Source organism: Virgibacillus halodenitrificans JCM 12304 (assembly GCF_001310895.1).
GTDB lineage: Bacteria > Bacillota > Bacilli > Bacillales > Amphibacillaceae > Virgibacillus_Q > Virgibacillus_Q halodenitrificans.
This window is the reverse complement of sequence record NZ_BAZS01000002.1, coordinates 57672-115342: the sequence shown is the minus strand read 5'-3', so window position 1 is coordinate 115342 and position 57671 is coordinate 57672. Positions and strand designations below refer to the sequence as shown.

The 57671-nt window shown below is 36.3% G+C and carries 56 protein-coding genes, 1 other RNA gene, 3 pseudogenes and 3 other annotated features (1 of these 63 only partly in view); of the genes and pseudogenes, 6 read left to right on the top strand and 54 right to left on the bottom strand.

Going from position 1 to position 57671, the window contains the following annotated elements; all coding sequences use genetic code 11:
- The 14 genes and pseudogenes from udk to cymR form a co-directional block, all read right to left on the bottom strand.
- Positions 1–89, bottom strand: the 5' portion of a protein-coding gene (gene udk / locus JCM12304_RS01775) for a uridine kinase (RefSeq protein WP_060678375.1). 547 nt of this gene lie to the left of the window's left edge; the window shows 89 of its 636 coding nt (coding positions 1–89); its start codon is at positions 87–89; its stop codon lies off the left edge, out of view.
- Positions 82–741: an O-methyltransferase gene (locus JCM12304_RS01770; protein ID WP_019377859.1), complete on the bottom strand. Its 660-nt coding sequence runs from the start codon at positions 739–741 to the stop codon at positions 82–84. The genes udk and JCM12304_RS01770 overlap by 8 nt, the downstream gene beginning before the upstream one ends.
- Before the next feature lie 112 nt (positions 742–853).
- A complete protein-coding gene (gene mltG / locus JCM12304_RS01765; RefSeq protein ID WP_060678374.1) occupies positions 854–1972 on the bottom strand; it encodes an endolytic transglycosylase MltG in 1119 nt (372 codons plus the stop codon).
- 242 nt (positions 1973–2214) lie between these two features.
- A complete protein-coding gene (locus JCM12304_RS01760; RefSeq protein WP_060678373.1) occupies positions 2215–2505 on the bottom strand; it encodes a DUF1292 domain-containing protein in 291 nt (96 codons plus the stop codon).
- Positions 2506–2517: 12 nt separating this feature from the next.
- On the bottom strand, positions 2518–2931 hold the full coding sequence (gene ruvX, locus JCM12304_RS01755; RefSeq protein ID WP_019377856.1) for a Holliday junction resolvase RuvX: 414 nt from the start codon (positions 2929–2931) through the stop codon (positions 2518–2520).
- The gene (locus tag JCM12304_RS01750; RefSeq protein ID WP_019377855.1) at positions 2932–3198 is read right to left on the bottom strand and encodes an IreB family regulatory phosphoprotein; all 267 of its coding nucleotides are present in this window, start codon (positions 3196–3198) and stop codon (positions 2932–2934) included. It lies immediately after the preceding gene.
- Between the two features lie 161 nt (positions 3199–3359).
- Positions 3360–5998 (bottom strand): annotated as a pseudogene (gene alaS / locus JCM12304_RS01745) (alanine--tRNA ligase).
- Between the two features lie 53 nt (positions 5999–6051).
- Positions 6052–6261: a binding site (T-box leader), on the bottom strand.
- 42 nt (positions 6262–6303) lie between these two features.
- Positions 6304–7371 carry an AI-2E family transporter gene (locus JCM12304_RS01740; protein WP_060678372.1) on the bottom strand — a complete coding sequence of 356 codons (1068 nt, stop codon included), beginning with the start codon at positions 7369–7371 and terminating at the stop codon, positions 6304–6306.
- A gap of 48 nt (positions 7372–7419) precedes the next feature.
- Positions 7420–7608, bottom strand: coding sequence for a YrzR-like zinc ribbon domain (locus JCM12304_RS01735; protein ID WP_019377852.1), 189 nt, complete (start codon positions 7606–7608; stop codon positions 7420–7422).
- 73 nt (positions 7609–7681) lie between these two features.
- Complete coding sequence (gene recD2, locus JCM12304_RS01730; protein ID WP_077357931.1) at positions 7682–9994, bottom strand: SF1B family DNA helicase RecD2; 2313 nt, start codon at positions 9992–9994, stop codon at positions 7682–7684.
- Positions 9995–10013: 19 nt separating this feature from the next.
- Positions 10014–10676 carry a tetratricopeptide repeat protein gene (locus tag JCM12304_RS01725; protein ID WP_060678371.1) on the bottom strand — a complete coding sequence of 221 codons (663 nt, stop codon included), beginning with the start codon at positions 10674–10676 and terminating at the stop codon, positions 10014–10016.
- 15 nt (positions 10677–10691) lie between these two features.
- Positions 10692–11807, bottom strand: coding sequence for a tRNA 2-thiouridine(34) synthase MnmA (mnmA, locus tag JCM12304_RS01720; RefSeq protein WP_060678370.1), 1116 nt, complete (start codon positions 11805–11807; stop codon positions 10692–10694).
- Positions 11808–11823: 16 nt separating this feature from the next.
- Complete coding sequence (locus JCM12304_RS01715; protein WP_060678369.1) at positions 11824–12966, bottom strand: cysteine desulfurase family protein; 1143 nt, start codon at positions 12964–12966, stop codon at positions 11824–11826.
- A 105-nt stretch (positions 12967–13071) separates the two neighbouring features.
- Positions 13072–13491 (bottom strand): cysteine metabolism transcriptional regulator CymR, encoded by a 420-nt coding sequence (cymR, locus tag JCM12304_RS01710; protein ID WP_019377847.1) that lies wholly within the window; start codon positions 13489–13491, stop codon positions 13072–13074.
- A 142-nt stretch (positions 13492–13633) separates the two neighbouring features.
- Between cymR and JCM12304_RS01705 the strand changes: the two genes are divergently transcribed.
- Positions 13634–14911: a replication-associated recombination protein A gene (locus JCM12304_RS01705; RefSeq protein WP_060678368.1), complete on the top strand. Its 1278-nt coding sequence runs from the start codon at positions 13634–13636 to the stop codon at positions 14909–14911.
- An 85-nt stretch (positions 14912–14996) separates the two neighbouring features.
- Positions 14997–15659 (top strand): RsfA family transcriptional regulator, encoded by a 663-nt coding sequence (locus JCM12304_RS01700; RefSeq protein ID WP_019377845.1) that lies wholly within the window; start codon positions 14997–14999, stop codon positions 15657–15659.
- Positions 15660–15755: 96 nt separating this feature from the next.
- Here the strand turns inward: JCM12304_RS01700 and ssrS are convergent.
- The 4 genes from ssrS to JCM12304_RS19465 form a co-directional block, all read right to left on the bottom strand.
- Positions 15756–15947, bottom strand: a non-coding RNA gene (gene ssrS, locus JCM12304_RS01695) — 6S RNA.
- Positions 15948–16059: 112 nt separating this feature from the next.
- Entirely contained in the window at positions 16060–17829 is a 1770-nt protein-coding gene (gene aspS, locus JCM12304_RS01690) for an aspartate--tRNA ligase (RefSeq protein ID WP_060678367.1), read from the bottom strand.
- An 11-nt stretch (positions 17830–17840) separates the two neighbouring features.
- Positions 17841–19109, bottom strand: coding sequence for a histidine--tRNA ligase (gene hisS, locus JCM12304_RS01685; RefSeq protein ID WP_060678366.1), 1269 nt, complete (start codon positions 19107–19109; stop codon positions 17841–17843).
- Positions 19110–19158: 49 nt separating this feature from the next.
- Positions 19159–19376 (bottom strand) — a binding site (T-box leader).
- 59 nt (positions 19377–19435) lie between these two features.
- Positions 19436–19609, bottom strand: coding sequence for a hypothetical protein (locus JCM12304_RS19465; protein ID WP_019377842.1), 174 nt, complete (start codon positions 19607–19609; stop codon positions 19436–19438).
- Positions 19610–19732: 123 nt separating this feature from the next.
- Here JCM12304_RS19465 and JCM12304_RS01680 point away from each other — a divergent pair, with 123 nt between their 5' ends.
- Positions 19733–20752 (top strand): N-acetylmuramoyl-L-alanine amidase family protein, encoded by a 1020-nt coding sequence (locus JCM12304_RS01680; RefSeq protein ID WP_060678365.1) that lies wholly within the window; start codon positions 19733–19735, stop codon positions 20750–20752.
- A gap of 166 nt (positions 20753–20918) precedes the next feature.
- Here JCM12304_RS01680 and dtd read toward each other — a convergent pair whose 3' ends face one another.
- The 8 genes from dtd to JCM12304_RS01645 all read right to left on the bottom strand — a co-directional run bounded on the left by dtd (position 20919) and on the right by JCM12304_RS01645 (position 30033).
- Positions 20919–21365, bottom strand: coding sequence for a D-aminoacyl-tRNA deacylase (gene dtd, locus JCM12304_RS01675; RefSeq protein WP_060678364.1), 447 nt, complete (start codon positions 21363–21365; stop codon positions 20919–20921).
- Positions 21366–21394: 29 nt separating this feature from the next.
- Positions 21395–23599, bottom strand: a complete 2205-nt coding sequence (locus JCM12304_RS01670) for a RelA/SpoT family protein (protein WP_019377839.1) — start codon at positions 23597–23599, stop codon at positions 21395–21397.
- Between the two features lie 292 nt (positions 23600–23891).
- Positions 23892–24404, bottom strand: coding sequence for an adenine phosphoribosyltransferase (locus JCM12304_RS01665; protein WP_019377838.1), 513 nt, complete (start codon positions 24402–24404; stop codon positions 23892–23894).
- Entirely contained in the window at positions 24394–26376 is a 1983-nt protein-coding gene (gene recJ, locus JCM12304_RS01660; RefSeq protein WP_369813127.1) for a single-stranded-DNA-specific exonuclease RecJ, read from the bottom strand. The genes JCM12304_RS01665 and recJ overlap by 11 nt, the downstream gene beginning before the upstream one ends.
- A complete protein-coding gene (locus tag JCM12304_RS20250; protein ID WP_369813124.1) occupies positions 26322–26717 on the bottom strand; it encodes a hypothetical protein in 396 nt (131 codons plus the stop codon). The genes recJ and JCM12304_RS20250 overlap by 55 nt, the downstream gene beginning before the upstream one ends.
- Before the next feature lie 56 nt (positions 26718–26773).
- Positions 26774–27100 carry a LapA family protein gene (locus JCM12304_RS01655; protein WP_060678363.1) on the bottom strand — a complete coding sequence of 109 codons (327 nt, stop codon included), beginning with the start codon at positions 27098–27100 and terminating at the stop codon, positions 26774–26776.
- 335 nt (positions 27101–27435) lie between these two features.
- A complete protein-coding gene (gene secDF / locus JCM12304_RS01650) occupies positions 27436–29688 on the bottom strand; it encodes a protein translocase subunit SecDF (protein WP_060678362.1) in 2253 nt (750 codons plus the stop codon).
- A 57-nt stretch (positions 29689–29745) separates the two neighbouring features.
- A complete protein-coding gene (locus tag JCM12304_RS01645; protein WP_019377834.1) occupies positions 29746–30033 on the bottom strand; it encodes a post-transcriptional regulator in 288 nt (95 codons plus the stop codon).
- A gap of 117 nt (positions 30034–30150) precedes the next feature.
- Between JCM12304_RS01645 and spoVB the strand changes: the two genes are divergently transcribed.
- A complete protein-coding gene (gene spoVB / locus JCM12304_RS01640; protein WP_060678361.1) occupies positions 30151–31701 on the top strand; it encodes a stage V sporulation protein B in 1551 nt (516 codons plus the stop codon).
- A gap of 835 nt (positions 31702–32536) precedes the next feature.
- Here the strand turns inward: spoVB and JCM12304_RS01635 are convergent.
- A complete protein-coding gene (locus tag JCM12304_RS01635; protein ID WP_019376830.1) occupies positions 32537–33826 on the bottom strand; it encodes an ArsB/NhaD family transporter in 1290 nt (429 codons plus the stop codon).
- Positions 33827–33954: 128 nt separating this feature from the next.
- On the opposite strand from JCM12304_RS01635, the gene JCM12304_RS01630 reads away from it, so the two are divergent.
- The gene (locus JCM12304_RS01630; RefSeq protein ID WP_019376829.1) at positions 33955–34332 is read left to right on the top strand and encodes a TIGR04086 family membrane protein; all 378 of its coding nucleotides are present in this window, start codon (positions 33955–33957) and stop codon (positions 34330–34332) included.
- Positions 34333–34399: 67 nt separating this feature from the next.
- Here JCM12304_RS01630 and yajC read toward each other — a convergent pair whose 3' ends face one another.
- The 24 genes from yajC to JCM12304_RS01510 all read right to left on the bottom strand — a co-directional run bounded on the left by yajC (position 34400) and on the right by JCM12304_RS01510 (position 53451).
- Entirely contained in the window at positions 34400–34657 is a 258-nt protein-coding gene (gene yajC, locus JCM12304_RS01625; protein ID WP_019376828.1) for a preprotein translocase subunit YajC, read from the bottom strand.
- Positions 34658–34693: 36 nt separating this feature from the next.
- Positions 34694–35833 carry a tRNA guanosine(34) transglycosylase Tgt gene (tgt, locus tag JCM12304_RS01620; protein WP_060678360.1) on the bottom strand — a complete coding sequence of 380 codons (1140 nt, stop codon included), beginning with the start codon at positions 35831–35833 and terminating at the stop codon, positions 34694–34696.
- Between the two features lie 18 nt (positions 35834–35851).
- Entirely contained in the window at positions 35852–36880 is a 1029-nt protein-coding gene (gene queA / locus JCM12304_RS01615; RefSeq protein ID WP_060678359.1) for a tRNA preQ1(34) S-adenosylmethionine ribosyltransferase-isomerase QueA, read from the bottom strand.
- A 20-nt stretch (positions 36881–36900) separates the two neighbouring features.
- A complete protein-coding gene (locus JCM12304_RS01610) occupies positions 36901–37104 on the bottom strand; it encodes a DUF2905 family protein (protein WP_019376825.1) in 204 nt (67 codons plus the stop codon).
- Entirely contained in the window at positions 37094–38095 is a 1002-nt protein-coding gene (gene ruvB / locus JCM12304_RS01605) for a Holliday junction branch migration DNA helicase RuvB (protein ID WP_019376824.1), read from the bottom strand. The genes JCM12304_RS01610 and ruvB overlap by 11 nt, the downstream gene beginning before the upstream one ends.
- Positions 38096–38112: 17 nt before the next feature.
- The gene (gene ruvA, locus JCM12304_RS01600) at positions 38113–38727 is read right to left on the bottom strand and encodes a Holliday junction branch migration protein RuvA (protein ID WP_019376823.1); all 615 of its coding nucleotides are present in this window, start codon (positions 38725–38727) and stop codon (positions 38113–38115) included.
- A 289-nt stretch (positions 38728–39016) separates the two neighbouring features.
- Positions 39017–39748: a YebC/PmpR family DNA-binding transcriptional regulator gene (locus JCM12304_RS01595; protein ID WP_019376822.1), complete on the bottom strand. Its 732-nt coding sequence runs from the start codon at positions 39746–39748 to the stop codon at positions 39017–39019.
- A gap of 84 nt (positions 39749–39832) precedes the next feature.
- Positions 39833–40396 carry a YhcN/YlaJ family sporulation lipoprotein gene (locus JCM12304_RS01590; RefSeq protein WP_019376821.1) on the bottom strand — a complete coding sequence of 188 codons (564 nt, stop codon included), beginning with the start codon at positions 40394–40396 and terminating at the stop codon, positions 39833–39835.
- Positions 40397–40462: 66 nt separating this feature from the next.
- Positions 40463–41206 (bottom strand): NAD(+) synthase, encoded by a 744-nt coding sequence (gene nadE / locus JCM12304_RS01585; RefSeq protein ID WP_019376820.1) that lies wholly within the window; start codon positions 41204–41206, stop codon positions 40463–40465.
- A gap of 31 nt (positions 41207–41237) precedes the next feature.
- Positions 41238–42191 carry a hypothetical protein gene (locus tag JCM12304_RS01580; RefSeq protein ID WP_060678358.1) on the bottom strand — a complete coding sequence of 318 codons (954 nt, stop codon included), beginning with the start codon at positions 42189–42191 and terminating at the stop codon, positions 41238–41240.
- Positions 42184–43092: a SafA/ExsA family spore coat assembly protein gene (gene safA, locus JCM12304_RS01575; protein ID WP_060678357.1), complete on the bottom strand. Its 909-nt coding sequence runs from the start codon at positions 43090–43092 to the stop codon at positions 42184–42186. The genes JCM12304_RS01580 and safA overlap by 8 nt, the downstream gene beginning before the upstream one ends.
- 146 nt (positions 43093–43238) lie before the next feature.
- Positions 43239–44093: a prephenate dehydratase gene (gene pheA / locus JCM12304_RS01570; protein ID WP_019376817.1), complete on the bottom strand. Its 855-nt coding sequence runs from the start codon at positions 44091–44093 to the stop codon at positions 43239–43241.
- A gap of 41 nt (positions 44094–44134) precedes the next feature.
- Entirely contained in the window at positions 44135–45415 is a 1281-nt protein-coding gene (gene obgE, locus JCM12304_RS01565) for a GTPase ObgE (protein WP_019376816.1), read from the bottom strand.
- 19 nt (positions 45416–45434) lie between these two features.
- Positions 45435–45962 carry a Spo0B domain-containing protein gene (locus JCM12304_RS01560; protein ID WP_060678356.1) on the bottom strand — a complete coding sequence of 176 codons (528 nt, stop codon included), beginning with the start codon at positions 45960–45962 and terminating at the stop codon, positions 45435–45437.
- A gap of 584 nt (positions 45963–46546) precedes the next feature.
- On the bottom strand, positions 46547–46837 hold the full coding sequence (gene rpmA, locus JCM12304_RS01555) for a 50S ribosomal protein L27 (RefSeq protein WP_019376814.1): 291 nt from the start codon (positions 46835–46837) through the stop codon (positions 46547–46549).
- A 14-nt stretch (positions 46838–46851) separates the two neighbouring features.
- The gene (locus JCM12304_RS01550; protein ID WP_019376813.1) at positions 46852–47181 is read right to left on the bottom strand and encodes a ribosomal-processing cysteine protease Prp; all 330 of its coding nucleotides are present in this window, start codon (positions 47179–47181) and stop codon (positions 46852–46854) included.
- 14 nt (positions 47182–47195) lie between these two features.
- Positions 47196–47504 (bottom strand): 50S ribosomal protein L21, encoded by a 309-nt coding sequence (gene rplU, locus JCM12304_RS01545; RefSeq protein WP_019376812.1) that lies wholly within the window; start codon positions 47502–47504, stop codon positions 47196–47198.
- A gap of 13 nt (positions 47505–47517) precedes the next feature.
- Positions 47518–47589: a sequence feature (ribosomal protein L21 leader region), on the bottom strand.
- Positions 47590–47660: 71 nt separating this feature from the next.
- The gene (locus JCM12304_RS01540; protein ID WP_019376811.1) at positions 47661–48518 is read right to left on the bottom strand and encodes a site-2 protease family protein; all 858 of its coding nucleotides are present in this window, start codon (positions 48516–48518) and stop codon (positions 47661–47663) included.
- A complete protein-coding gene (locus JCM12304_RS01535; RefSeq protein WP_019376810.1) occupies positions 48511–49281 on the bottom strand; it encodes a M23 family metallopeptidase in 771 nt (256 codons plus the stop codon). The genes JCM12304_RS01540 and JCM12304_RS01535 overlap by 8 nt, the downstream gene beginning before the upstream one ends.
- A gap of 192 nt (positions 49282–49473) precedes the next feature.
- The gene (gene minD, locus JCM12304_RS01530) at positions 49474–50271 is read right to left on the bottom strand and encodes a septum site-determining protein MinD (protein WP_019376809.1); all 798 of its coding nucleotides are present in this window, start codon (positions 50269–50271) and stop codon (positions 49474–49476) included.
- On the bottom strand, positions 50264–50950 hold the full coding sequence (gene minC, locus JCM12304_RS01525) for a septum site-determining protein MinC (protein ID WP_019376808.1): 687 nt from the start codon (positions 50948–50950) through the stop codon (positions 50264–50266). The genes minD and minC overlap by 8 nt, the downstream gene beginning before the upstream one ends.
- Positions 50951–50971: 21 nt before the next feature.
- A complete protein-coding gene (gene mreD, locus JCM12304_RS01520; protein ID WP_172675239.1) occupies positions 50972–51511 on the bottom strand; it encodes a rod shape-determining protein MreD in 540 nt (179 codons plus the stop codon).
- Positions 51511–52398, bottom strand: a complete 888-nt coding sequence (gene mreC, locus JCM12304_RS01515; RefSeq protein WP_019376806.1) for a rod shape-determining protein MreC — start codon at positions 52396–52398, stop codon at positions 51511–51513. The genes mreD and mreC overlap by 1 nt, the downstream gene beginning before the upstream one ends.
- 12 nt (positions 52399–52410) lie before the next feature.
- Positions 52411–53451 (bottom strand): rod shape-determining protein, encoded by a 1041-nt coding sequence (locus JCM12304_RS01510; protein WP_019376805.1) that lies wholly within the window; start codon positions 53449–53451, stop codon positions 52411–52413.
- 383 nt (positions 53452–53834) lie between these two features.
- On the opposite strand from JCM12304_RS01510, the gene JCM12304_RS01505 reads away from it, so the two are divergent.
- A complete protein-coding gene (locus JCM12304_RS01505) occupies positions 53835–54077 on the top strand; it encodes a hypothetical protein (protein WP_019376804.1) in 243 nt (80 codons plus the stop codon).
- A gap of 206 nt (positions 54078–54283) precedes the next feature.
- On the opposite strand, the pseudogene JCM12304_RS01500 reads toward JCM12304_RS01505, so the two are convergent.
- From JCM12304_RS01500 to radC, 3 genes and pseudogenes are all read right to left on the bottom strand, one after another.
- Positions 54284–54424: pseudogene (locus JCM12304_RS01500) on the bottom strand (JAB domain-containing protein); the annotation flags it as partial.
- A gap of 79 nt (positions 54425–54503) precedes the next feature.
- Positions 54504–56386: pseudogene (locus JCM12304_RS01495) on the bottom strand (reverse transcriptase/maturase family protein).
- Positions 56387–56936: 550 nt separating this feature from the next.
- Complete coding sequence (gene radC / locus JCM12304_RS01490; protein ID WP_060678442.1) at positions 56937–57500, bottom strand: RadC family protein; 564 nt, start codon at positions 57498–57500, stop codon at positions 56937–56939.
- Positions 57501–57671 lie beyond the last annotated feature (171 nt).

Genomic DNA, 57671 nt, shown 5'->3' with positions numbered 1-57671 from the left:
GAAAATCGATTACAGATCGATCTGGTTACAGAAGTTTTACCACTTCCGCTTCCACCAGCAACACCGATCACTACTGGTTTTTTATTCATGAAGGTAATTCCCCTTTTTATTGTTTTTCAAACTGATGGCTACTCCGTCCCCAATAGGTACAATGGATGTTGAAAAATTGGTATGTTTGAAAAGCCACTCATTGTACACTCTTATTTTTTCAACCATTTTTTCATGCCGTCGATGTGCTTCTTCTGGTTTAGCTACATAACCTCTAAATAATACATTATCTGAAATAATTAATCCATCGTTGACTAAAAGTCCTTCAGAAAGGATAAAAAAGTCCCTATACTTCCCTTTTGCGGCATCAATAAAAATGAAGTCGAAAGAATTATCTTCTAATCCCTTTAGTTTCTCCAAAGCATCGCCTAACAAAACCCTTATACGATCTTCTTTATTATTGGCTTTTATATTATTAAGTGCTTGTTGATATCTTACTTCATCTTTTTCAATCGTAACAACTTTAGACTCCGGAGAAGCTTCTACCATTCTTAAAGCAGAATATCCGATCGCTGTGCCTATTTCTAAGATTCGTTTTGGTTTTTTTATTCTAATTAACTGCATTACAAAATTCATACTAACCCGATCCATGATAGGTACATGGTTCTCCTTAGCTTCACCTTCTAATTTTTTCGCCCAATCTGGTGAGGTTGGTAAAATTTCATTTAAATAACTTTTTACGTGCTCATTCACATTAATCCCTCAATTCCTTAAAACCCTGATTATATCCAGGCAACGCATGATTTGGCAAATAGAAATAAAATAGAAAATGTGAAAGTCGCTTCACACCTTCTATTTATCCTGTCTAATCAATATACTTTTTCCTATATTGCTTGTGCTCATCCAATGTTTTTGAATAGTATATATTCCCCTCGCCATCGTGAAGGAAGTATAAGTATTCCGATTCAATCGGGTTGATAACAGCCTTTAGTGAGCTTTCAGAAAAATTACCAATAGGACCAACTGGTAAACCGCTTATATGGTAAGTGTTATATGGAGATTCAACTTTCAGATCCTCAAAAAGCACTCTGTCTTTATGTTTTCCTAATGCATATAACACAGTGGGATCAGTTTGAAGCTTCATCCCTTCTTTTAGACGATTAACAAAAACACTTGCAATTTCTTTCCGTTGTTCTTTAGTACTTGCTTCTTTTTCAACTAACGAAGCAAAAGTTAGTGTTTCATGTACGGTATAATCTGACGCTGTAATTTCATCCAAATACTTACTTAAAATAGATTCTGTCTTTTTTAACATATTTTCGATCACCACTTCTACTTTTGGATCTTTTTCATAGAAGTCGTAAGTTGCCGCGAACAGATACCCCTCGAGCGGTGTACGAATTTCAGGATCTAGGATGTCTTTTTTTAGAACAGATGGATATTTGTTCATTAACTCTTCAATATAGTCAGTATTATTTACCTTCTCCATAAATTCTTTTTTAGTAAAAGGTAATTTTTCAGAGTAAATTACGGCCATTTCTTCAATAGTTTTGCCTTCTGGTATAGTAACTGTGTATAAAGGATCTGCCATAACTTTACCTTTTTTCAGAGATTTAATAATCTCATCTATCGACATAGCAGGTGAAAATGTATAATCTCCAGCCTGAAAATCAGCTTCATTTTTAAATTTTATGTAAAAGCGAAACACTCGACTATCCTTTATAATTCCCTTATCTTCAAGAATGGAAGCAATTGTGGAAGTAGAAGAGCCAATTGGGATTTCGACTTCAATATTTTTATCGCTCTCAGGATTCACCGGTTCTAAAGCAGATTTTATGAATAGATAACCTGATACTCCCCCAATTATAATAATAAGTAGAAGTGAAATAATTATAATTGCTACAATTTTTCTAACTGTTCTTGCCTCTTCACTTCTTACTGCGAGATTTTCTTTAAAATCACCTTGCTTTTCCTTATCGGACATAAAACGCCCCCCTCTCACCCGCTATATTATACTAAAAATCGATAATATATTCCATTAAAATCCTTATATTGTTTAGGAAATGAATCTAAATAAGATATTCTATACAAATACTGCCATACAAACGTTAGTTTAAAGTTAATCTACTTTGTGAGTCAATGGATAATCTCCCCATAAGTTATAGCGGTAATCCACATTAAAAACAATAGCTGATGTCGGTAATGACATCAGCTATTTATATATGCTTAGTTATTCTCTTCTTCTTCATCTGCCAATGTGTTTAGCATTTCTTCAACCATATTCCACTCTTCTTCAGAATCAATAGGGAATAGTGACAAGTCATTATCGTCATTATCTTGCTCTTCGTAGCGGAAAGCATATACTTCCACTTCTTCGTCCTCTGTTTGTTCTACAGGCACCACCGCAATGTAGGATTGGTTTGTTTCATCCACATCAAAAGTAAATAAAACTTCAAATAGATGTTCTTCCCCATTTTCATCTGGGATAATTATTCTTTCTTTCTCTTCTAATGCCATGTTGACACTCCTTTACTTTTGATCAAGGTAACCTTGTAAAATCATTACCGCTGCCATTTTATCAATTACTTTTTTTCGTTTTTTCCTACTCATGTCAGCTTCCAATAAAACACGTTCAGCTGCCATTGTAGTCAATCTCTCATCCCACAGTACAGTTGGAATACCATGTACCTCTTCCATATGTTTTGCAAAAACCTGGGATGCTTCTCCTCTTTCACCTATTGTACCATTCATGTTTTTAGGTAAGCCAATAATAGCTTTCCCTATTTCATGTTCGATTATAATGCTTTTTAGCTCTTCGTCTGCGGAGGTTATATTATTCTCATCCCATTTTATCGTTTTCACACCTTGGGCTGTCCACCCTAAAGCGTCACTTACAGCGACTCCAATTGTTTTGGAACCGACATCTAATCCGATCAATTTCATTTAACTTTCCCTTTGTTTTTCCAGATAGAATTTAACTAATTCCTCAATAACTTCATCCCGTTCAACCTTACGAATCAAATTACGAGCATCCTGATGTCTAGGAATGTAGGCAGGATCTCCTGATAATAAATAACCCACGATTTGATTAATTGGATTATAACCTTTTTCTTTTAATGCTTCATGTACAGTGAAGAGGATTTGTTTAATATCCTGATCAAAAGGTTCTTCTGAGAAATTAAATTTCATTGTTTTATCAAACGAACTCATCGCGCCACCTCATTTTTAGGAATTCTAGGCTATCATTCTGATGATGGAACCAGTGATCTACCATATTTACTAGTCTTTCATAGTTATACTTGTAATTCAAATTATTGCCTTGTTATTCTAATCTTCATTATATCGTTTTGTGCAAAAGTATACAAGCTCGACTACTTTACATTGTCGCTTATATATTGCTTAGCAGATGCTAGAGCATCCTGAATTTTAGCTGGTTCCTTCCCACCAGCTTGGGCCATATCAGGGCGTCCACCACCCCCGCCGCCACATACTTGGGCAGCCTGTTTAATTAATTGACCGGCATGCATGCTTTATCCATAAGATCTTTGGACACACCAGCAGCTAGTTGAACCTTTTTATCATTTTCTGCAGCAAGAAGAATTACTCCTGTTCCCATTTTTTGTTTTAACTCATCAACCATATTTCTTAGTTGGTTCATATCCTTCACGTTTACCTTTTGAGTTAGCAAAGGAATGTCCTTAATCGTTTCTACTTTATCAAGTAAGCTAGATGCTTCCACATTTGATAATTTTGCACTTAGAGAGTCATTCTCTTTTTGCAAGACCTTCATTTCTTGGAAGAATCCCTCTATTTTTTCAGGTAGCTGTTCTTCATTCGTTTTCATAAGTTGTGCTGAAGTCTTTAGAATATGGAGACGATGATTCAGATATTCATAAGCTTGTTTGCTTGTTACTGCTTCGATCCTTCTAACACCAGCTCCAATACCACTCTCCGACATTATTTTAAATAATCCAATATCAGAAGTGTTTTTCACATGACAGCCGCCACATAGTTCTATACTATAATCTCCTATTTGCACTACTCTGACGATATCGCCATATTTTTCACCAAATAAGGCCATTGCACCCATTTCTTTTGCTTCATCAATCTTTCTATAATTAATGTCGAGCGGATACGACGCCCATATTTTTTCATTGACAATTTGTTCTATCTGCTTAATTTCTTCCTCTGTAACAGAGTTGAAATGAGAAAAATCAAACCGCAAACGCTCAGGTGTTACAAGGGATCCAGCCTGATTCACATGAGTCCCTAATACATCCTTAAGAGCTTGATGGAGTAAATGGGTAGCTGTATGATTTTTCACTACACCCTCTCGGAATGTACCTTCAACCATAACCGTGACTTCATCACCAACATGAAATTCGCCATTTTTAACACGTATACGGTGAATATGCTGTCCTTTTGGTGATTTTTGAACATCCTCAACATATGCTGAAGCATTATCAGAGTAAATCCACCCCTTATCTGCTACTTGTCCCCCACTTTCCGCATAGAATGGTGTCTTATTTAAAAACACAAATACTTCTTCATCCTTTTCAGCGACCTGTACTGTTTTCTGCTCGTGAATCATAGTAGCAATTATCGCTTTTTCTTCGAGCTGATCATATCCAGTAAATTCACTCTCTACTTCAATTTCACTTAAAATACCATCTTGTACTTGCATAGAATCAACTTTTTGTCTTGCATTTCGAGCTCGTTCGCGTTGCTTATGCATTTCCTCATTGAAGCCTTCTTCATCAATAGTAAACCCTTGTTCGTCTACATATTCTTCAGTTAATTCTTTAGGGAACCCATATGTGTCATATAGGCGAAAAACTTCAGAACCAGGAAAAACAGTACTCCCTTTTTCTTTTTCCTTTTTCATAATAGAGGATAGAATATCAAGTCCATCCTGTAGTGTTTCGTGAAAACGTTCTTCCTCTACTTTAATTATGTTCTTGATAAAGTCTTTTTTCTTTAAAACCTCTGGATAGAAGTCTTCCATAATACTTCCTACAGTTTCTACTAACTCATACATGAATGGCTTCTCAATTCCAACTTCTTTAGCAAAGCGTACTGCTCTTCGAAGTAATCTGCGTAATACATAACCTCTTCCTTCATTTGAAGGCACTGCACCATCACCTATTGCAAAACTCACTGTACGAATATGATCAGCAATCACCTTAAAAGCAGTATCTGCAGCTTGGGTTTTACCATATGAAGTATTTGCAAATGTTTCGGCCTTTTTTATAATTGGCATAAATAAGTCGGTTTCAAAGTTAGTAGATGTATCCTGTATAACACAAACCATTCTTTCCAAACCCATACCTGTATCAATATTCTTTTTAGGTAACGGTGTATACGTATCATCAGGGTTGTGGTTAAATTGTGAAAAAACTAAATTCCATATTTCCAGATAACGTTCATTTTCTCCACCTGGGTACAGCTCCGGATCATTTGGATCATTGCCGTATTTCTCGCCACGGTCATAAAAGATCTCCGTATTTGGACCACTTGGACCTTCTCCAATATCCCAAAAATTTTCTTCCAAACGAATTATCCGCTCTTTCGGAAGTCCAATAACGTTCAACCATAGATCGAAGGCTTCGTCATCTTCAGGATGGACCGTTACTGACAATAGCTGAGGATCAAACCCAATCCATTTGTCGCTTGTCAAAAACTCCCAAGCCCATTCGATTGCTTCTTTCTTGAAATATTCACCGATTGAAAAATTACCAAGCATTTCGAAAAACGTATGGTGTCTAGCAGTAAAACCTACATTCTCAATATCGTTAGTTCGTATGGATTTCTGTGCATTTACAATACGCGGATTTTCTGGAATAACTCGACCATCAAAATACTTTTTTAATGTAGCAACTCCACTATTTATCCATAGAAGAGTGGGGTCATCCTTTGGTACTAGTGAAGCACTTGGTTCAACACGGTGATTCTTTTCTTTGAAAAAGTCCAAAAACATTTGTCTGACTTCTGCTGATGTTAAATGTTTCATTTCCATACCTCCATTAAATAATTTATGAAATAAAAAAATCCCCTCTCTGCATATGCAGGGACGAGATTCTATCGCGGTACCACCCTAATTACAAACAAAAATTTCTGTTTGTCACTTCATCATGGTAACGGTATGAAACCGGCGGGAATTGGCCGCACTCCAGTTTAGCTTTCCATGATTCTTGCTTAGGATTTTTTTCAGCCTATTGAAAATCCCTCTCTTTAAACCGATCATCATGTACTTATAACTTTCAACGTGTTTCATATACTAGTTTAGCGATATTATAATTAACTTTAGCTTTATTGTCAATTATAACTTTTAAATGCGCGTAAATGTGTGACAACTACTTTAATAATTGTCAAAGTTGGTACTGCAACAATCATCCCGACCACACCAAATAACTGGCCTCCTAATAGTAAAACAAAAATGATTACTACAGGATGAATCTGAATGCTTTTACCTACTATAAAAGGTGCCAAAAGATTGCTTTCAATTAGCTGAATGATAAACACCCCTATAATAACGTAAATAACAAGTTTCCCCGAAAGAGTGAAGCCGACCATTGCAGCAGGTACAGCACCTATGATGGGCCCAAAGTAAGGAATTAGATTAGTTATACCCATAATGATTGACAATAATAGAGCATATTTTAAATTTAGTAGTTGAAATAGAATAAATGAAGCTATACTTACAAATAAGCAGACAATTAACTGACCTCTTATATAATTCCCTAAATTTTCATCAATCGCATCAGCCATCTTACCTGTCTGATACCGATATTTTTCTGGCACTAATCGCTTACAATATGCCTTGATTTTGGTATAATCTTTTAAAAAATAAAATACTAAAACAGGAATTACCATTAAAAAAATAATTGTATCAATTATCTTGGTAAATCCACCAACTAACCTAGTTAATATCTTATCAATAGATTTTTCAGCTCGAAGAATTAGTTCATCGATTTTATCATGTACAGTTTCAGGTAGAAATGAGGTATATTCATATAACTTATAAATTAACTCCTCATATAATTTGATAAACTGTGGTAATTGCTCATTTAAATCCCGTAATTGCAAGATAATCAAAGGATAAACTCGATAAATTAAGTAGGTAATACCTCCAAAGAACAGGAAATAAATAAGTAAAATTGCTATGCCCCTATGTATGTTGTATTGTTGCAGTTTGTTAACAATAGGATAGAGCAAATAGGCTATTAAACATGCAACAATAAAAGGCGCTAATAGACGCCAAATAAAAGAAAGTACGGTTCCATACATCGGGAACAATTTAATAAATAGATAACAGAACAAAAATAAAAAGATGCCAATTAACAGCCAATATAAATATGCAAGCTCTCTTCTGTCTTTCCACAATGGTAATCTCCCCTTAGCCAAAATCAATTATATTTATAGATAAGAAGGCTACCATTGCAGTTTTCTTTCATCCTTTGAAAACAAATCATCAAGCGAACTTAATGATCCGTCTACTTCCACTTGGTGAATTGCCAGTTCATTATTAATTACTGATAGCTCAATGAAACACGTCCAACAGTAATATTGTTGCATACCAATCTTTCCTAGGTCTTTTCCGTTACAGTTTGGGCATCGCATACATATAAAGCTCCTTTAATTATACTTTATTATGTTATGCTAACCCGTTTTTTGTATATATATACCTCTTTTCTCACATAAAATCATACGGAGAAATGTCATCTTCTGCTACCGGTTCCTCTAACTGAGTTTTTTGAGTTTGTACTCTTTCCAATAATTGTTCTTTTAATGTTGTATACCGTTTATTCGTATCCATTGTTTGCACTCCTTTCAGGAATGCGTCTTGTTCACCACATATAATAAGTGATTGTTTACTTCTGGTAATTGCGGTGTAAAGTAAGTTCTTTCTTAACATACGGCGATATGCAGAAACTACGGGCATAATTACGATAGGGAATTCACTTCCTTGAGATTTATGAATCGATATACAATATGCATGCATAATATTAACATAATCTTTACGCTCATAAACTACTTCTTTTTCATCAAATAGAACTACTAGTTGCTCCACATTATCCGTATTTTCATCTTCTCTAAAAATAGCTACAACTTCCCCGATATCTCCGTTAAATACATTGTCTTCTGGTTGATTTACAAGCTGGATCACCTTATCTCCTTTTCGGAATATAGTATCAGCAATCTTTACTTCTCTTTTTCTCTTGTCTCTAGGATTAATTAATTGTTGGAGTTCTCTATTAATCGTGGTAATTCCAGCAAGAGAGCGATACATTGGCGCAAGGACTTGAATATCTTTAACATCAATCCCTTTGGAGACAGCCTTGGAAATAATCTTAGTAACGACTTCAATCATTTGATTTTCGTAACAAGGGATATAACTAAAGTCTTTATCATTTTCTAGTTGAATTAGCGCATTATTCTTAATCTGATGTGCAAGCTGAATAATCTTCGAACCTTCTTTTTGTCGATATACATCCGTCAATTTCACATATGGTAGCACGTCACTTGCTAACAAATCTGTTAACACTTGACCAGGACCTACAGAAGGCAATTGATCCTCATCACCAACTATTAATACTTGCATGTCTTCAGGAATTGCTTTAAATAAATGATTAGCGAGCCAGATATCTACCATAGAAAACTCATCAATGATTAAAAATCTGCCACTTAATTGCTCGTTCTCTGTCTTATTAAATCCACTTTTCCCATCCCATCCCAGTAATCTGTGTATTGTTACTGCAGGTAGGCCGGTTGATTCTGTAAGTCTTTTGGCAGCACGACCGGTAGGGGCTGTCAGTATAAATGGAAATTCAGACTTATCTTTATAATCCTGTGGATCAAGAGAAAGATTATGGATAGTGGAAAAAGCCTTAATTATCCCTTTAATAACCGTTGTTTTCCCCGTCCCTGGCCCACCTGTAAGTATTAACACTTTTGAATGAACAGCCTGGTTTATAGCTGAAAACTGTTCCTTCCCATAGCTTAAAATTTCTGTTTCCTCTATATCACCGATAATTTTCATCAATTCAGCAAGAGGTGTTTCATCTTCAATAGATTTACTTATAATTCGATTCAGCTGGGAAGCAAACCCATCTTCAGCGTAATATAGAGAAGGTAAGTAAACTCGGTCCTCTAGAATAATAACAGATTTAGTTGTATTTAATTCTTTTAACCTTTCTGTAATAATATCGCTAGAAAGGGAATGAGCAGATAACAGATCAAAAACTCTCTCAACACAGACAGATAAGGGTAAAAACACATGACCATCCTGCACACTTTTTTGTAATGTATATATACAACCAGCACCGATACGATTTGGATGAGTAGGTGAAAGTCCTCTTTGACCTGCTATTTGATCTGCAGTTTGAAATCCAAATCCCTCTATATCGAAAACATATTGGTAAGGATCTTCCTCAAGAATGGTTATCGCATCCTCTTTATATTCTTGATAGATTTTTTGTGCCATCTTTAATCCAATATTATATTTTGCCAAATATACAACAATATGCTCAAAGCCTTGATTTTCCTGAAGGCTCTGAGCAAGTGAATCTGCAGTGTCTTTATTTAATCCTGGCACACCAGTTAAAACATTACGGTCATTCAAGATCTTCGAAACTGCATTCTCTCCTAAATGCTGAACGATTTTACCAGCAGTTTTCTTTCCGATACCGTAAAATAGATCACTCGATAAATAAGCAATTAAACCTTCTGTTGTGTCCGGAATATACGTTTTATAAGACGTGACCCGGTACTGAAGCCCGAATTTAGGATGATTTTCAAAAAGACCATAGAAAAGATAAGCTGTTTGCTCCTGTAGATTTGAAAAATACCCTTTGGCTATTATTTCTTTTTCTTTTAAGTCTTCATTTGTTTCAATCACTTTAATTTTAGCAATTGAGAAATGCTCTGCTTCGTTATGAAAAATTGTATGCAAAAGTTCGCCTTTCACATAACCTTGCTCAGCTATCGATTGTTTTTCCATATCCATTTCCAACAACCCCAATTGCTTATTGTTCGCTTAGAAAACTCTCCACATTCTTTTTTCCGTTTGCAGCAAGCACATGCTCCGGTTGAATGGATAAAGCTTTTTCAAAATGTTTTAATGCTTCGTTAGCTTCTTCACGGTAGAGAGAAATGACCCCTAAATTGTAGTAGGCATCACTATGATCTTTGTTTATATTTAAAACGTTTTTAAATACTTTTTCTGCATCTTCAATATGATTGCTTTGGGCTAAAGTAAGCCCATATTGAAATAAAATTTCTTCATCTGTTGTGGCAAGCTCTGTAGCGCGAAGCAAAAAAGGGATGGCTAGCGTGTAATGCTCCTGATGTCGAAAACTCATTCCTAGCATATAGTAAACATCTGCTTCTTCCAAGCCAAGATCAATAGCTTTTTGAAAGTTTTCCTGTGCTTTTGAATAAATGGATTTCTCAAAATACGTATTTCCCAGTCCGTAATATGCGGTAGCTGCAGCTTCATCCAATGTGATAGCTTTTTCAAAAAAACGCTCGGCTCGTGTATAGTCTTGCATGTGTACCAACAGATTACCAAAATTGATATAACCTACTGGATCATCCTGGTTTTCTTCAATATAGGATGTAAGTAAAGCCGCAGCTTCCTCCAGTTTATTGTCTTTCATTAATTGAATAGCTTCTTTATTTTTATCCACAAGTAAAACTCCTTCTTAACCTACATAGTCAAGTGCTTCGCCATTTTTAATAATTTCATCTATTGTGCCACCACCCAGGCACACCTCTCCATTGTAAAAAACTACAGCTTGTCCTGGTGTAACAGCACGTTCTCGTTCTTCTGTAAAAACCACTTCTACTTTATTATCAGGCAGTATGTTCACTTTTACTTCACTATCTTTTTGGCGATAACGAAATTTTGCAGTACATGTAAAATTATCTTGCACCTTATCGGGTGTTATCCAATTTACATCTGTAGCAATTAAGGCATCAGAGTATAGTTTTTCATTGGAATATCCCTGTTCCACATATAGAATGTTGTCTTTAAGATTTTTGCCAACAACAAACCAAGGATCACCAGCTCCACCTATTCCAAGTCCTTGACGTTGTCCAATTGTATAATACATTAATCCATCATGTTGACCCTTTTCTTCTCCATCTAATGTTGTCATTTTGCCAGGCTGTGCAGGCAGATATTCACTTAAAAATTCCTTGAAATTACGTTCACCAATAAAACAAATGCCTGTACTATCTTTTTTTGTAGCTGTTGCTAAATCATTCTCTTTGGCAATTTCACGAACTTGAGATTTAGGCATACCACCTAATGGAAACATTACTTTTTCTAGTACATCCTCTGTCAATTGATTGAGAAAATAAGTCTGATCTTTATTATCATCTACTCCGCGTAACATTTCATAGCGTCCATTATTCTCTCTAACCTGCGCATAGTGACCTGTAGCTAAATAATCTGCCCCCAATGACATTGCATGATCTAAAAAAGCTTTAAATTTAATCTCCTTATTACACATTACATCAGGATTTGGCGTCCTTCCTGCTCGATACTCATCAAGAAAATAAGTGAAAACTTTATCCCAATACTGCTTTTCAAAATTAACAGCATAATAAGGAATGCCAATTTGATTACAAACTCGTACAACGTCCTCATAATCTTCTGTGGCAGTACAGACGCCAAATTCATCTGTATCGTCCCAATTTTTCATAAATATCCCCACAACATCATATCCTTGTTGCTTTAATAGAAGAGCAGCAACTGAAGAATCTACTCCTCCACTCATTCCTACAACTACGCGTATATCTTTATTATTTTTCATTTTATATCAAATCCTTTTAAGAAGTTAAGCGATGGACGATTTTCGTTACTCGTTCCGCAGCCTCTATCACATTTTCTTTTGTATTATGGGCCCCAAAACTAAATCGGATAGAATTTACCGTTCGGTCATTATTGACCCCATACATAGCAGATAATACATGAGATGGTTCCACCGAACCTGCTGTACAAGCACTTCCGCTTGAAGCAGCAATTCCACTTAAATCAAAATTAGTTAGCAATGCTTCTACATTAGTTCCCGGAAAGCTTATATTAACAATAGATGGAATTGTAGACTCATACTCCCCATTTATTCTAAAGTTAATATTATTGTTTCTTAATTTCTCTAAAAATAAATCTTTATAGGATTGATATAGGTTCTTTCTATCTTCACGATAGTCCATAGCCAATTCTACTGCTTTTTGGAAACCTACAACACTAACTACATTTTCTGTTCCCGGGCGGCGTTTCCGTTCTTGCTCTCCACCAAACTGAAGGGGATCAATTTTCACATTTTCTCCGATATATATAAAACCGATTCCTTTTGGGCCATTAATTTTGTGAGAAGAAACAGTCAACAAATCAATTCCCATTTCATGGACGTTCAATTCCATTAAACCAAATAACTGAACAGCATCTGTATGAAAATAGGCAGGATGATCTCTTAGTAAATCTCCAATTTCTTTCACTGGTTGAATAACCCCTGTTTCATTATTAGCAGCCATAATAGATACTAAAAATGTATCTGGACGAAGTGAATTTTCCAGATCTTCCATACTTATTTTCCCATTTTCGTACACAGGTAAATAAGTAACATCATACCCTTCCTTTTCTAGTTTTTGTGCAGTATGAAGAATAGCATGATGTTCTTGCACCGAAGTTATAATATGCTTTCCACTATTATTAGTGTATTTGGCCGTACCTATCATTGCCATATTATCAGCTTCTGTGCCCCCACTTGTAAAAACGATCTCCCTTTCATTAGCATGTATACTTTTGGCCATTATCCTTCTTGCCTGATCAACAAAAAATCTTGCTTTTCGTCCAAATGAATGAATACTTGATGGGTTACCAAACACTTCCTTGTACACAGGATACATAGTATCAATGACCTCTTGATCCAATGGGGTAGTAGCTGCATGATCTAAATATATGGGTTCCATAATTTATCTATCCTTCCATAGTTCTCGTCTTTTGTCTACTGAGTATATATTGCTAGTCTCGACAACACCAATTGGAAGAGAATGCATACTTTCATTTTTGACTTATTAAATGTAAAACATATAGGCTTCCTTTGGTCCTTCATCTTCATAGTTAATTAAATCTTCCAATGTTGTTGTATCTAGGACATCTTTTACCGCATCACGGATTCTAATCCATAGAGCTTGCTTTGCAGGTTCTTCGTTTTCAATTCCTTCTACCGGCGTAATAGGACCTTCCAGTACCCTAATAATATCCCCTGCCTTAATTTCTTTCGGGTCTTTTGCTAACACATATCCCCCGTAAGCGCCGCGAATGCTCTTTATTAAACCTGCATTCCGTAGTGGGGATGCAAGCTGTTCTAAATAATGCTCGGATAAGTCATTATCCTTTGCAATTGATTTTAAGGAGGTTGGTCCATTACCATGCTTTTTTGCAAGGTCTATCATAATTGTTAAACCGTATCTGCCTTTTGTTGAAATCTTCATTTAGTACACCTCTATCTAGTATTACGTTGCTATACGTACCTAATAATACATGATATTATAGCATGAATGGTGCTTTTCTTGCATTTGAACGATACTTAGAACGCTGAATTACCTATTAATATGAAGAAAAAGGAAGATAAATATGTCAAACAAACCACTAGCTTATCGTATGAGGCCTAATTCCATAAGTGAAATTATTGGGCAAGAACATTTGGTAGCCGAAGGAAAAATAATAAATCGAATGGTTAAAGCAGAACGTTTAGCATCTATGATTCTTTTCGGGCCCCCAGGCACAGGGAAAACGTCAATGGCAACTGCTATTGCTAAAAGCTTGGGGTTACGGCATAAATTACTCAATGCTGTCACTGATAAAAAGAAAGATATGGAAATTGTTGTGGAAGAAGCAAAGATGACAGGGAAAATGGTGCTAATACTTGATGAAGTACATCGCCTGGATAAAGGAAAGCAAGATTTCCTTTTACCCCATCTCGAGAGCAATCTTATTACGTTGATTGGTTGTACCACAAGTAACCCATACCACGCTATTAATCCTGCTATTAGAAGTCGTTGTCACCTTTTTGAATTGTATGCTCTTACCAAAGACCATATCAAACTGGCAATTCAAAGGGCAGCAAAGGACACTACAAATGGATTGGGTGAGCAAAATATCGTAATGAGTGAAGAAGCATTGGAACATTTCGCCTTTAGTGCAAATGGAGATATGCGTGCAGCACTAAATGGTCTTGAATTAGCCGTTTCTTCCACTCCTGTTGATGCCCTTAACCAAATAAACATTAATCTAGAAATTGCTGAAGAATGTATGCAAAAAAAGAGCTTCTCTCATGATAAGAATGGAGATGCCCATTATGATGTGTTATCCGCTTTTCAAAAATCCATTCGTGGTAGTGATGTAGATGCTGCCCTTCATTATCTGGGTAGATTAATTGAAGCTGGTGATTTAGACAGTATTGCCAGAAGAATGATTGTCACCGCCTACGAAGACATTGGGGTGGCTAATCCACAAGCTGGCCCCCGTGCAGTTGCTGCAGTCCAGGCAGCTGAAAGATTAGGTTTTCCAGAAGCAAGGATACCCCTATCAGTAGTTATTGTAGAATTGTGCCTATCGCCAAAATCCAATACGGCATACAAGGCACTGGATGCAGCTTTAACTGATATTCGCAATGGTAAATCAGGAGAAATTCCTCAGCATCTGAAGGATTCTCATTATTCAGGAGCTGCATCTCTTGGAAGAGGTAATGAATATAAATATCCGCATAATTCCGAGAATAATTGGGTTAACCAGCAATATCTACCAGATTCTATTAAAAACAAACACTATTACCAACCAAAAAATACAGGCAAATTTGAACAAGCTATGAAACAAGTTTATGAAAGAATTCAAGCTGATAAACAAAAATAAGGTATAAAACTCCATAATAAGGTAAGACTATGAGATAAAATATGAAATCTATTTAAAGTTGTTACTAAAAAGGAGTTGGAACACAATGGTCAAGGTTAGACAAGATGCTTGGTCCCACGAGGATGATCTATTATTAGCAGAAACGGTGCTACGCCATATTAGAGAAGGAAGCACGCAATTAAATGCCTTTGAAGAAGTTGGTGATAAGCTGAATAGAACTTCAGCTGCATGCGGCTTCCGTTGGAATGCAGAGGTGCGTTCAAAATATGAGAATGCTATTGATCTTGCAAAACGACAACGTAAAGAGAAAAAACGGGCAATTGCTGCAGCAGGACAAAAATTAAGTAAACCTGTTATTGAATTACCACAGACTGAAGAGGGCCAGTTGGAAAGTATAATTGAAGAAAGTGAAAAAACAAATGGTACTGGTACATTAACAATTGACACAGTTATACGATTTCTTAAAGAACTGAAAAGAGACTATTATGCTTCTAATCAATCAAAAAATACATTGGAGCAATATAAAAAAAATAACTTAAAATTACATGAACAAGTTAACCAGTTAGAGAAGCAATTGGCCCAAACAGAAGCCCAATTATCTACTATTCAAGAAGATTATCAAGTCTTTATTCAAATTATGGATCGGGCAAGAAAGATGACTGTTTTAGATGATCAGGGCAGCATGCCATCTCCTGCATTCCGAATGGACAAAAATGGTAATCTACAACAATTAGCGCAAGGAAATTAATTATAGTCTTTTCGTTTAACCACAATCTCCCAAATCAAATTATATAATACAAGAAAACACCTGTATAGACAGGTGTTTTTCTTGTTATGTACGTTATCAAGTCCCGATTGTGCCGTCTAATTGTAAGTTTTGATCCCGCTCATGGCAGGTGGGTGCTCTGTTCTATATTTATTATGCTTCCTCACGTCCAATGGACAAGGCATGCACGCAATATAGAAACCAATTCGAGCTCCCATTTTTAATGTTGTTCGGTCAAACACTTTTAATAGACGAACACATCAGGAATGATAACTTTATTAATTATGTTGTATTTATATACTACCATACGAAAAAATGCATTTCAATTATTTTTCTTAAAAATGTACATAATATTTGGTAAACTATCTAACAATCATTAGAGTTAGTCATTTTTCTTTTGTACTTGAATAGATAACTCTCCAAGTTGATCATTACTTACAGTACTAGGCGCATCTGTTAACAAATCTGTAGCTGAAGCGGTTTTTGGGAACAAAATTGTATCCCTTAGATTTGTTCTGCCTGCCAATAACATAATAATACGGTCTAATCCTAAAGCGACGCCACCGTGTGGAGGAGCTCCATATTCCAAGGCCTCAAGCAGGAAGCCAAACTGTGCTTGTGCTTCTTCTTCAGAAAATCCTAACACATTAAACATTTGATCCTGCAATTCCTTTTTATAGATTCTGATTGAACCTCCACCTAATTCATAACCATTTAAGACTAAATCGTATGCATTTGCTCTAACAGTTCCCGGCTCAATACTTAATTTTTCTATATCCTCTTCAACAGGAGAAGTAAATGGATGATGTGCTGCAAAATATCGTTGAGCATTCTCATCATATTCCAACAGCGGCCAATCTGTAACCCAAAGGAAATTAAATTTGTTTTGATCGATTAATTCAAGTTCTTTCCCTAATTTCAAACGAAGGGCTCCTAGGCTGTCATATACAATGGAAGTTTTATCAGAGCCAAATAATAGAAGATCTCCATCTTCGGCAGAAGCAGTATCTTTCAGCCCCTGGATTTCCTTCTCTGTTAAGAATTTAGCAATAGGCCCTTTTAATTCATCGCCTTCTACTTTAAGCCAAGCAAGCCCTTTTGCGCCATATACTTTAACATATTCTGTTAGTTTATCGATATCTTTTCTGGAGAAGTTAGTGGCCTCCCCCTTTACATTTAATAAACTAACGATACCTCCTGCCTCAATTGCTTGATGAAATACCTTAAAGCTGGAGTCTCTGAGCACTTCTGTAACATGAATAAGTTCCATCCCAAAACGAGTATCGGGTTTATCAGAGCCATATCTACTCATGGCTTCATCATAAGGCATTCTAGGTAAAGGTAGTGTAATGTCTATGTTTTTTACTTCCTTCATGATCTGTTCCATCATTTTTTCTGTCATATCCATAATATCATCACTGGACATAAATGAAGTCTCAATATCAATCTGCGTAAATTCTGGCTGTCGATCCGCTCTTAAATCTTCATCTCGGAAACAACGTGCAATTTGATAATATTTCTCAAAACCACCCATCATGATCAATTGCTTAAATAATTGTGGTGATTGTGGTAGCGCGTAGAACTCTCCAGGATGCACACGGCTTGGCACTAAATAATCACGCGCCCCTTCTGGTGTACTCTTAGTAAGCATTGGTGTTTCCATTTCCAGAAACCCATTCTCATTTAAAAAATTTCTCACTGTCTGTGTTGTTTGATGACGTAATTTAAATGTTTCCTGCAGACCATTTCTGCGCATATCCATATAGCGGTATTTTAAACGTATATCCTCCGCTACATCAATGTCATCTTGGATTGGGAATGGAGGAGTCTTGGATTTATTTAATATTTTAATTTCCTTTGCAATTACTTCTATCTCGCCCGTGTCCATCAGTTTGTTTACGGTAGATTCATCTCTTTTTACTACATTTCCAATTACTTCAACAACATATTCACTTCTAATAGCTTCAGCAATTTTAAGTGCTTCTTCAGAATGATCAGGATTAAAAACTACTTGCACTACTCCTGATCTGTCTCGAAGATCTATAAAAATTAATCCACCCAAATCCCGACGTTTTTGCACCCATCCTTTAAGTAAAACTGAGTAATCAACGTCTTTGTTTCCAAGCTGTCCTGCCATTTGCCTTCCACTCATGTTATTTCCTCCTACAATTTTTCTTTAATAGATTCTGCCAGGTGTGCTAGTGGTACCTCTATTTGTTCACCTGTTTCCATTGTTTTCACATTAATAACTTGTTTTTCCAGCTCTGACTCGCCAAGCACTAAAACAAATTTTGCTTTTAGTCTGTCTGCTGCTTTAAATTGGCCTTTTGGCTTACGTCCTTGATAATCCTTGTCTACCTGAATACCAGATTGGCGAAGGTTATGGGTAATTCGAACAGCTTCTTTTTCAACATTTTCACCAAAAGCTACAATATAACAGTCCAACTCATTATTGACAGGAATATCTATGTTTTCTGCTTCTAATGCCATTAAAAGTCTTTCCACACCCATCCCAAATCCGATTCCTGGTGTTGCTGGCCCCCCTAGTTCCTCTACAAGTCCGTTATATCTGCCACCACCAGCTAAGGTAGTAATTGCACCAAACCCTTCAGCTTCACTCATAATTTCAAATGCAGTATGGTTATAATAGTCCAAACCACGAACCAATTTCGGATCAATTGTGTATTCGATATTCATTGCTGTTAAATAGTCTTTCACCTGTTCAAAATAATCTTTTGATTCTTCATTTAAATAATCCAAAATAGATGGTGCTGTTTTCATAGCAGGATGATCACGGTCTGTTTTACAATCAAGTATTCTCAAAGGATTCTGTTGAAGACGGGATTGACAATCTTTACATAATTCGTCTTTATGAGGAGTAAAATGTTCTATTAAAGCTTGACGATGATTATTTCGGCTTTCGTGATCACCTAGTGAATTAATAACTAGTTTTAATGATTTTAGCCCTAACTCTTTATAAACAGTCATTGCCAGATCAATAACTTCTGCATCTACAGCTGAATTAGCACTGCCGAGAACCTCCACTCCAAACTGATTTAATTGCCGCATCCTGCCCTTTTGTGGACGTTCATAACGGAACATAGAAGCAAAATAGTACAGCTTAGTCGGCTGATTCGGGTCTCCAAATAACTTATTTTCAACAAAAGCCCTGACTACAGGAGCGGTTCCTTCCGGACGAAGAGTTAAACTTCTTCCGCCTCTGTCTTCAAACGTATACATTTCTTTTTGCACGATATCTGTCGTATCGCCTACCCCTCTTTGAAACACCTCTGTATGTTCAAAAAGTGGTGTACGAATCTCCTCAAAGTGAAATCGATGACAGATATTTTTAATTATTTCTTCCACAAATCGCCATTTCTTAGAGTCCTTTGGCAAAAGATCTACTGTACCCCTTGGTGCTTTAAAACTCATTTTAATACCTCCCGTTTTTTTCCATACAAAAACTCTCGTCCCTTATAATAAAAGGGACGAGAGTTAACCCGCGTTGCCACCCTAGTTGATGCATATTGCATCCGCTCTTCACAGTTAACGCCTGCAAAACGTTTATACCTACTCTGCTTTCGATATAAATCCTCCAGAATGTCTTTCATCAGTTCAATATGCAAGAATGCTTTCAGCCAATGGCATTCTCTCTCTTTTCATTTGAAATCTGACTACTTTTTCTATCGTCGGTTTAGTCTATAGTATAACATTGTACTATTGAATGACTATTATAATAATCTTTACAGAGACTAATGTCAAGAGCGAGTAATCTTTTTCTTCAGCGTCTTTACTTCACCTAGGGTAATCCCTAATTCTTGAGCGATTTCCATATGACTACTATCTGCCTCAATTTCTACGAATCGGTGAAGGTTTACTCCGAAGATTTCCTTGTTATTCCCAGCATTCCATTGTTTATCATTTGTACGCAACTTTATCCCTCCTCCACATCACCCACATCACAAGCGGATAACAAAGGTTATTTATCTAGTTTTGCCAAAGGAATTTTATTTTATTATACTTAAAGGAAAGTTTTATTTAACGGGGGTGTTTTATTGCAGTCATTAAGAAGTTTTCTTACTCTTATAGTTGTTTTGCTTATACTTTTATTTCCTTTTTCCATTGGTGCTGAGGATGCATTAATTAAGACAAATTATTTAAATGTAAGAAGTGGTCCCGAGGAAAGCCATTCTACAATAGATCAAGTACATAAAGGAGAAATTTATCCCATACTGGAAAAACAGAATAAATGGGTAAAAATCAAGTTAGAAAAAAAGAGTGGATGGGTCTCTCTGGATTACATCGATATGCAAAATCAGCCAGAAGCCGGAAAGCAGTTAAAAATTGTTTATGATCAAGTTCATTTGAGAGAAGGTCCATCCACAGACCATTCAATTACTTCTTTTGCTAAGAAGGGGGAAGTCTTTAAGATAATATCTTATAACAATGGATGGTATGAAGTGAAAAGCGGGCAAACTAGAGGTTATATACATGAACGTATTGCTCTTGAAGAGAAAAGATCTTCATGTACAGATGTAAAAAATAAAACTATCGTTATTGATGCTGGTCACGGAGGGCGAGATGTTGGAGCAATCGGTATAACAGGAGTACAAGAAAAGCACCTTACACACAAAACTGCCGAGCTTTTAAGAGATAAACTTATCTTGCTTGGAGCAAATGTCACTCTTACAAGGCCAAATGATGAATTTATTTCACTTGCAAGCAGAACAAGCGTAGCAAATATTGCTAATGCGGATGCATTTCTCAGCCTGCATTATAACAGTGTTTCAGATTTACCAGGAGTTTCAGGAATACAATCCTATTATTTTTTGAATAACAGCAAGGAAATGGCTCAAACACTTCAATCATCATTAATTAATATAAGTGAGGCAAATGACCGGGGAGTACACAAGGAAGACTTTTTTGTAATGAGACAAAATAGAAATGAGGCAGTTCTTTTAGAGTTAGGTTTTATATCTAATAAAGAGAGTGAACAACTTTTAGCCACACAAGCTTACCAAGAAAAACTAGTTGCTGGTATTATAAATGGATTGAACAACTACTTTTGTAATTAGAATTTTTATACTTGTTAAAGCCGGAAGTACTATCAAAAGAAACTTATATACATGCTGAGTTTTCTTCATTCATTAGTGCAAAAAAAACCGAAAACAATTTCGAATTATAGTTAAAATCTCCGAATAGTTTTCGGCATTGGTTTTATTTGAGGCTATTATTTCAAGTTTATCTATCTTTACTGTCAATAATTAGCGTAACAGGCCCATCATTTATTAATTGCACGTCCATCATTTCTCCAAAAATACCTGTTTCTAACGGAATATCTTGATCTTTTATCAGTTGATTAAATACTTCGTAAAGAGATTTTGCAACTTCTGGCTTTGCTGCCTGCATAAAATTAGGTCTTCTTCCCTTTTTTGTATCCCCATATAAAGTAAATTGGGATATAGAAAGAAGACTTCCTTCCACATCTTTCAACGATAAGTTCATTTTTCCATCTTGATCCTCAAAAACACGCAAATTAATTATTTTATTCACAAGATATATGGCATCCTCTTCGGTATCCTCATGAGTAACTCCCAATAATACTACATAACCATAATTAATACTTCCAACCACTTCATTATTAACCTGCACGTTAGCTTCTTTCGTGCGCTGAATTACTGCTTTCATTATATGGTACTCCTTTGTAAAAACGATGACTATTGTAACGTTCGGGTTACAGTATATACATCTTTAATCTGCTTAATACGTTCCACAACTTTACGTAAATGACTTGTGTTATGAATTAGAATTGTTAATTGCACGATAGCCATTTTATTTCGGTCTGATCTGCCAGTCACGTATGTTATGTTTGTTTTTGTTTCATTCACTGCCTGAAGAACTTCATTCACAAGGCCACGACGATCATATCCGGAAATATCTAAATCTACATGATATTGTTTTTCTGTTGTTTGGTTGCTTTCCCATTCTACATGCAGATAACGTTCTTTTGCCTCTTCTGTCTGGACATTAGGACAGTCTGCCCGATGGACAGAAACACCGCGGCCCTTCGTAATATAACCAAGAATTTGATCACCGGGCACAGGATTACAGCATTTAGCTAAGCGGACCAGTAAATTATCCACACCCTCCACTTGGACCCCGGAGTCTCTCTTATGAGCTTTTTTGCTTTTAATATCAGCGGTTTTTGCCTCTTCAATCGACTTCGCCAGGTCCTGTTCTTTTTGCTTGGTCTGGCGAATTTTATCTGTAAGTCTAGTAGTTACTAAAGCTGCGGTTATTCCTTGATAGCCTACTGCAGCGTACATATCTTCTTCACTTGAGAAGTTAAATTTCTCGAACACCCTCTGAAGATTATCTTGTGTTAATACTTCTTTAGGTTCAAGTTGTAACGCCCTTATTTCTTTATCAATCGCTTCTTTACCTTTAATAATATTTTCATCTCGTTGCTGTTTCTTAAAAAACTGCTTGATTTTACTTTTCGCCTGAGATGTTTGTGTTATTTTCAACCAGTCCTGAGAAGGGCCATAGGAATGTTTAGATGTCATTACTTCAATGATATCCCCATTTTTTAATTTATAATCCAATGGCTCCATCTTTCCGTTAACTTTGGCTCCTATAGTTTTATTTCCAATCTCTGTATGAATTTTATAGGCGAAATCTAAAGGGACTGATCCTGAAGGTAACTCGATTACGTCCCCTTTTGGAGTGAAAACATATACCATATCTGAAAACAAGTCCATTTTTAATGTTTCCATGAATTCTTCTGCATCATGTGTCTCATTTTGCCATTCTAATATTTCTCTAAACCAAGTCAATTTTTCTTCAAAGGATTTCTTATTCGTAGTAACTTGTTTTCCTTCTTTATATGCCCAGTGTGCAGCAATTCCAAATTCTGCAATTTCATGCATTTCCTTCGTACGAATTTGAACTTCTAATGGATCACCTTTAGGCCCAATTACAGTTGTGTGCAAAGACTGATATAAATTAGGCTTGGGCATTGCAATATAATCTTTGAACCTTCCTGGCATCGGTTTCCAGCATGTATGAATAATGCCTAAAACAGCATAACAATCCTTAATACTGTCAACTAAGATTCTTACCGCAAGCAAATCGTATATTTCATTAAATTGTTTGTTCTGTTTTACCATTTTCCGATAAATACTGTATAAATGCTTCGGTCTACCTGACATCTCGGCCTCTATATTAACTTCTTGAAGCTGTTTAGATACCTCTTCCATTACTTGTTCAATATATGATTCTCTTTGGTCCCTCTTCTGCTTCATCAGTTGGACTATGCGGTAATATTGCTGGGGGTTTAAGTAGCGTAAAGCTGTATCCTCAAGTTCCCATTTAATAGTAGATATACCTAAACGGTGTGCTAAAGGTGCAAAAATTTCAAGTGTTTCGTTTGAAATACGTCGTTGTTTTTCTGGTGGCAAATGTTTTAAAGTACGCATATTGTGTAAACGGTCTGCCAACTTTATTAAGATAACTCTTATATCTTTTGCCATAGCTACAAACATCTTACGGTGATTTTCGGCTTGAATTGCCTCTTTTGATTTATATTTAATTTTCCCTAGTTTGGTTACACCATCAACAAGCATAGCTACTTCATGATTAAAAGCTTGTTCAATCTCTTCAACCGTTATGGAGGTATCCTCTACAACATCATGCAAAAAACCTCCAGCAATTGTCTCCGGGTCCATTTCCAAATCTACAAGAATCCCTGCAACTTGAACGGGATGTATAATATAAGGCTCGCCGGATTTTCTGAACTGCTCAGCATGTGCTCTCTCTGCAAACTCATAGGCACGCTTAATAAACGTGATATCATCATCAGAAAGATAGCCTTTCGCCTTCTTTACTATATCTTCAATTGTTAAAATATCATCTTTAGCCATCGAATCACCTTGTCTGGAATTGTTCTTTTAATCCCCTGATTGTTTATTTATAATTTATATAAAAAGAAAATTATAATATTGATTATATTCTTTTTCCACCAATATGTACAATTAAAAAAGTATTTCCCTTTTAAAATGTGGAAAAGCTGCCTTGACCGTTATAATTTTATTCATCTAACCAAAGAGAATACATTTATCTGGCTTGTTACAGCTTCACTAAAAATATATAAGAATAGGTCTGAATGAAATTAACTTTTCATCACTCAGACCTCTCAGTTTTCATTCGGGAGATTTAATAGCTCATTAAAGTAAGTACATCGTAGCCTTCTAACTTATCCATTCCATCCAAATAGCTTAGCTCAATAATAAAAGCACAGCCAACTACAATGCCTCCAAGCTCCTCTACCAATTTAATTGTTGCTTCAATTGTGCCTCCAGTTGCAAGTAAATCATCTGTAATAAGCACACGTTGTCCAGGCTTTATGGCGTCTTTATGAATAGTCAATACATTTGAGCCATATTCCAAGCCATAGTCAACCTTAATTACTTCTCGAGGCAACTTGCCTTCTTTACGTACTGGAGCAAAACCAACCTCAAGCGCATAAGAAACCGGACAACCAATAATGAATCCTCGCGCCTCTGGCCCCACCACAATATCTATTTGCTTTTCTTTAGCAAATTCAACTATTTCATCAACTGCTGATTTAAAAGCCTTCCCGTTATCCATGAGTGGGGTAATATCTTTAAATTGGATTCCTTGTTTAGGCCAATCTTCAACTATTTTTACATATTGTTTATAATCCATGAGCTAGTTCCTCCTTGGGGCTATCTACATAATCCATACATTGTATGAACCAATTTCTCAATTCTTCATAATTGGAATAGTACAAAATTCTTTCCAATTCAGCTTTATATTTTCTCTTCTGATATATTTCAGATTCACTCAAATCTTTTTTGACTGGCTTATCTACAACGGTAATGATACCATTTTCTATTTTAACAAATTCCAATTCAAAAAACACTTTTGAAAGAAAGATCAATTTTTCCTTTGACCAGCCCTTCATTTGCACAAGTTTATTTAACTCTGTTTTCATGTCAATTTGCTTTCTTTTCAACAAAAGAGCATAAAGCCACTTAAAATCATCTCTAGATGGAAATGATGTTAAGTAAACACTATTTTCCACGTGATAACCAGCGTAGACGTTCTTCGGTTGAGTAATTTGAACCAATTCTTTTAGTTCATCAAGCAAATCAGGGAGATCTAAAATATACAGCGTATCCACCTGTGGTAAATCAGTTCCAATTTCCTGGTAGGTAATCTGTTTGATTCCAGGTAAGTATTCTTCGTTATTATTACTTACGATTAAATTATTGTTAGTTAATGAGATATATTGTGACACATCTGCGTCTTTTTTTCCGCGGCAGTCAAATAACTGCCATTCCTCTATTGCCAGATCCTGTAAAACAATCTGTGGTTTTCTAAATCCATTCCATTCATTAATACCTAGTTCTCCTACAATCGAGACAAGCGTCTTCGGCGTAAATAAAGGATATAGGTGGCCAAAGCCAAAGCCAATACCCTCCAAATTAACTTCTTCCTCTTTAAAATGAAGTTTTAAGTGAGTTTTTTTACTGCCAATTTGTCTTACATCTTTTGGAGCATGAGTTAGATGAAATACGGGTTTTGGATTTTTCATTCCAAAAGGTGCTAAACGTGCAATATCATTAATTAATTTCTCATTTATGTCTTTCACAGAAATACTTTGACTTATTTCTATCGCTTGTTTAAAGTCATCTTCGGTAAGTTGATTATCAATAATACGATTTAATTCCTCTTGTAATTTGCTGAGGTTATCCATCGGTAATGTCATGCCTGCTGCTTGTGCGTGTCCTCCAAAGTGTGTGAACAATTCTCTTACTGTCATACAATTTTTAAATAAATCAAATGCTGGAATACTTCTCGCTGAACCTTTTACTTCCGATGTTTCCGGCTTAACAGCCAAAACAATAGCTGGGCGGTCATATTTCCGAACAAGTTTAGAAGCTACAATTCCTAATACTCCCTCATTCCACCCTTCTTTTGCAGCGATAATAATGCCTTTTTTATTAGTCGAATTAACCATTAACTCTGCTTCTTTTACTATATCATTTACAATTCGTTGCCGCTCAAGGTTAATAGAATCAATTCTTTCAGCAATATAATCAGCTTCCTCCTGGTCCTCTGTCATGAGTAGTTGTACGGCCAAATCTGCATTCTGGAGTCTGCCAACTGCATTAATACGAGGACCAATCAAAAAACCTACGTCCTCCTCTGTGACATTTCCTTCTATATTACAGTGACCTTTCAATGCCTTTATACCTGGATTTGTTGTAGTAGTAAGTGATTTCAAACCATGAAATGTAAGAATACGATTTTCACTGACAAGTGGAACCAAATCAGCTATCGTACCAATTGCGACAAATTCTAATAGATGTCCAGGAAAGTAGCCTAGTAAATGTTCGGCAAATTTAAAAGCGACGCCAACACCTGCTAATTCCGGAAAACCATAATCTGGTGAGCATTTAGGGTGGATAACAGCATAAGCGTCTGGTATCTTCTCTTGTACCTCATGATGATCCGTAATTATTAAATCCATACCTAGTTCTTTCGCAAGTAATGCTTCTTGGACCGAGGCAATGCCACAGTCTACAGTGATGATCAGCTTAGCCCCGTTTTCATATGCTAATCTGAAAGCATCTTCATTAGGGCCGTACCCTTCTGTAAACCGGTTCGGAATATAATAATCACAATTGCTCCGAGCTCTTTTAAGGCTTTCAATAAAACAGTAGTAGAGCTTACGCCATCGGCATCATAGTCCCCATAAACGAGTATTTTCTCCTGGTTAGTTATAGCCTCTTTTACTCTTTTACCCGCTTTATCTATAGATAAAAGACCAATCGGTTTATGTAAATCATTTAAATCCGGGGAGAGAAATCGTAATGCTTGACTTCCTTCCTTAATACCTCTTTGCAATAGAAGCTCTTGGACAATAGGAGAGACATTAATGGAGCTATCTATCCAGTCAATGATTGTATCATTCATTTCATTATGCTTCCATGTTGCTTTACTCTCTAACATAAGTTCACCCCTGACTAATCTATTATACAAAAGAGCATCAGGGGTGGCAAATACTATTATTTGGTTGTCGAATCCTCGTGACCTTTAGAATGATTATTTTTCTTTTCCACAGACACGCCATTTTCTTGTAATTTTTTATTCATAAGGTTATTCTCATGCTTATATCTTTTAAGTTCTCTCTGTAAACGAAATACTTTTACAGCGCCAACAGCAGCGGTTATGATTCCACCCATTAAGACTGAAAAGAGAATCACTAAGATAAGAGGTGAATTTCCGGTCCAAAATATATAGTTTACATCCACTGCTTCTACATTACTAACCGCGAAAATAGCAACAACTATGATAAAAACAATAGCTAATATAACATATGACTGTCCTTTCATCCTATCCCTCCTTATACTTTATCTTTTACATTATTTACCCTTTATACGCAATTTTTAAGCTAGAATATATTACTTCCCTTGAAAGAGATATGCTATAAACGTTATTAAAAATATATTTACGACATAGTTAGGAGGAAATGCTAACTAGTGTAGGTACAATCTTACACAGCAGAGCAAAAGAAATCCGAACCATGATTCAAAAGTAGTATGAATCGGTTCGGATTTTCAATGTAAGATTTTTTGTCTGGCCCTCAATTTGCACCACTACGTTACTGTGCTGTACATTTTTATTATTATTCAATTTCAAACAACTGCTTAAGCAAGGTCGCGTGAGATTAAACTTGTGGTCCTTCAACTTTCTTCTTCTTCGTAAAATCTACTGGTTTATTCTTAAGCATCTTACCTCTCCAAATAAGCCACAGTTGAGAAGCAAGGAATAATGAACTGTACGTACCAGCTATCAAACCAACTGTCAAAGCAATAGCGAATCCGGTAATAGATTGAGCACCAAGGAACAAAAATGCCAGGACAGCAAGCAATGTGGTTACGGTTGTATTAATACTTCTGCTCAAAGTTTGAACTAAGCTTCTGTTCACAATAATTGCCAATTCTTTAAACGATTTGACTCGTTTATTTTGCAGATTTTCTCTTATCCGGTCAAAAGTAACTATCGTATCATTTACTGAGTAACCAACAATAGTTAACACGGCTGCAACGATCGTAATATCGAATTCTATCCTTGTAAAGCTGAATATCGCTATAACAAAGAAGGCATCGTGAAGTAAAGCAATAATCGCTGTGATCGCAAAGAACAATTCAAAGCGGAAAGTAACATAAATAATCATAAAGATGGAAGCTATTGATACTGCATAAATAGCGTTCTTAACCAATTCTTGACCAACAATTGGTGACACTACACTTACACTTGGGGCATTACCATATTTATCTTTGAAATAGGAAGTTACTTCAGCAATTTTTTCTTTTTCTATTACTTTATCAAACCTCGTTACAGCAATATCATTATTATCCCCGGAAAGCACTATGGACTCAGCTTCTAACCCTAATTCAGATAGCCCATCTTCAACTTCCTCCGTTGTAATCGTATCCTCTGCAAGGATTTCAATTCTTGAACCACTTGTAAAGTCAATTCCAGGATTTAATTTAAATAAAAGGAGTGAAGCTATTCCTAAGACAACCATAGAAATAGAAATCCAGAAAAATTTCTTTCGATGCTGAACGACATCGATCTGCTTGTTAAATATTTTTGGCTCTTCCTTATCCTTCAAAGCAATATCCTTTATGTCTTCTTTTTTAACACCAAACCAACCAGGTCGCTTTGAAAGAGTTTTGCTTTTAACCCATAAACCAAGCAGAAGCCTTGTTCCAAATACAGCTGTAATAAAGCTGACTAAAATACTGACTATTAGCATCGTTGCAAAGCCTTTTACTGAGCTAGTTCCGAAAATGAACAATACTACAGCAGCTATTAATGTTGTCAAGTTGGCATCGAAGATTGTTGATAATGAATTTTTTGACCCTGCCTTAAATGCCGCCATAACTGATTTCCCGGACTTTAGTTCCTCTTTAATACGTTCAAAGGTTATTACATTAGCATCTACAGCCATCCCTACACCTAATATCAGTGCAGCAATACCTGGTAAAGTCAGAACACCGTTCATTAATTCAAAAACTAGTAAGATTAAATAAATGTAAATACTTAAGTTAATTGTAGCAATCAGTCCAGGGAAACGATATACCGCAATTATAAACAGCATAACTAGTCCTACACCTATAAATCCTGCAAATACGGTTTTATCCAATGCCTGCTCTCCAAATTGAGCGCCAACAGCAGTAGAGTATATTTCATTCATATGAACAGGTAAAGAGCCGGAATTAATTATATCCGCAAGTCTCTTTGCTGATTCCACTGTGAAGTTTCCGCTAATCATCACATCAGTAGTATTTAGAGTTTCTGTAACACGCGGTGCAGAAATATATTTTGGATCTTCTTTCATGGATTCCTCTTCATAGGAATCCCCTTTTTGATAATCCATCCAAATAACTAACAAATTGTCCGGCGAACCCATATTTTTAATTTTTGTAGTTACATCAGCAAATTTGGAAGCATCCTTCAGTTGCAATGTAACAATTGGGGCATTCGTTTTTTGATCAAAATCCTGCTTTGCACTGCCTTCTTTAATGTCAGAGCCATCGAGAAGTTTATTGTCATTTACATCTCGGAAAGACAACCTGGCAGAAGTAGATAACATTTCTCTGGCTTCTGATTGATCCTCTACACCAGCAAGTTGTACCCGAATTCGATCTTCACCCTCAATGTCAATGTTAGCCTCGCTAATACCTAAACGGTTGACACGATCATTAAGAGTTTCTACAGTAGCTTCCATTAATTTCCTATCTACTTTTGCTCCATTATCTACAGGCTCTACTTCATAAAGCACCTCAAAGCCACCCTGTAAATCCAGACCAAGATTTATATCTTTTGTAATTCCTGTTACCGTTGTCCCAATCAATCCTCCAAATATCAAAACGATTAGAAAAAAGGCAACGATTCTGCCTCTGTTTTTCATTTAAAAACTTCCTCCTCATTATTCAGTTCTGTCGATGGCAATTTCCTATAAGTTTCATTATTCGCTGTTTGTCAAAGCTGCGATGGAAGCCATCAAATCATCGTCCTGATAAGCTTTTACTGTTAAATAACTCAGATAAATATTTGATCCCAGATGAAAAATATCCTGGACCACTTCATAGATTCTTTTCTCCGGATTACCCTTCCACACTTTCTCAAGCAAACAACGCCATATATCTTCACTCGTAGCCTGTGTGTAACCCATTAAACGAAATTCGCTACTTTTACTTTCAAGAGCTGGTAAGACCATTTCTCTCCAATCAGTAACACTATGTATGGTTTCCAATAAAATTCCTCCTGTCCCGGAGTATAATTATACCCTTCTTGTCATGCTTGACCCATTTCTTAGCATATACATAATTGTATACGAAAAATTATTATTTGAGAAGGCAGGTCGACCATAATGACCAAACAAACTTTTTTGCAGGGTACTCTCATTTTAATAGCAGCGGGTATGATCACCCGGTTTCTAGGCTTTATAAACAGAATTGTTGTTGCTCGGCTGATGGGGGAAGAAGGTGTGGGCCTTTATATGATGGCATTACCAACATTCTTCCTCGTGCTTACGCTCACTCAACTTGGGTTACCTGTAGCTATATCGAAACGCGTTGCTGAAGCGGAAGCTAAAAATAATCCCCAAAAAATAAAGCAGATACTTGTAGTATCATTAATTGTTACAGCCATATCAAGTATTCTGTTTACTATCGGGATGATACTTGGTGCACCTTTTATTGCAACAAAACTATTGACCGACAGTCGTACGCTATACCCTTTACTTGCAATTAGCCCTATCATTCCTATTATAGCCATTTCCTCTGTACTCAGGGGATATTTCCAAGGAAGGCAAAACATGAAGCCTCAAAGTTATTCTCAAGTAATTGAGCAAATTGTGCGCATTACTTGTGTAGCATTCTTTGTAAAGCTGTTACTCCCATTTGGTGTGGAATATGCTGCAGCTGGAGCTATGTTTAGTGTAATTCTTGGAGAATTTGTCAGTCTCCTTTACATGCTTCACATGTTTAAACAAAAGAAAATAGTGAAAATAAGATCACAATTCTTTTCCTATTTAAAGACCAGTTCCCAAACACTAAAAGAATTATTTTCTATTGCACTACCAAGTACAGGAAGCCGAATGATTGGGTCCTTAACCCATTTTCTGGAACCAATACTTGTGGCACAAAGTTTAGCAATTGCCGGAATATCAAGTTCATTAGCAACGAAGCAATATGGAGAATTAACGGGATATGTGTTACCCCTTTTATTCTTACCAACTTTTATTACTCAATCTCTTTCAGTAGCGCTAGTTCCATCGCTATCTGAGGCAGATGCTTCTTCTAACAACAAGTTGATTCACTATCGAATCCATCAATCTATTCGTATCTCATTTGCATCTGGCGCTTTGGCAACGATTGTTCTTACATTATTCGCGGATACCATTTTAACGTTTATGTATGGTACTGCTAATGCTAGCAAATTTATCCTTTTAATGGCACCTTTTTTTATATTACTATATATCCAAGCTCCTTTACAAGCTGCTTTACAAGCATTAGACTTTGCAAAACCAGCAATGTGGAATTCCTTGATAGGTGCAGTTTGCAAGTTAACAATTTTGTTTCTCCTGGCTTCTAACTCTGCTTTTGGAATTATGGGCGTAGCGATTTCTATGTCTGTGGGTGTAGTTCTAGTTACTTTATTACATTTGATTACACTGCAAAAAATGATAAACTATACACTTCCTCTAAAAGACATAGTAAAAATGGTAACCTTAATTGGCTTGACTTGGCTAGCAGGAAGTATAATAAAGCAAATATTCCCCTGGGGAACAGGAAATCCGATTCTATTTTTAATTACTTTAATAGCTTTAACAGGTATTTATATCTTTTTCCTTTTCTCTCTAAGGTTTATTACAAAGGAAGAATTAAATCAAATACCTTTTATAAAGAGATGGATTTGATTTCAAATAAAAAAATGAAGTAATGAGCAAGAAGTGAGTTTAACAACATACAAAATAGTTTAGTCTTGATTACTACTCCAGCTAAATGCATTATCTGTCTAACTGAAAAAACTTGAAATTCTCTAGACTATATACAATATGTTATGACCATGTATAATTCGCAAAATGGATAAATTACGAACTAACTTGTGTTCGATGGAGTAATTAGTTATACAGAGGAAGGACCCATTGATTTGCGTTTCAGGCGGACGCTTTCAAACCTCCGGGTACAAGCGCGACATCTGTTCGTAACCTCACAGTGTCTTCTTTGCCGCCCGGCACTCTAATCAATTTGTAAACAACACATTTCGGAAGTATGCGGACGCAATTTTTCTTCCTAGGTATAATAGAAAATAGAGCGAAGGAAAAATGCGGAGACTCCTGGGGGAGAAGAGGCCTCGGTGAGACCCCGGAATGCGTTATAGTGGCTGGAAGGCTAAAGTCGCGACGTCCTGGGGCTACGCATACTCGCCCCACCAAACCCCATTGTCGCAACGCCTTCATGACCAACATCATGTTGGCCCGAGGCTCATCAGCCGCCCCCGGAAAGCGCAGTATTTTTCCGTAGTGGTGTTATATAGCTATTCTATATTAACTAGGAAATAAGTATTCACTACGTCGCAGTTTACTCCAATTGTGTATTAAATGAAGCTGTATTGTTTTCAATTCTCTGGTCCTCTATCTAAAAAAAGAATCTCCTGCTAACCTCTAACAAGAGCAGGAGATTCTTTAATTTGCCATAACTTATTTATGAGTTGCTGGGATACATATAGAATATCTAAGTATGAAAGATCTATTACATAAATGGAAGTAAATACCGAAAGTATATATAAATGGTTGCAACTATTAATGAGACAAATACAAGCGGAAAGCCATATAGCATAAACCGGATGAAGGAAATTTTCTCATTTTCTGCTTCAGCCATACCAGCAACTACTACATTTGCTGATGCACCCAGCAGAGTAGCATTTCCTCCTAAACAAGCACCAAGAGACAGAGCCCACCACATGGGGTCCAAGTGCATGATACCATAGCTTTCAAATTCCTTTACCACAGGAATCATTGCAGCCACAAATGGAATGTTATCAACTACACCAGAGAACAACCCAGAAACCCATAAAATTAACATGGTAGTTTTTACGTATTCCCCTTCTGTTAATAAAACTATTGCTCTAGCCATTTCATCTATTACCCCTACCTCCTGTAAACCACCTACAAGGGAAAACAAACCAATAAAGAAAAATAAAGTGACCCACTCTACCTTTTGAAAAACATGTTCTGTAGGTAATTCTTTTTCAGTTAAGAATAATAATAAAACGGCACCAGACAGTGCGACGATAGTTAAATCCGTATGTAATACTGTATGTAACATAAATCCTGATATAGTTAATAACAAAACAGAAACTGATTTGTATAGCAATGGACTCTTCTTCAAATACATTTTAGCATCAATTTTGTGGAGTTCCTCATTATTAATTTTCGATTTTGCAAGTTGGCTTCGAAATATAAAGTACAACATGAATAGAAATAAAAGAAAAATAATTAAAGCTATGGGAGCTGCATGTAAGATAAAAGATAAAAATGTCAGATGATCTACAGCTTGTCCTATCATAATATTTGGCGGATCGCCAATTAACGTTGCAGTTCCTCCTATATTTGAACTAAAAATAATAGCAAGCAGATAAGGAAATGGAGGAAGCTTTAAAAGTTTTGTAATCTTTAATAATATGGGTACAAATATTAAAACAGTAGTGACATTGTCTAAAAGAGCTGATCCAAGGGCTGTTAATATACTCACTCCCATAAGTAATGGCATAGGCCTACCTTTTACTCTTTGAGCGAAGCGAATTGCAATATAACTAAATAATCCCGTTTTTTCTGTAATTGATATAAGAACCATCATTGAAAATAATAATGCAATTGTATTCCAATCTATATAGTCCATAAATGCTCTTTGGGGACTGTAAATACCTGTTGCTAATAGAAGCGTTCCTCCTGTAAGGGCGACTACCGCTCGATTAACTCTTTCCGTCATAATAAAAATATAGCTCACAATAAAAATAAGTGATGCTAGAATGATATCCATAATACACCTGCTTTCTATACAGCATGCTTCTATAACTATATGAATGTAAAACCTGAAATATTTTCTTCTATTTTATTTATTAATGAATAAGCTAATAATGGAAGGACAAACTTTTTGGGGGGAATGTTATGACAAAGCAGTTTACTGCAGTAGTTTATGGCTTGGTTATGGTTCTGGGTCTCATTCTAATAACAAGTATCATTTTAGCATTACTACTTCGGTTCACTTCATTTAATGATCCTTTGCTATCATGGATAACCTTAGGAATCGGCCTTATATCTCTATTTATTGGGGGACTGGTTGCTGGTGCAAAAGGAAAAGCAAAAGGATGGATTATTGGTGGTGTAACAGGTTTGGGTTTCACTTTATTTACATTCCTGGTTCAATATTTAGGATACCAGCAAGGTTTTTCATTAGAACAATCCATCCATCATCTAGCATATATCTCAGCAGCTGTGCTGGGGGGGATTGTAGGGGTAAACACGTTAGGTACAACTACAGAATAATTTATAGAACCAAATAAAAAGAAGTTAATGCCCTTAAAGCATTAACTTCTTTTTTAGTTTAAAAATACTATTTTTTAACTTCTCTAATAGCAGAACGGTCGTATGTAAGCTTAGTACCATCGCCCGCTTGAATCACAACTGTACTTTCATCGATGGCATGAACCACACCATGAAATCCGCCAATCGTTATTACTGAATCTCCTTTTTGCAAATCAGACTGCATCTGTTTCACTTGCTTCTGTCGCTTCTGCTGTGGACGAATCAATAAGAAGTAAAAAATCACAAACATTAAAATGATTGGTGATAAAGAAATCAGCATATCCATTTATTATCCCCTCCTTCTATTTATCATGCTATGCAATTAGAAGTTTTTGGCATTTGGTTTATTAAGACCATATTGCTCAAAGAAATCTTCTTTAAAATCTCCAAGACGATCATCGCTTATCGCTTTTCGTACTTGCCCCATTAATTTTACCAGAAAATATAAGTTATGGTAAGTAGTTAGTCTGAATCCGAATGTTTCATTACATTTTATCAAATGACGAATGTAAGCTCTAGAGTATTTCTTACAAACATGACAATCACAATTTTCGTCCAAGGGGCCAAAATCCCTTGCATATTTTGCATTTCTTACAACTAATCTACCCTTCGAAGTCATACAAGTTCCATTTCTGGCTATTCGTGTGGGTAATACACAGTCAAACATGTCAATACCACGAATCGCACCATCAATTAGTGAATCAGGAGATCCTACTCCCATCAAATAACGCGGTTTATCTGAAGGTAGTACTGGAGTGGTAAATTCCAGAACACGGTTCATTACATCCTTTGGTTCTCCCACTGATAATCCCCCAATAGCATAACCAGGGAAATCAAGAGAAACTAAATCTCGCGCACTCTGTTTTCGAAGATCCTCATACTCCCCTCCCTGAACAATACCGAACAATCCTTGATCTTGTGGTCGCCCATGTGCTTCCAGACAACGTTCTGCCCATCGGGAAGTTCTCTCAACAGATGATTTCATATACTCATATGTTGCCGGGTAAGGAGGACACTCGTCAAAAGCCATCATAATGTCGGAGCCTAGTGCATTTTGGATATGCATTGCTTTTTCAGGAGATAGAAATAATTTCTCGCCATTAAGGTGATTTCGGAAATGCACACCTTCTTCTTTAATTTCTCTCATATCACTTAGGCTGAACACCTGAAAACCTCCAGAATCAGTAAGGATTGCTCCATCCCAATTCATAAATTTATGCAAGCCGCCCGCTTCTCTAACAATGTCTTCGCCGGGTCTAAGCCATAAATGGTATGTGTTGGAAAGAATAATATTGGCGTTTATATTTTTCAATTCTTCCGGACTCATAGTCTTAACGGTAGCCAAGGTGCCAACAGGCATAAATGTGGGAGTATCAAATGAGCCATGTGGAGTATGAACTCGTCCAAGTCTCGCACCTGTTTGTTTACATGTTTTTATTAATTCATATGTTATTGGTGTCATGATTTATTCGTTCCTTTTTTATAAAATTAACATGGCATCCCCAAAACTGAAAAAACGGTATCGTTCTTGAACAGCTTCTTTGTATGCATGAAGTATAGTTTCTTTATCTACTAACGCACTTACTAACATGATTAAGGTTGATTTTGGAAGGTGAAAATTAGTAATTAATCCATCAATTGCTTTAAATTCATATGGTGGGTAAATAAAAATATCCGTCCATCCGCTTGTTTCCTTAAAAGCCCCTTGGTGATCTCTTGCAATAGTTTCCAAGGTTCTTGTAGAAGTAGTACCTACGGAGATAATCCTGCCATTTGATTTTTTTGTCTCGTTTAATATGTCTGCAGTCTCTTTAGACATATGATAGAATTCTGAATGCATTTCATGGTCATCTATATTCTCCACACTTACAGGCCGAAAAGTTCCCAGCCCTACATGTAAAGTAATAAACGCAATAGTTACACCCATATCTTCAATCTCTTCTAATAGTTCATTAGTGAAGTGTAAACCAGCAGTAGGAGCAGCAGCAGAACCTTCTTCCCTGGCAAAAACGGTTTGATATCGCTCCTTTTCCGGAAGCTGTTCTTTGATATATGGCGGGAGAGGCATTTCCCCTAATTCATCAAGTACTTCGTAAAAAATACCTGTATAATAAAATTCAAGGATACGACCTCCATGCTCTTCTGTGGCCAGACAAGTCGCTTTTAATTTCCCTTCCCCAAAAACAAGTGTCGTGCCTACCTTTATCTTTTTAGCGGGTTTTGCAAGAACTTCCCACGTATCAGCTTCACGTTGATTTAATAAAAGAATTTCTACTTTTGCCCCTGTATCTTCTTTGACACCATATAACCGGGCAGGTAATACTTTGGTGTCATTTAATACGAGGCAATCTCCTTTTTTAAAATAACTTTTTATATCTGAAAAATGTTTATGATTCACTTCTTTCGTTTGTCGATCGAGAACTAATAAGCGCGAAGCTGTTCGCTCTTGTAGTGGTGTTTGTGCAATTAACTCTTCTGGTAAATCAAAATCGAAATCCTCAATATTCATGCTGAATCTCCTAACATATACTATCTAAACTTTCCAATAAGGAATAAAATTGCAGTTATGATGATGCTTATAATAATCGAAGTCATTATTGGAAAATGAAACGTCATATTCCCTTTTCTAAAGCTGATGTCACCTGGTAATTTACCGATAAAAGTCCAAATGAAACCAATAATTAAAAAAACAACACCAAGCAGAAGAAAAATTTTACCGAAATTATTGATCATTCTCTTTCACCCCAAAATGCTGATAAGCTTTTGTGGTAACAACTCTTCCTCTAGGAGTCCGTTGAATGAAACCAATTTGAAGCAAATAAGGCTCATAAACGTCCTCTATAGTCTGGGACTCTTCTCCAATGGTAGCTGCAATGGTATCCAGACCAACTGGGCCACCTTGAAAACTTTCCATAATACCTCTAAGTAACTTATGATCAATATGATCCAAACCCTCATCGTCTACTTGAAGCATTTCCAAAGCAAGCTTTGTTGTTGGGAAACTGATTTCTTCTTCCCCTTTTACTTGTGAAATATCACGTATTCGTTTTAATAAACGGTTTGCTATTCTGGGAGTACCTCTGGATCTTCTAGCAACTTCCACAGCAGCCTCCTTGCTAAGACTAGTTTGAAAAATTTCAGCTGTTCTCTCAACAATTGAACACAAATCTTTTGTCTCATAAAACTCTAATCTGCTTAAAACCCCAAATCGATCTCTTAGCGGAGCAGAGAGTAAGCCTGCTCTAGTTGTGGCACCAACCAGAGTAAAAGGAGGTAAGTCAATTCGTACCGAACGAGCGCTTGGGCCTGTACCGATAACAATATCAAGAAAGAAATCCTCCATTGCCGGATATAGTACTTCTTCCACAGAACGTGGTAATCGATGAATTTCATCAATAAAAAGAACATCCCCCGGTTCCAACGAGGATAGTATTGCAGCAAGATCTCCTGCGCGTTCTATAGCCGGCCCTGAAGTCGAACGGAATTGTACTCCCATCTCATTTGCAATAATGCCGGCAAGTGTGGTCTTACCTAAACCAGGAGGTCCGTAAAGCAGCACATGGTCAAGCGGCTCTTCGCGCATCTTGGCAGCCTGGATGAAGATACTTAAATTTTCTTTAACCTTCTGTTGTCCTATATATTGCTTTAATATCGTTGGACGTAAACTTAATTCCACAGAAGCATCTTCATTCTGTAATTCACCCGTTACCACTCTGTCATCCATTTAGTATCCCCCCTTCTTTAATTTTTCATTAGTAATGCTAGTGCTTTACGTATTATTGTGTCAGTAGAATTATTTTCGTCATTAGGTAGTTTAGGCAGAACTGATTTAATTTCACGATCCGTGTATCCTAATGCTTTTAAAGCCTCTTTTGCTTCATCCAATTGTGCAAGGTTTTGATTTACTTCTTTGTGTTGTAATTCATGATCAGAATCTGTACTGGAAATAGAAATCATAGTAGTTAATTTGCCTTTTAAATCTAAAATTATCTGTCTCGCAGTCTTTTTTCCTACACCTGGAAAACTTGTTAAATATTTGTCATCTTCCCGTTCAATTGCACCTACAAAATCAGCAACATTAACTGTACCAAGAACTGCCAATGCACCCTTTGGTCCTATTCCCGAGACGGAAATTAACTTGGTAAATAAATACTTTTGATCTTCATCTTTAAAGCCATATAAAACTTGGATATCTTCCCGTACATAGTGATAGGTACTTATTAAAACTTCTTTGTTAAGCAAGTGTTGAAAAACAAAGGGATTGGCACAAATTATTTCATAGCCAATTCCTTGAACTTCTACTATCACTGATTCATCTTGAATGTATGTAAGATTACCTTTTATGTATGCGATCATTTTTATTTTCTCCTCCATTTACCTTACATCATTTTACCATATGCGCCCATATAGTAAAACAATTGAACTATTGGTGCTTCTTCTCAACCAGAAGTAGTTTGGAAAAAATTGATTTATTCTACATGATTAGTAAAAAGCTTCTATAGAATATGATATAACTTAGAGCTAGAATTAAGGGGCGCGACTATTTATAAAAAACGTAAAAGATCTAAATAATTTTGATTTCTTAATATCTAAAAACAAACTTCTATCCCCTGATATCAAGGGATAGAAGTTCATTCAGCAAAGTTTATTCTGTTTCATCTAAATTATGGTGAATATCTTGCACATCTTCGTTTTCTTCGAGAGTCTCAATTAAAGTGAACATTTTACCTGCATCTTCTTCGGATAGTTTATTATAATTTTGTGGAATTAAAGTTACTTCAGAATCTTCAATTGAATACCCTTTTTCATTTAAATAATCTACAACTTCCTGATAAGCCTCAGGGGTAGTATAAATTTCGTATCCATCCTCTTGGGTAACGATGTCATCAGCCCCAGCTTCTAAGGCCTCAAGCGTTAATTCGTCTTCATCAATTTTAGCTTCCTCATTTGAAATCACGATATAACCTTTTCGATCAAACATAAAAGAGACACTTCCATTTTCCCCAAGATTACCGTCATTCTTTTTAAAAGCATGTCTGACCTCAGCGGCTGTTCTGTTTTTGTTGTCAGTTAAAACATGAACGATAACAGCAACTCCCCCTGGGCCATATCCTTCATACGTAAGCTCCTCAAAACTCGCACCGTCTAGAGTGCCTGTTGCCTTTTTTATCGCTCTGTCAATATTATCATTAGGCATATTATCTGCCTTTGCCTTTTCCACCGCTAATCTCAATGAGGCATTTGTGGAAAGGTCCCCGCCCCCTTGTTTTGCAGCAGTATATATATCTTTTGCGTGGCGCATAAAGATTTTCCCTTTTTTAGCATCCTGTGCATTTTTTCTTCTCTGTATATTCTTCCATTTAGAATGACCAGCCATAGGACATTCTCCTCTCTAGAAATTTCCTTTATTACTATACCAAAAAAAGGGATAAAAGTAAAAAAACCTTTGTAATACAAAGGTTTAATTTTTAATATTTAAAAAATCCTCCACTATGTTTTCCAAGTCATCTCCTCGATTTTTTGCTTTTAATCGAGCATCTAAATTCTTCATACGATCCCAATGAATATCATCTGTATAAACAATAATTTCTTTTTCTGTATTAGGAAGGATTTCTCTTATGGTGGATTCAATCTTATTTACAGCAAAGTGATCTGTATGTTCCCTTTGCATCACTCCAACGATAATTCGCTTATCCGTCACTGCCACTTGTGCTTGGATAATATCCTTTTTATTCTGAAGTTCCTGAGAAAGCAAGATAGCTTCTTTATTGGTAAAGGCATCGGAATATCCGCCTTTATAATCTGCATCATTTACTTGTTCTTGCTCACTTTGTGGATAGCCGCCACGTTCTCCAATACTTGGTTCATCATAGTTTAATCTATCTTTTTGTTCCTGATCAGTTTCATAATGGATTGGTTGTGTGTTAGGATTTGTTTTATTCTCCCCTGATTCATCATTATTGTTTGAACAACCAATGGTAAATGCGAGTAGCACTATACATGGAATTAGACCGTATTTAAGCATAATATAACCTCCCTTCACCAATAGTTTGGATCCGAGAGGTTTTTTTACACTGTTAAATAAAGGAAATTACTTATTCCGTTTATATTGTGGTAATGGGTTTCGTTTATGCTCGGTTCTTCTGTGGAGGGACTCAATCACCTCTTTGTCTTTTTCAGGAATCTCTTCCCCATTTATATATGCATCAATTTTATCATAAGTAGTTCCCATTTCACTTTCATCTGTTTGCCCTTCCCAAAGGTCAGCACTTGGCTTTTTCTGTGCTACTTCTACCGGGACACCAAGATATGCAGCCATATCCCGCACTTCCTGTTTGGTGAAATCAACCAAAGGAAGAATATCTGCTCCTCCATCTCCATACTTGGTAAAATAACCCGTATACCATTCAGCAGCATTGTCTGTACCTACAACTAAATAATTATAATTTGTTGCTAACGCGTAAAGTGTACTCATTCTTAATCTTGCCCTTAAATTCGCATCTGCTAATTGGTCATTTTGTTCAATAAAGGTATCGTTCTTCATCAGTTGATTTTTGATTTGGTCATACATTGTTTGATGTGTATTTGATAAATCAATGGTGAGTGAACTAATATCACAGCCTTCGACTACTTTTTTTGCATGGTTTAAATCTGTTTCTTTTGTATGAATCGGCATTAACACACCTAAAGAATCATCTGGAAAAGCCCTTTTAATTAAATGAGCAACTACGGCTGAATCTAAACCACCACTTACACCAACTACTAATCCATTAACTCCTGCCTTATTGACTTGGTCTCTTAGCCACTGCACAATATTTTCCACATGCTTTTCCACTTTATCCGCTCCTTTATATTTGTTCCGTTGTTTATTGTATCACTTTGTTAGTGTAATTTGAAAAGAGTTTGCGTCTCTCCCATTGTTTTTCCATTTGTTTTAAGTGCCTTCCTACTTCTCCTGGCTTCTCTGATACGCTGTGCAATGTTTCTCTCATTAAATCACTTGGCACATTGATAGCGGCTAACCATAACTTGTGCTCTTTCTCTTCAACCATCTGATATGAAAATAATTCTTCAAGATTCCAATTTATATATGGTAAAAAGCGTTGACCTAGTTGAATATAATCATATATTTGTGAAGTACATTCTAGAAGGTCGAAATCAATCATAAAGACTTCGTCAGCATTGTTTTTTATAAAATTGTGTGAAGCGACGTCCCCGTGGATCCATCTTCCTTTTTTTCTTCCGGAATAATCGCACTGATCCCAAGAGTAGTCTGATAAGCGATAAAATTGTTTCACCGTTGTTTGTACTATATCCTTATGCAAATTTTTCAAACCATATTTAGCGAATATATTCTCTGTTTTTTTAAATTCCTCCAACCTTTTATACCATCTTATTATGACATTATTTTTAATTAAAGGTTGCTCAATATATATATTCTCAGCTTGAGCATGAAACTTTTTTAATGTAGCTACAGCACTTCCTCGATCATGCTTAAATCTGTAATTTAAATGTTCTCCTTTGATATAAGGAGCTATAGTCCAAATTTGGTTATTTTTTTTAATAATTTTTTGGCTGTTAGGAAATGCAATAAACGGAATCACCGGATTGTTAGAAAAATTATCAAAAAACTGCCACTGTTGATCGACTATTTTTTTTCGTAAATGACGTTTTATAATATATTTTTCACCATTAGTATCTGTTACTTTAAAAACATTCTTTTTGATATTAATAGCAGAGTATACTTCTAATTCTCCCTCCTCAAATAAAAAAGAAGAGAGACGATTAACAATCTCGTCTCTTTCCTTTTTATTATTCATTTTCTGATCCTTCCTCATTCTTTCGATTATAACCCTGATATGGATATCCTGGTGGCATAGGATAGTTGTCATTCATGTTGGTTGCTCCATATTGAGGTGGGAAAAGATTTGTCTGGGGCATTGTATTTCCTTGATAAGGTGGTTGGAAATTAGGTTGTGGAGGTGTCATATTCTGGTGTGTGTTCTGGAATTGGTGATGCTGGGTTTGATAACTAACATTAGAATAGTTGTTTTTATCATTACAACCACAATCACTATGTTGCGGCTGCATATGCATTGGCATTCCACCAGGCATTGGCATCATTGGAGCACTTGCAACATTAGCCATCATCGGAAACGGTGTTGGTGGATAGCACGGATGAACAAAATGACAACACATTGGTACAAAATGGGCTGGCGCTGGTTGGGGTACTGGTTGGGCTACCGGTATTTCTGCTGGTGATTCATCAGATACTGATTCATGATGTTCATGACTATAATAAGGCATTTCCGGAAAATTTATTGTAGTATAATTTTGAAATTCTTGTTCAAATGTTGGCTGTTGCACGATAGGCTGTGGAGGCATTGCAGGCATTTTCGGCATCTGAGGTAATGGCTTCACAGGCATTTCTGGTTTAATCATTTTCTTTTTCTCCTTATCATCTTCTTTTATTACTGGTAAAGGTTTAGGCGAAACATCCTTATAAGGCTGTTTTACCATTTCCTTAGGCATTTCTTTTTTTGGCATCTGTGTCTTCTTTACTGTCTTTGAAGAACTAGGTATCTTTATCTTCATACCAGGCATAATCATATCTGGACTTGATAGGTGGCTGTTCAACCCTTTAACCTCTTCGAAATCCACTCCATATTTTTGTGAAATATCCCACAAGGTATCTCCTTTTTGAACAATGTGTATCTTCAAGACGAATCAAACTCCTTTCATTAATAACTCTGGGCTAATTACTCTCTATCAACATATGCATGTAACGCATAAAAGTTGAAACATATTTATTAAAATATAAATGACCGCCCTCTATTCCTCATAGAGAGCGGTTGTTAATTCCGATATTAAACATTTAATTGATAAACAGGGTATGTACCAAGAATAGTTACCTTGCAGCCAAGTGCTTCTAGTTCAGCCTTTACTCCAGGAAATAATACATCATCATACTGCTGATTAACATCTACAATAAAAAAGTAATTACCTAAACCAGTTTTCATCGGCCGTGATTCAATCTTTGAAAGGTTCATCTTTCTCCAGGCAAAAGCGGCCAATACCTGATGAAGGGCCCCAGCGAAGTCACTGGGCAAAGTTATTAGCAGGCTTGTTTTCTCTGCAGTAGCTTCATGTTTAATATGTACTAGCTCTTTTTGTTTTGAAAGTACAATAAAACGCGTATGGTTGTTTGGATAATCATGAATATTTTCTTGAAAAATTCGTAAGCCATATTCTTTTGCTGCAAGCTTATTACCAATCGCTGCAATAGGTTTAAATTGTTCACTTACTATTTCGGCAGCCTTCCCAGTCGAAGATGTGTATTCTATCTTCCCATTTGGGATTTGCTGGTGTATATATTGGTGGCATTGTGCAATTGCATGACTGTGTGAATGTATTTCTGTTATATCATCTACAGAACCGGAAAATTCAGGATGTACTAACAAATGCTGTTCAATTGGAACTACGATTTCCGCCATAATTGGCAACCTCACTTGATGTACAAGATAATCTACTGTCAATTGCACTGTACCTTCAATTGCGTTCTCCAATGGAACAACACCGATATCTATCGTATCCTCCTCTACAGCATCAATGCATTCTGGAATAGTCGCAAAACCTTCTTTATACTCCCCATTAAAAGCAATGTCCACTGCCAATTTTGTAAATGTTCCTTTCGGTCCTAAATAACCTATCGAGATAGACAAAACCTCTCCCCCTATTCCTCTAAAACTTTAAATCGTAATTTTTATTCAATAAACTCAAATTCATAATCTAACAGTCGGATCGTATCCCCATCCTTTGCTCCACGTTTTCTTAAAGCTTCATCAACTCCCATACCTCTCAGTTGACGTGAGAATCGTTGAACTGCTTCGTCTCTGGCAAAATCAGTCATCTTGAAAAGCTTTTCGATTTTGTCTCCACTTAAAACATACGCACCATCATCATCTCTGCTAATTTGAAAAGGTGCATCTTCTTTTTGATAGCGATAGATTACTTTTTCATCGTTTTCTTCTAATTCCGGTGCACTCTTTGGAATACTTTCAAGCATATCCGCAATTGCAAACAAGATATCCCTAACTCCCTCTTTAGTAAGAGCAGAAATCTCATATACAGGAATTTCACTGTCTATTTTCGTTTTAAAAAGTTCTAAATTTTCAGAAGCGCCAGGCATGTCCATTTTATTAGCAGCTATTATCTGTGGCCTTCTCATTAAGTTCATATCATATTCAGTTAATTCCTTATTGATCTTAATATAATCATCATAAGGATCTCTACCTTCTGTACTCGCCATATCAATTACATGCACAATTACTCTGGTTCTCTCTACATGTCTTAAAAATTGATGACCTAAACCTATCCCTGCATGGGCTCCCTCTATCAAGCCCGGTAAATCTGCCATTACAAAGCTTCGTTGATCACTTGTATCTACCACACCGAGATTTGGCGCAAGTGTGGTGAAATGATAATCAGCAATTTTAGGTTTTGCAGCACTAACTACAGACAGAAATGTAGATTTCCCCACACTCGGAAAGCCGACAAGACCAACATCTGCAATCAGTTTTAGTTCAACCTTTATATTTCTTTCTTGTCCAGGCTCCCCATTTTCTGCCATATCTGGAGCCGGATTACGAGGGGTTGCAAAGCGGGTATTTCCGCGACCACCTCTACCTCCTTTTACGATTACTGCCTGTTGGCCATGGGTGGTTAAATCTGCGATAACCTCTTCTGTCTCTTCATCAACCACTGTTGTACCCGGGGGCACAGGTACAATGAGAGGTGCAGCATTTTTTCCATGTTGCGTCTTACTCATTCCGTTTTCTCCACGTTTACCTTTAAAATGGCGATTATAACGAAAATCCATTAACGTGTTTAATCCTTCATCAACTTTAAAAACGATATCAGCACCATTACCGCCATCTCCACCTGCTGGACCGCCCTTTGGAACATACTTTTCTCGCCTATATGCCACAAGGCCATTTCCACCATCTCCAGCTTTCACATAAACACTTACCTGATCTACAAACATACTTTCTCACCTCATACATTTATGGAATAAGAAACTGACAAACTATCCCTTCATTATTTTCGGAGATATTTTGTTCATATTCCCAATTCATCGATTTCAATTTTCGTTTAATTTCTTCTTTATGTGCTTTTGTCTTTATACGTAAAAATACGTTAGCATTATTGTTTTCTTCCGCCTCATTTAGCTGAAGCAATATCTCAATAAGCTCGGTTCCATCCGATTCCTCAACAATACAAGAAATGATGTTTTCGAGATGATTCTTCAATATTATATCTATTTGACTTAAATTTCTATTTTGAACATGAATGTTATATTCCAAACGCAAATACTCATATCTACTGTTAAACTCAATTAACCATATAGAAAGCGAAGGGGCGTTTAGACTCATTAATTTTCTCTCATTTTCATAATGATTGAAACAACTTTGAACTTTAGATTCTACTTTTTCTAGTTTTCCCATACTCAAATACCCTTGAATGAGTTGCAGATGATTCATTAAGTCATGCCTGTAATGTTGCAGTAATTTTACGACCTGTTCCTCGTTCATCTTTTTCCCTCCATATTAGTAAAAGTATAGCAGAAAAAAAAGGAAAGTTCATGTTTTGTTCAAAAACTAGCTAGATAGTAAACACAGAAGTAGTGAAAAATGAATCTTCCCCCCTTAGGTATACATCCCCAGCTAACATCTGTTATTTTAAATGAAGAATTACGTTTACTCTCCATAGATTTCGACGGTTCTCATTCTAATTAACATGTTAAATTATAAACATTCGCTCACAAACTTTCATTTACTTCGCAGTTGGAGAAAACTGCGACGTAGTGTAAGAACAATTAATAGCATAGCGGAGGTAATGCCGGAGAACAAATTAATCGGCAGGAGATCAAGATAATCCGCCGGAGAGCAAACTAATCGGCAGGAGATCAAGACTATCCGCCGGAGAGCAAATTAATCAGCGGTAGAGCGAAAATTTAAGCACTAGCTATATTGGAACTGTTCCGAAACGGGCGATTACAAACAAACAAGTTACGTCGCAATATATATAAATTATGAATTACTTTAATATCCCTAATCATATATTATGCTGTCCAATATAAAAACCCTAGCCGAAAAATCGGCTAGGGTTTTATACATTATGCCTCTTGTGCAACTGGATATACACTTACCTTTTTGCGATCTCTACCATAGCGTTCAAATTTCACAACACCATCTGTTTTAGCAAAAAGTGTGTCATCACCACCGCGTCCTACATTTTCACCTGGGTAAATCTTTGTACCGCGTTGACGGTAAAGAATAGAACCACCAGTAACAAATTGGCCATCAGCACGTTTGGCACCCAGGCGTTTGGATTCAGAATCACGGCCGTTCTTCGTACTACCGGCACCTTTTTTCTGTGCGAAAAATTGCAGATCTAAACGTAGCATTGTTTTGCACCTCCTTACTTATTATGAATTTTTATAAAGTTGCTATATTCTGCCTCAATTGATATTAAAGATACCAACATACCTTCAAATAATAGCTGAACTTGCTTCATTTTTTCATATGAGATGGAATCCGGAATGGTAACATAAAGATACCCACCTTCATCTCCCTGCTCTATCTCAAGCTCTACATCACATAAAGTCAATACAGCATTAACAGATCCAATAGTGACCGCTGAAACTCCGGCACATACTAAATCATATCCATATGGACCACTCTGGGCATGTCCAGTTAGCTTAAAGGCTGTAATATCACCATTCGAACGATAAACCGTCGTATGAATCATATTCAGATCCCTTATTATGCATTGATTTTGTCAATCACTAGTTTAGTGTAAGGCTGACGATGACCTTGCTTACGATGGTAGTTCTTCTTTGGCTTAAATTTAGTAACAGTAATTTTCTTTTGACGGCCATGCTTTTCAACTTTAGCTGTAACAGTTGCACCATCAACAAATGGAGCTCCTACTTTAACATCATCTCCACCAACGAAAAGTACTTTGTCAAATGTAATAGAATCATTTGCATCTGCTGCAACTTTTTCTACGTAAATTTCTTGTCCTTCAACAACCTTTACTTGTTTACCACCTGTTTCAATAATTGCGTACATATCTTGCACCTCCTTAAAAACTCAGACTCGCCATCAAGGTACTCGTAATGAGTTTAAAACCTTTTTTGAGCGGTTGTAGCACTGGTGCTACGATGAATAACGTACTAATATTATCATAATGTATGAGACTCTGTCAACAAGTGGAAGGATAATTCCTTATGTCATATAATCCGTAATCTCCCCTACTGTCTTAGAATAACTTTTGTCATGAAAGAAACTATGTAAACAGTCATTTTCATCAATTGACTTACGTCTGTTTCCAGGAAAGACAACATAGATGGCATGCTTGCGATCACGGAAAAATTTTGAAAAAACATCAAGAACCATTGTCTCGTGAGAAACTACGATTGAATTACTACCAATTTTGCTTGGTCCGTTATAGTACCTACTCATTAAGAAACGAATAAAAACATAATAGCGTTGTTTCCATTCATTTCTATTTTCCATAAATAAGAATAAAAGTAGTAAAAAGGCACTTAACGTAAATGGAAAGAAGACTAATTGGATTACTAAAAAAATTATACTTATTATCATAGAAACTAATAGAGTAGAATAATAAGCCTTTCTAAATGGGAAAACAAGTGATTGACATTGAAGTAACAGCTTCCCGCCGTCCAATGGCCAGATTGGCAGTAAATTAAATAATAAAATCACTGTATTATAATAATACGCCAAATCCAATACTGAATTGGGCAGCAATTGGAATTCGTTGCAAACAATTAACCCGAGGTAAATTATCACATGTTGAAAAGGTCCTGCGAGAGTTACAATCACTTCTTCCTTGACAGGTCTGGTTGAATGCTCTTCAACATCCATAACCCCACCAAAGACCCAGAGCATAATTTGTTTTATTCTCCAGTCGTGTATAACCGCAGCAATATAATGACCTAATTCGTGAAAAAATACAATAGCCAAAATAATTGATAATTCCATAAATGTACCTGTTAGCATAGAAAGTATAATAAATATCATCAATACAGGATGAATGTTTATTCTTGGAAAGTACCTAATCAAGTTGGTCCACCCTGATCACTTTAACAGGATCAATATACTCATTATCCTTCTCGATCGAGAAATATACAGTCTTATTTTCACTAGTGGGGGAAAACTTGCCAATAGAATCGTTACTATTAATAAATTGATAAAGGTGTACATCGATTGAGCTTAAATAACCGTATTTTGATTTACTGCCATCTGCATGTTGCACAATAACCGTGTTATCTGTTTCGTTGTCTTTCCCAGCAAATATTACTACTCCTTCACGCAGTGTTACAACATTATCTGCTTTTCCGGGTTGTATTTTTATCCCTTTTCCATTCACCTGAAAATTCTCTGCCACGTCACCATGGACTGGTAGAGAAAGTATTTGATTACTCTCATCCTGTTTATCTGTGTCTGGTGTCAGTGCCAAAGGAGTTCCAAAAGTATCTTGGTACCATAGCTGCACTTTTGCAAAGGGAAACTCTTCCTTTAAAACTGCACTTGTCCATTCTTTTGGTGTTTCAAAACCAGTTGCCTTTGTATTCCATACATACGCAACACCAAAAAACAATAAAATGGACAACATTCCTTTGAGAATAAATCCGGTCAATACTTTATTTTCACTTTTATGCGATATGTCAGCTTCAGCAATTACCGGAAAATAGCCGTGCTTTTCTTCATCTTGGGGAAATGATGGCTTAATTGATTTTTTAGTTGCTTGCTGCTGATAAGGCAAACCACGAAGTTTTTTTCTTTGCTCAATTGATTGACGAACTTTCTTGACTCCTCTACTCATTGGCCTCACATTCCTTCATATCTTTTGTACAAGTGTATGTACGAAAAGCTGCAGATATGAAAAAAAGGTGGAGGGTTGTCTTATTTCCCTTCACCTTTCTTCTAAATCGAAGCTATCTATATATTTTGTATCAAACTAAGCAATTTGTGGTAAGTTTTTAATTTTTACAGATAACTTAACGTGTTCAAAGGGTTAAGCCCTCATCCCAAAAAATTTTTTTACTTTATATAAAACACCTTTTTCATCCTCTAATGATTGAAGAGGGACGGTTTCACCAAGGATTCTTCTTGCAATATTTCTATATGCAATGGATGCCTTGGAATTTGGTTGAAGTGCCACAGGCTCTCCCTTATTAGATGCTTTTATAACTTCATCATCATCAATTACAATACCAATCAAATCAATGGAGAGTACTTGTATAATTTCATCAATCTCAAGCATATCTCCATTCTTCATCATATGATTACGGATACGATTAATAATTAATCTGGGCGACTCCATATCTTCTTTTTCCAATAATCCTATAATACGATCCGCGTCTCTTACACTGGATTTCTCAGGAGTAGTTACCACAATTGCTTTATCTGCTCCCGCTACAGCATTCTGAAATCCTTGTTCAATTCCAGCAGGACAATCGATTATAATATAATCATACTCCTGTTTTAACTCTGATATAATCTGTTTCATCCCATCGGTTGTTACTGCAGATTTATCACTTGTTTGAGCCGCCGGTAATAAAGATAGATAGTCAAATCGCTTATCTTTAATTAATGCTTGTTTTAATTTGCAGCGTTCTTGGATTACGTCAACAATGTCATAAATAATGCGATTTTCCAGTCCCATTATGACATCAAGATTTCGCAAGCCAATATCTGTATCTATTAAACAAACTTTTTTCTCCATAAGCGCTAACGCTGTTCCTATATTGGCAGATGTAGTCGTTTTACCAACGCCGCCTTTACCAGAAGTGATAACAATAGCTTCACCCATTTTGCATTCTCCTCTCAAACCCGCTTAATACTTGTCGTTTATGCGAAAGAACCTGCAGCCGATCAATAACTATTTTATCCTGCTCTTCGTCGACAAGACCACATTCCATATAAACACCATCTGCTTCGTAATCAGGTGCACGGCTTATATAATCAGCAATTCTTAGTTGGTTTGGTTTCATAAAGGATGCTGCAATAAAAGCCTGTCTATCCCCAATAGAACCTGCATGAGCAATGCCATGTAAATTACCCATTATGTAAATATTACCTGTAGCTACTACTTTGCCTCCAGGATTAACATCTCCAATTAATAGTAGATCACCAGTCACTTCAAGAACTTGCCCTGAGCGAATAACTCGGCTGACAGCTTGTATGTCACTATGCTCTTTCCATCGTAATGCTTCTTCCCTGCGAATAACGGATGATTCAATTGATTCAACGATAAACCGATGATCTTTTGTTATAATATCCGTTAGTTCCTTTTTCTGTTGCTCTGTTAAAAATCGGTTCCCTAATTGGACCTTTACAGATACAACAGGTTCATTTTCTTTCGGACTACTTTCCGCAATTGTTGCATGCAATTCATTGACTACAAGATCATATGAACAAACTTCGTCTATGAACAATGTCAACCCGTCTCTAGTCCCTTTGATCGTGATTAACTGCTTCTTATCAAGCATGATAAGCTCACCTCATTATATTTATAGCGAATTGTTACTGAATAGCTGGTCTCTTCCCCATCTCGTAAGGCGTTTAACAAATATAGGATATAGAAACAATAGAAACACCAAATTTAATAGTAACGTAGGTAGTAAACGGTATAATAAGTAATCTTTCCAGACCATGCTTGCTATACCAGCCACTGTATAAATAACATTTATAGCAATATCTGCTAAAGATAACCCAACTATTCCTAAAAGAATACTTACAAAGACATTCCCGTGTAACATTTTTTTTAACCCATGTATTACATATATAACAAGCGCATAGGAAAACATATATACCCCAAGTACTCCTGTATACACAATATCAATCAGTAACCCGAAAATAAATCCATAAAGTACTGAATAATATGTATCTTCCTTATCGTAAAAAATAGCGATGAGGACTAAAAACATGAAGACCCAATGTGGAACAATTAACAGATTTCCGGTAATCAGACTTGGTGGTAACAGTTCCAGCGCAACCCCCTCCGAGACCAGAAATAAAAAGAGGAAAAAAGGTAAAAATAAACGTTTCATTATTCCTCCTCCTTATCTTCTGTCTTCTCATCGGTTGCTATGGAACGGTCCACCACCATCACTTGATTAATTTCATACATATCAGCAGCTGGTTCAATTAAAGCCGTTTTTGTTAACCCATACTTATCTGGGGCTGTTTCCTTTACTGTACCAATCGGTAGTCCTGCTGGGAAAACGCCCCCCATACCTGAGGAAAACACTAACTCTCCCTCTTTCACATCCTTGTCAGATTTTTCGATAATACGAAATAACAGTGAATTGCTTTCTTCATCAAAGCCTTCAATCATTCCAACGATATTCTTACCTTCGCCCTTCTCTCTTGAAATCGTAGCAGAAATTCGATTGAATTGATCAAAGCCGGTTAACAATTTAACTGTTGAGGTAAATTGAGATGGTGTCTGGACCTTTCCTACCATGCCATCTGCCGTAATCACAGCCATATTAGCCTTGACCCCATCTTGTTTTCCTTTATTAATAGTTACCTGTTCGATCCACCTCTCCGGAGATCGTGACATAACGGTTGCCTGAATAGGCTCATAATCACGTAAGGACTCTGACTCTTTCAAATCAAGTAAATTTCTTAGTTCTTTATTCTCTTCCTTTATTTCCTGTACTTCATAAATAAGCCCTTTATACTGGGATAATTTCTCCTTAAGAATTTGATTTTCTTTATAAGTATCTCTAAAGTCGTCAATATTTGTAAATATATCTGAAACAAATTCAACCGGAGCATAAATGATATGCTGTGCCCATCCCACAGTATCATTCACGAATTGCTCTGCAGTAGTCAGGTTGCTTCTTTCTTTCAGAGAGAAACCTATTAATGCAACCAGGACAATCACCCCGATCAGGATGATGAATAATTTCTTGTTACGGAAAAATGCCATGTGAACACCAGCTTACTTTGTTATAGGATGAGCGGATACATTCGGATGGGAACGGAAATGTTGAATGTATTCCAAAGATTTACCAGTACCGAGGGCCACACTTTCAAGTGGATCTTCGGTTACAAAAACCGGCATTTTTGTCTCATCACTAATTACTTTATCGATGTTTTGTAACAAGGAACCACCACCGGATAATACGATACCCCGATCCATAATATCGGCGGCTAATTCAGGCGGCGTCTCCTCGAGTGTATTTTTAACCGCTTCAACGATCGCTTCTACAGTATCGTTTAATGAACTTGCTATTTCACTTGCGGTAATTGTTATGGTTTTAGGTAAACCGGTTAATAGATCACGTCCACGAATATCCATTTCGACATCTTCATTTACTTCTCCAGCTACACCTATATCAAGCTTCACCGATTCTGCAGATCTTTCTCCAATCATTAAATTGTAATTTTTACGTATATAATTCATAATTGCTTCGTCCATGTCATCACCAGCTGTACGAATAGATTTACTAGTTACAACACCCCCCAGTGAAATAACCGCAACCTCTGTCGTACCTCCGCCAATGTCTACAATCATACTTCCAGTAGGCTCCCATACTGGTAAACCCGCTCCAATAGCAGCTGCAAAGGGTTCAGAAATAGGAAACGCTTCTTTAGCACCAGCTTGTTTCGTTGCATCAATTACAGCTCGTTCTTCTACCATCGTAATTCCAGAAGGCACACATACCATTACATTTGGTTTTTTTGCAAACATAGAACGGTTTTTCATTGCTTTTTTAATATAATATTTCATCATCGCAGCAGTTGTATCATAATCAGCAATAACCCCGTCTCTCATTGGTCTTACGACTGTGATGTTACCGGGTGTTCTACCAATCATATTACGAGCAGAACTTCCAACTGCTTCGATATCACCCGTTTGATTATTTTTAGCTACCACGGAAGGCTCAGAAACTACCACACCTTTTCCTTTGACGAAAACCAGCGTGTTAGCAGTACCTAAATCAATTCCTAAATCCTGTGAAAAATTAAAAATTCCCAAAAATATCTTCCTCTCCAAAACAAACACTGTATATTATTTAGCTTAACTATATCGATTCATTTTATGTGTTGCAAACATGCACGTATATTATCACATAAAAAAGAAGAAAGTAAAATGTAACTATCCATAGGAATAAGCGCCAATTTCTTGTATATAATGAAAATGGCGCTTATGTGCGTGTTTCTATATAATTATACGAAAAAAATTATAAAATAGATAGTATTACAGGTATCATATTTTAGGTTGTTTCTACTTCTCACGCTTTAAAAATAAATATTTCATCAAATTTAACTAAATTTCCATCTTTATACCACACTTTATTTACATTCCTTTGTTAAACTAAATTACTACTAAATAAGTATATCATTGGGAGGTTCATTTTAATGGATATTTATAATGTGGCATTAAAAGATAAATTAAATCTCTTTGAAATTAGCATTCTCGTTCAGCTTGAAAAAAATAAAAATCACTTTATAAGAATTGAAGAAATAAGCGATGATATTTTGACACAAAGCTATATTAGAAAGTATATTTATGGTTTAGTGAAAAAAGGGTATGTAATGAAGCATTTTAGTAAATATCGCATTAACGATTTTACCCTGACATGTACAAATGGCCAAACATAGATTTTTATAAAGAATAAAACTAAAGGCTCTTAAGAATTCATTAAGAGCCTGGTATTTAGCCTACTGGTAAATCAGATATAATGCTTACACTAATTAAATTACAATTAGTGTAATTTCGGTTAATTTCCGACTTTTTCGCACCTTATAAAATGGCATATCTCCTCAATAATTATTTCTCAAGTTTGAGCATATCGAAAATCTATCTATTATAAATATCCCTTTTCTTTTAAGGAAACAAATTTTCTATCTCCAATGATAAGGTGATCTAATAATTCAATGCCAATCATTTTTCCTGACTCAGTCAATCTTCTAGTTACCTGAATGTCTTCCTGCGATGGAGTTGGGTCGTAGGGTAGGAGCCATACGCCTTGCTTTGTTTCCAAAGCAGGTTTTACAACTCCCCCCTCAGAACCGTACGTACACCTTTCAGCGTATACGGCTCGCCAGTTGACTAACCGGAATTTGCTTCTCATGGTGGTCATGATGGCACTTGTAACATAGGACAATGGTTTTCCTATTGCGTTCTATCATTTTCTTGTCCAAATATGTTAAGTGTTTTTTATTCTTCAAGTCCTTTAATTTACGGACATGATGAACTTCCATCTGACCTTCTGTTGTACCACAGGCTTCACATTTGTTTGCTAATAAACGCTGTTCAAACTCAGTCCTGCCTGAGTATTTAGCCGAGTTAACTAAAGTATCAGTTTCAGGCGTATCAGCTTTGATAGCACCTTTGGGTTTAGGCAAATCTTTAAGTTTCACAAACTGATGAAGTTTATCGTTTCCATGCTTATCTTTCCTAACTAGGCATAGGACTCCTTGCTTATGTTTTCTCATACTGGTTGCAACTTCATAGAAGTACTTCTTCGTTTATTTGCCATTGTTTTAATGAAACTACTTTCGGCTAAATAAAATAGCTTATCTAAATGATGATAATTATTAACTAACTTGTAATAATTTGCTATTCCTCGCAATTCAGCGTTATAGGTATGGAGTATTTCCGATTCTGAATTGTTTACCAGTTTTGCTCTGTGTATAATTTTAAAGTTATCTAAATTACCATATCCATTATTTATTGCAAAATCTTTGATTATCTTTTCAGGAATTTCTAACTTTATCGCACCTGATAAGGTTCTCTTTTTTAATGGATGTTTTTGATTTTTATATGTGACCCTTTTAACCTTAACCTCATTCCATCTGTGGAATTGATATCCAAGAAAGGGAATTGGATTTTCCAAATGAGTGATGAGCGTTTTTTCTTCACTAAGGTCAAGATGGAGTTCCTCTTTTAGAAAATTATTGATCGTTTCCTTTAAATTAATTGCACTCTGTTTTGAACCTGCAATTCCAATCACAAAATCATCGGCATAACGGACATATTTTATTCTTTGATAATTTTTATCCATTGGGTCGATAGAGGGAACTTTTACTTGTTTGGCTTTAAGCTCCTGAATATTGAAGACTAACTCCTCCCTACCTTGCCAATGACTATGCCCGTTTCTTTCATCGAGTCTTTTAATCTTTCGTGATAGTGTGCTGATTTTTGATCGAATCTTGATGTACTCCTCATTTCTATCCCTAATTTTACCTTTATCAAATGCCTTCATTTGTTTTTCCATAAAGAGGTCAAACTCATGAAGATAGATATTGGCTAGAATAGGAGAAATGATACCTCCTTGTGGTGTACCACTGAATGTTTTTTGGTATGTCCAATTTTCCATTACACCACTGGTAAGCACATTATGAACAAGAAGAAGGAAACGATGGTCATTTATTTTCTTTGAGATAAGTTTTAATAGTACAGTGTGGTCAATATGGTCGAAGAAACCTTTAATGTCTCCTTCAATACACCAAGTTAATCCTTTCCATGTGTTTTTGATTTGAGAAAGTGCTGTATGACAGCTTCTACCTTTCCTAAACCCATGAGAGTTGTCTGAGAATATTGGTTCATAAACATTTTCCAATATCATTCTCATAACTTCCTGTACTAGTTTATCTTTAAAATTTGGAACTCCTAGCGGTCTCTTTTTCCCATTTGACTTAGGAATATAAACCCTTCTTACAGGTGCGAAGCGGAATGTTTCAGCTTTTAATTGTTCTATGATGTTCTCAATTTTTGGTAGACTGAAGCCATCTATTGTTTCATTAGATGTTCCCTTAGTTAGGTTTCCTTGATTCGGATATAGTTTTGCATATGCTTTAATCCACAACTCTTTGTTATACATGAGACGGTAACAATCCGTGACGGTATTTCCCTTTTGAGAAGCATTCCTTATAACGTCTAACTGTCGAAATGGATTAGTGGCCATATTCATGACTCCTTTCTAGTTAACGTTAACATCAACCTGTCTTCCTTTCCCATGCTAAACCCATTACAGGCAAACGTTGAGTACTACGAAGACTCCGTTACCATATGCAATTTTCATAGACCTTTGCCTAATAGCCGTTTGGCACTTGCACGTAGGTAATCCCTCCATTATACATAATTTTAGATACGTGATGGTTAGGTATCCCTTTCGACGGTTTCCTCTAGTTGAGGATTGAAGGACAAACCTTACTATGGACAGGGCTCAGGCGATACCCAACAGACACAGTGGCGATATGTCTCCCATTTTGTCCTCATTGCCTGTTAGCTATCGTAGACAATGGCGCACCCATCGCTCATTCGTCTAGGATTCAAGCAGTATAGCTTTTACCATACATCACTTGGTCTGAAGAACTGACTCGACATTAGATAGCTTTATCGTCTTTTCTCCTTTTCACATCATGCTCTGTTCCCTATATTGGATTTCTCCTCAAGGTAAGATGCTGACCATAGAACGTTGTAAGGAGTTCTAACTTCTTAACGAAGCACTAAAATTACGCACCTTGCAGGCGCACGCCGGATGGATGGTTATGTGCTACAATAATTGAAGCAGCTGATCGTTTTACAGCTTCACGATATACTTCCCGTGGATGAACAATCGAGGCATTAAGACTACCAATGAAAATAGTTTGTCTGTGGATAATTTGATTTTTCGTGTTAAGGAACAAAACTACAAAATGCTCTTGATGAAGACTTCTCATTTCTTCCATTACGTAATCTGCTCCATCCTCCGGGGACCGAATTACATATCTTTCTACCGGCTTATAACGATTCATTCTTTTCCCGAGTTCTATAGCAGATAATATGAGGACTCCTTTTGCTTTACCGATTCCTTTAATTGCTGTTAATTCTTCAATTGTTGCATCATTTAATAATTTCAAACCCTCAAAGTGCATAAGGACTCGGTTAGCAAGCGCCATCACTGACTCTTCTTTCGTTCCACTTCCTAGTAAAATGGCTAGCAACTCCTGGTTAGATAAATGGCTCGCCCCATGGTTGATCAATCTTTCCCTTGGTCTGTCGTCTTTAGGGACATCTTTAATCATTAATGATTCCATTACCAATTTAAATACCTCCTTTCCATAGTTATATCATAGACATCAATTCACTATAGAACAAATCCGGAAAAAGAAAAATTACCAGGCAAAACATCAATGCATTTTATGTATTTCTAAAGCTATTTTAGAATTTCTCCATCCAGTAATTTATCAAAATTAAAAAACAGGCAA

What these genes read in the sequence shown, in the direction of transcription:
- radC (WP_060678442.1), bottom strand. Translation starts at nt 57,500, where the DNA reads ATGGAATCATTAATGATTAAAGATGTCCCTAAAGACGACAGACCAAGG.
- JCM12304_RS01735 (WP_019377852.1), bottom strand. Translation starts at nt 7,608, where the DNA reads ATGCGATGCCCAAACTGTAACGGAAAAGACCTAGGAAAGATTGGTATG.
- mreC (WP_019376806.1), bottom strand. Translation starts at nt 52,398, where the DNA reads ATGGCATTTTTCCGTAACAAGAAATTATTCATCATCCTGATCGGGGTG.
- mreD (WP_172675239.1), bottom strand. Translation starts at nt 51,511, where the DNA reads ATGAAACGTTTATTTTTACCTTTTTTCCTCTTTTTATTTCTGGTCTCG.
- JCM12304_RS01535 (WP_019376810.1), bottom strand. Translation starts at nt 49,281, where the DNA reads ATGAGTAGAGGAGTCAAGAAAGTTCGTCAATCAATTGAGCAAAGAAAA.
- ruvA (WP_019376823.1), bottom strand. Translation starts at nt 38,727, where the DNA reads ATGATCGCATACATAAAAGGTAATCTTACATACATTCAAGATGAATCA.
- yajC (WP_019376828.1), bottom strand. Translation starts at nt 34,657, where the DNA reads ATGGATATGCTGATTTCTTTATCACCAATCATTTTAATGTTTGTGATT.
- JCM12304_RS01665 (WP_019377838.1), bottom strand. Translation starts at nt 24,404, where the DNA reads ATGGATTATAAACAATATGTAAAAATAGTTGAAGATTGGCCTAAACAA.
- hisS (WP_060678366.1), bottom strand. Translation starts at nt 19,109, where the DNA reads ATGAGTTTTAAAGCACCAAGGGGTACAGTAGATCTTTTGCCAAAGGAC.
- JCM12304_RS01635 (WP_019376830.1), bottom strand. Translation starts at nt 33,826, where the DNA reads ATGGATATCATTCTAGCATCACTTATTTTTATTGTGAGCTATATTTTT.
- JCM12304_RS01705 (WP_060678368.1), top strand. Translation starts at nt 13,634, where the DNA reads ATGTCAAACAAACCACTAGCTTATCGTATGAGGCCTAATTCCATAAGT.
- JCM12304_RS01610 (WP_019376825.1), bottom strand. Translation starts at nt 37,104, where the DNA reads ATGATCAATAATTTCGGTAAAATTTTTCTTCTGCTTGGTGTTGTTTTT.
- JCM12304_RS01590 (WP_019376821.1), bottom strand. Translation starts at nt 40,396, where the DNA reads ATGCTTAAATACGGTCTAATTCCATGTATAGTGCTACTCGCATTTACC.
- aspS (WP_060678367.1), bottom strand. Translation starts at nt 17,829, where the DNA reads ATGAGTGGAAGGCAAATGGCAGGACAGCTTGGAAACAAAGACGTTGAT.
- secDF (WP_060678362.1), bottom strand. Translation starts at nt 29,688, where the DNA reads ATGAAAAACAGAGGCAGAATCGTTGCCTTTTTTCTAATCGTTTTGATA.
- JCM12304_RS20250 (WP_369813124.1), bottom strand. Translation starts at nt 26,717, where the DNA reads ATGTTAGAGAGTAAAGCAACATGGAAGCATAATGAAATGAATGATACA.
- spoVB (WP_060678361.1), top strand. Translation starts at nt 30,151, where the DNA reads ATGACCAAACAAACTTTTTTGCAGGGTACTCTCATTTTAATAGCAGCG.
- JCM12304_RS01655 (WP_060678363.1), bottom strand. Translation starts at nt 27,100, where the DNA reads ATGAAAGGACAGTCATATGTTATATTAGCTATTGTTTTTATCATAGTT.
- rplU (WP_019376812.1), bottom strand. Translation starts at nt 47,504, where the DNA reads ATGTACGCAATTATTGAAACAGGTGGTAAACAAGTAAAGGTTGTTGAA.
- JCM12304_RS01595 (WP_019376822.1), bottom strand. Translation starts at nt 39,748, where the DNA reads ATGGCTGGTCATTCTAAATGGAAGAATATACAGAGAAGAAAAAATGCA.
- rpmA (WP_019376814.1), bottom strand. Translation starts at nt 46,837, where the DNA reads ATGCTACGTTTAGATCTGCAATTTTTCGCACAGAAAAAAGGTGCCGGT.
- dtd (WP_060678364.1), bottom strand. Translation starts at nt 21,365, where the DNA reads ATGAAAGCAGTAATTCAGCGCACGAAAGAAGCTAACGTGCAGGTTAAT.
- ruvX (WP_019377856.1), bottom strand. Translation starts at nt 2,931, where the DNA reads ATGAAATTGATCGGATTAGATGTCGGTTCCAAAACAATTGGAGTCGCT.
- JCM12304_RS01630 (WP_019376829.1), top strand. Translation starts at nt 33,955, where the DNA reads ATGACAAAGCAGTTTACTGCAGTAGTTTATGGCTTGGTTATGGTTCTG.
- mnmA (WP_060678370.1), bottom strand. Translation starts at nt 11,807, where the DNA reads ATGAAAAATAATAAAGATATACGCGTAGTTGTAGGAATGAGTGGAGGA.
- recD2 (WP_077357931.1), bottom strand. Translation starts at nt 9,994, where the DNA reads ATGGATATGGAAAAACAATCGATAGCTGAGCAAGGTTATGTGAAAGGC.
- JCM12304_RS01580 (WP_060678358.1), bottom strand. Translation starts at nt 42,191, where the DNA reads ATGAATAATAAAAAGGAAAGAGACGAGATTGTTAATCGTCTCTCTTCT.
- ruvB (WP_019376824.1), bottom strand. Translation starts at nt 38,095, where the DNA reads ATGGATGACAGAGTGGTAACGGGTGAATTACAGAATGAAGATGCTTCT.
- JCM12304_RS01560 (WP_060678356.1), bottom strand. Translation starts at nt 45,962, where the DNA reads ATGAACGAGGAACAGGTCGTAAAATTACTGCAACATTACAGGCATGAC.
- queA (WP_060678359.1), bottom strand. Translation starts at nt 36,880, where the DNA reads ATGAATATTGAGGATTTCGATTTTGATTTACCAGAAGAGTTAATTGCA.
- JCM12304_RS01750 (WP_019377855.1), bottom strand. Translation starts at nt 3,198, where the DNA reads ATGAGTTCGTTTGATAAAACAATGAAATTTAATTTCTCAGAAGAACCT.
- JCM12304_RS01550 (WP_019376813.1), bottom strand. Translation starts at nt 47,181, where the DNA reads ATGATTCATACGACGGTTTATCGTTCGAATGGTGATATTACAGCCTTT.
- JCM12304_RS01670 (WP_019377839.1), bottom strand. Translation starts at nt 23,599, where the DNA reads ATGGCTAAAGATGATATTTTAACAATTGAAGATATAGTAAAGAAGGCG.
- JCM12304_RS01760 (WP_060678373.1), bottom strand. Translation starts at nt 2,505, where the DNA reads ATGGCATTAGAAGAGAAAGAAAGAATAATTATCCCAGATGAAAATGGG.
- cymR (WP_019377847.1), bottom strand. Translation starts at nt 13,491, where the DNA reads ATGAAGATTTCAACAAAAGGCAGATACGGTTTAACAATTATGATAGAC.
- obgE (WP_019376816.1), bottom strand. Translation starts at nt 45,415, where the DNA reads ATGTTTGTAGATCAGGTAAGTGTTTATGTGAAAGCTGGAGATGGTGGA.
- JCM12304_RS01700 (WP_019377845.1), top strand. Translation starts at nt 14,997, where the DNA reads ATGGTCAAGGTTAGACAAGATGCTTGGTCCCACGAGGATGATCTATTA.
- minD (WP_019376809.1), bottom strand. Translation starts at nt 50,271, where the DNA reads ATGGGTGAAGCTATTGTTATCACTTCTGGTAAAGGCGGCGTTGGTAAA.
- mltG (WP_060678374.1), bottom strand. Translation starts at nt 1,972, where the DNA reads ATGTCCGATAAGGAAAAGCAAGGTGATTTTAAAGAAAATCTCGCAGTA.
- JCM12304_RS01715 (WP_060678369.1), bottom strand. Translation starts at nt 12,966, where the DNA reads ATGGAACCCATATATTTAGATCATGCAGCTACTACCCCATTGGATCAA.
- JCM12304_RS01505 (WP_019376804.1), top strand. Translation starts at nt 53,835, where the DNA reads ATGGATATTTATAATGTGGCATTAAAAGATAAATTAAATCTCTTTGAA.
- minC (WP_019376808.1), bottom strand. Translation starts at nt 50,950, where the DNA reads ATGCTTGATAAGAAGCAGTTAATCACGATCAAAGGGACTAGAGACGGG.
- tgt (WP_060678360.1), bottom strand. Translation starts at nt 35,833, where the DNA reads ATGACACCAATAACATATGAATTAATAAAAACATGTAAACAAACAGGT.